Here is a 55720-nt window from a genome sequence, read left to right as displayed (position 1 = left end):
CGCTGGTCAGTCTTGGGCTGGAGGATGCGCTGGCGCTGGCGGCTGAACAGGGCGGCAAAGTGGAGATCGACTGCCAGTTCTGCAATCAGCAGTACGTGTTCGACTCGGCCGATATCGCTCAATTGTTCGCTGGCGCGGGTGTCGACACGCCGTCAGATACCCGGCACTAAAACGGTTCAGCGCAGGTAAATTCACTGCGTAGCGACGGAATTTCGCCGTTACGACGGGAGGACCCTACTCTTTTTGGGCTTTTCTGGCATAATCCGGCCCACTTTTTTCGCGGTAGTAGTGCACGACTTTCTACTACAAAACGTTTGGAGCACACTCGGCCACTGGCCGACGGGGAACCTCATGACGCAAGCCAATAACGCCGTGTACACCGATCTGAGTGTTGATGATCTGGTAAAAGAAGCCCTGCAACGCGGTGAGGGCGAGCTTGCCGATACCGGCGCTCTGGTAGTCCGCACCGGTCATCGCACCGGCCGTTCGCCAGTCGACCGTTTCATCGTTGAAGAGCCTTCCACCCAGGCTGCAATCGCCTGGGGCCCGATCAATCGCAAGTTCCCGGCCGACAAGTTCGATGCCCTGTGGGCTCGCGTAGAAGCCTTCAACAATGCGCAAGAGCACTTTGTCTCCCACGTGCATGTAGGCGCTGCGGAAGATCACTACCTGGCCGTGAAAATGACCACCCAGACTGCCTGGCAGAATCTGTTCGGTCGTTGCCTGTTCATCAATCCGGCCCAGTACAACCCGGCTGGTCGTGATGAGTGGCAAGTGCTCAACGTGGCCAACTTCGAGTGCGTGCCTGAGCGTGACGGCACCAACTCCGATGGTTGCGTGATCATCAACTTCGCGCAGAAAAAAGTCCTGATCGCTGGCATGCGTTACGCCGGTGAAATGAAGAAAGCCATGTTCTCCGTGCAGAACTTCCTGCTGCCGGCCGCTGACGTGCTGCCGATGCACTGCGCTGCCAACATCGGCGAAGAAGGCGACGTGACCCTGTTCTTCGGTCTGTCGGGCACCGGTAAAACCACCCTGTCGGCCGATGAAAGCCGTTACCTGATCGGTGACGACGAACACGGCTGGGGCGAAGGCGTGGTGTTCAACATCGAAGGCGGTTGCTATGCCAAGTGCATCGACCTCTCCGAGAAGAACGAGCCGGTCATCTGGAAAGCCATCAAACACGGCGCGGTGCTGGAAAACGTCGTCATCGACGACGCCAAGCACGCCGACTACGCCGATGTCAGCCTGACCCAAAACAGCCGTGCTGCTTACCCGCTGGAACACGTGGCCAAGCGGTCCGAGAAGAACCTCGGTGGCGAGCCGAACGCGGTGATCTTCCTGACCTGCGACCTGACCGGCGTGCTGCCGCCAGTGTCGATCCTCAACGAAGAACAAGCGGCGTACCACTTCCTGTCCGGCTACACCGCACTGGTGGGCTCGACTGAAATGGGTTCGGGCAGCGGCATCAAGTCGACCTTCTCCACCTGCTTCGGCGCACCGTTCTTCCCGCGCCCGGCTGGTGAATACGCAGAGCTGCTGATCAAGCGCATCCGCGGCTTCGGCTCCAAGGTCTACCTGGTCAACACCGGCTGGACCGGCGGCGGCTACGGCGTCGGCAAACGCTTCAACATCCCGACCACCCGCGCGGTGATCGCAGCGATCCAGAGCGGCGCACTGATCGGTGCCGCCACCGAACACCTCGACACCATCAACCTCGACGTGCCACTGGCCGTCCCGGGCGTCGACACCGTCCTGCTCAACCCACGCAACACCTGGGCTGACAAGGCCGCATACGACGAGGCTGCGAAAGCACTGGCCGGTCTGTTCATCGAGAACTTCAAGAAGTTCGAAGTGAGCGACGCGATCAAGGCTGCAGGGCCGAAGTTGTAAGATTGGTTTGTTGTGAATGAAAAAGCCGCCCTTTAGGGGCGGCTTTTTTGTGGGTGGTGTTTCGGGATTCATTGGGCTTAACTTTCTTAATCATGAAATGCACTGATCATTTTTTCTTGCTCGCGTCTCGATAGCCCTAGCGTGTCTGCCAAGGCCGACCATTGCTTGATCGTTTCTTGAAAGTTCTCAATGATTTCCTTTGTATCGCTGCGACTGACGCGAAAATACTCTGCTACTTCCCTCGCCAGCTCCAAATCCAGCGCATTGTCAGAATCAGTGATGCTCAGCTTCAACCCATCCGCGTGTGCCACCGGATTCATGTCGTAGGCTGCCGACAATCGCCATCCCCGACCAGGATCCAGAATAAAACCGTGGTTTCGCAGGTGGTCGTCAGTGTTGGAGACCAGGATGTTGAAGACGATTCGTGACCACAGTTCGCGAAGGTCTGCATTGGGTTCCGAGCCGTGTTCCATGATGACTTCCGCCAACTCTAGATAGCTGGCGCCGGTTGAGGCGTCGTCCCCGTCCACGCGGTTCGTCATGGTCATGGCTGATGCGAAGTGGTGTCGGCCACGGTGTTCGGTTCGGTCGAAACGCTTCACCAGGAAGCAGTGGTGATCGCTTGCGTAGCGTCGGGCCATGCCGGTGGCAACACGTAGGCCACAATTGACTGCCAAAGCGTTTACTACAAATTCCCAACCACCTACATCGTAGTCATCTCTCGTACTTGGGAATTTGGCGATCCACAGTTGGCCGAACTCGTCGACGACGCTGGCTTTCGGCCTGGCGCCGCCCAGCGAGCCGCCTGGTGCGATGAGCATTCTTAGCCATTCGCGGCCATCGAGGGCTGTGTTGTCCCTATCGTTTTCCAGGGCGAGACTTGCCTGTTCCAAGGCACGTAGCTCGACAAAGGGTGGGGCGGCAACACCGTCGCGGTCGTCGAGGAAGTTGCCTTCGTCATTAAGTTTGTAGCGAAGGGCGCCGACGCGGAACAGGTCGTGCACGCCAAGCAGGTAATCGGATTCAAACAACTTGCTGTTGCGGGGAAGCAAACCGTCGCGAATGTCCCTCTCCAGACGGCGCTTCATAAGCATTTGGCCCCAACGATCAGGACTCGAGTCTGCAAAGACGCCAAAGCGGCTCTGATGTTCTCCGGGGAATTGGCGGCCTTCGAAGGGGCCGATGCGCGGGTCCAGGGTTATGAAATTCAACTCGGGATCGGCCAGCGCCTTGGGGTCGTATTCAAATTCGAACACGTTGGTGTTGCGTGTTTTTCTTGCATGTAGAAATCCGAGGCGTCTGGCGCCTTTCAAGGACTCCCAATCTGCATAAACAGCAATCAGCGTCATTCTTCACCTGTTGGGGGGCCGGCCTTTTTCTTCTTGTTCAAGAGGCTGGAGAGTGAGTGTGTGTTGAGTGGGAAGTCAGCCGGAATTTTCGTGGTAGTGGCGGCATCGGTAACGTTTGAAGTCCCGAGGTATTCGGATGCGCCCTTTTTTACCGCACTGGCTGCTCGTACTCGCTGGTTTTTTTTTACTGCGGATCGTGTTGCAGGCATTAACTGCGCATCCTGCAACTGGCGTCCCATCTCATCGGCTGCAGCGAGTTTGTTCAGATCCTTCTCCAATCCCAACACTTGCATGACCGAAAGGTAGGCGCCGATGGTTACTCCTGATCGTCCCGTCTCCACATTGCGCAAGGTTGTCAGTGACATGCCAGATCGTTCGGCGACTTGCTTGGCCGTCAATTTGCGGCGCAGGCGAGCCAGCTTCAGGCGTTCGCCAAAGTCGACCAGAAGTCGAGCAGTGGAGGGCAAAAGCGGCGCTGTTTTCTTGGCCATGTGGCAGTATTCCTTCATTTTTTAAACTTAACTGCCATAATAATATCACTTAAGCGGAAGGATGCTTGATTGGGTAGATCTGCAGTGTCCAAGTTTTTAAATGGCATTATTCCAATTGTATCCACGCAATACGGCTAGAATACTGCCGCTTATACGTAGTGTGGTTTCTAATCAGTCTTTGTTTTCACGATGCTTTTCGAGGGCTGACTCACGCGAAGGAAGCGGCTTGTCGGCATCGGTGCGGTGGGTGTCACAGCCCTCGATATGAAGGCTGGCCAGGTAATTCGAGCGGCGTACCTTGTCGTAGCAGGCTTGTTTTTGCTCAAACGACAACGCGGTTTTGTCGTCTGTTGTCGGTGAAAAGGGTGGACTGGGAGTGGGACGCTCACTGCGTAAAATCTCGTCCATTTCCCGCACGCTTTCCATCAGCTCTTCAAAGAATTTGCTCATGATTACTCCGGTGGTTGATTGCCCTGGTTACCGCTCTCGACGGTTAGTTGAGAGCGGTGTAATCACTCAAGCTCCGGTCGGTGCTTTCCAGTTGAGCATCCGCTGCTGCGCGACCTGCAGCAGGTCACAGCCGTCCTGCGTCAAGAGATAAAGCGCGTGGGTGATGTGGGGGATGTCTTCGACGTCGGCTTGTTTGAAGTTGAGGCAGTACAGGGTGCGGAGCAGGTCGCTGGAAGCGCGCAGACGCTGGACTGCACATTCGAGGATGTCTTGCGGGTTGGCGGCGGTGTCGATGAGCAGGGGCTTGGTGTCGGTGAGGCTGGATTCTAGTGGGTGGTAGCGATCGGTGAGAAACTCATTCCATGTTTTCATTTTTTTGACATCTCTGAAGGCAACGAAAACCGCTGCTACCGTGACCAAGCGGTGGAGGCGGACTGTGTTCAAGTTGGTCAAACCGGCAGAGATAACCCGGTACGCCGAAGCGTCCCAAACACAGCCGCCATTAAGCGTGCCGACAGAATGTGCTGGCAGCATACAAGGGCATGCATCAGTTATCTCTGTTTTCAGGTGACCAAACCTGAGCCGCTAAGTGAACAGCGACAGCCACGACTATAAGTTCGCATCCCCCAACCCCGATAGAAGACAAAGAGTCCGCCTGCGTAGGACCGGTATGAAGATCTCATCGGACGTTGCTATCAACGGCTATTCACTTTTCAACGCAGATGTTTATACGCCGCCAACTCCAGCACGCTGGTCGTCAATCCGGTTGCGGGCGTATAGATCGAACCTTTCACCGCCGAGAACGGCACGCCTTTGCTGCCCAGCGACACATAGCGTTCGCCTTGATCCAGTTCGGTGAAGTAGGTGTAGGAAACCTTGTGCATCAGTTTGTAGCGCGCTTCGGCGCTGGCAATGGCGCCGGTGAGGCGCAGCAGGTCGGCTTCGCTGAGGTTCAGGGTCTTGTTCAGTCGCACGCCCCAACGTTTGAGGCAGGTTTCGGCGAAGTGGCGGACGACGCGGCCCGGTTCGATGAAGGTTTTCAGATCGCTGCTGCTGGTCGGTACGCCGCCGGCGGCGGTGGCGTTACCGGCCATGGTCGCGTGACGGCCGGCCATGGGGTAGATGCTGGTTTTGGTGCCGACCGCGGTTTGGGGAATGACGCAGCTGAAGCCTTTGGAGCGCTCATCGCGGGCAAAGAACGCCACGTATTCTTTGACGTTGGCACCGAGCCTGACCCGTTGGTCCTGGAAGTTGCCAATGCCCGGTACAGGATCAAGCGCAAAGACATTCACCGGAATATGTTTCAGCTGCGGATCATTCAACATCGCATTCGCCAACATATGGCAGCTGATCCCGCCACGGCTCCAGCCTACCAGATTGACTTGAGTCGGGATTACGCCGTCCTTGCGGAACGTCTTGATGATTTGCTCTTGTAACGTTTGCTGGGTCACGCTGCGCTCGCCGTAGTTATATTTACGCCAGAACCACGAGCCTTCGACTTTTACATCGTCGATAGGAATGCCGGCGGCTTTCAGACGGTTGTATTCTTGTTCGGTAAGTTGTTCGCGCTGCCAGTTGCATTTGCCTTTGATGATATTCACGGCGTGCCGCACGTTTTCTTCCCAGCCTTTGCCGAACAGTGTGCCGGTGAGGCCGTACTCCTTGGTTTTGGTAAACAGATCGTCGGCTTGCAGGTTGCCACTGCCCGGCCCGTCGACCACGATCCATTCGGCGAACTCCCGGCCCGCATGGTTCGCGGCCAGTGTCGAAACCAGTTCACCGTCCCAAAAGTTTTCATGGGTGACATCAAACTTGTTCGAGCCGGTGCCGCAAAAGAAAATGGTTAAAACAGTCATGGTGTTGCCCTTGTTTAGTTGTAAGAGCAAACAAGTTAGTGGCGGTTGCATGGATAAATAAAGCGTTCTGTTGTTTCTGTATTTGTAGTGCTGGTTATTTATAACTTGTTTGTGGCGAGTTCTGTTTGGCGACTTCCAGCAAGTCGCAGCCATCTTGTACCAGTAAATAAAGCGCGTTGACGATATTGGGAATGTCTTTCACATCTGCCTGTTTAAAACATAGGCAATAGAGTGTTTCCAGCAGGTCACCGGCCGCGCGCAAGCGCTGATCGGCGGCGTCGATAAGGTCGCGCGGGCTGGCATGGCTGTCGATGAGCAGGACCGGGTTTTCGCTGTAGCGAGTTTTGAGCGGGCGGTAGCGGTTGATCATGGTCAAGCGTGTCCTGTGCTGAGGCGTTCGGGCGGGCTGGAGTTATATCAGGCCGCGCCGGTCACTATAGAAGGGCGTTTCGCGGTGAAACAAGACAGCCGCAGTGGACAGCTTTCGTAGGCACTTTTTCGTCAATTGAGCGATCTTTCCTACAGGTTTTCGCGGTTTGTTTTGGCAAAGACTCGACCAGTGAATATTCCTACTTTTGCGGCAGACGATTCGTGATGGAACTTCATAACGTGTACCTCGGATTCAGTAGGAAGTTTCCAGGCGTCTGACACTCGTTTGAACGGAAACGGCGCTTTTCAATCGCATTCCCCGTGCGCTTGCGTTGAGCATTCCACCACGCGGTATCATCCCGAATCGATTTGACCCCGACCTTTTCTCGACTCGCTGCAATCGCCCGCTAGGCTGTTGGCATGGCAGCGGTCAACGGAGTGACAGCGAATGCACAACACCCTGGAACAGGTTTTTGGTTTCTCACAGTTTCGACCCGGACAAGAAGCCGCGATCAGTGCGGTACTGGCCGGGCGCTCGGCCGCGGCCATTTTCCCCACCGGTTCCGGCAAGTCGATTTGCTATCAACTGCCGGCGCTGTTGTTGCCGCACCTGACGCTGGTAGTGTCGCCGCTGCTGGCGCTCATGCAGGATCAACTGGCCTTTCTGCATCGCCATGGCATCTCGGCCGGCAGCATCGATTCGGCGCAGAATCGCGATGACGCCGGTGCGGTGATGGCTCGCGCCCGCTCAGGTGAATTGAAGATCCTGATGGTCTCGGTGGAGCGCTTGAAGAACGAGCGCTTTCGCAACTTTCTGCAGCAGGTACCCATCTCGTTATTGGTCGTGGACGAGGCGCACTGTATTTCCGAGTGGGGGCACAATTTCCGTCCCGACTACCTCAAGCTGCCGGACTACCAGCGCCAGTTCAACATCCCGCAAGCCCTGCTGCTGACCGCTACGGCAACGCCGAATGTGATTGCCGACATGCAGGCCAAATTCGATATCGCCGCCGAGGACGTGGTGAGCACCGGCTTCTACCGGCCCAACCTCAATCTGCTGGTCGAACCGGTGCGCGGTGAGGACAAGCGCCGGCGTCTGGTCGAGTGGATGAGCGCGCGAGCGGGCCAGCCGAGCATCGTCTACGTGACCTTGCAGAAAACCGCCGCACACATCGCCGAGTACCTTGAACGCAATGGCATTCAGGCCGAGGCGTATCACGCCGGCCTGCCTCACGACCAACGCGAAGCGATCCAGAAACGCTTCATGGCCGGGCAGTCCAATTGCATCGTTGCGACTATCGCGTTCGGCATGGGCATCGACAAGAGCGACATTCGCAACGTGGTGCATTTCGACCTGCCCAAATCCATCGAAAACTACAGTCAGGAAATCGGCCGCGCCGGTCGTGACGGGCAGCCATCCGATTGCCTGGTATTGGCCAATCGCGACAGCCTCAACGTGCTGGAAAACTTTGTCTACGGCGACACCCCGGAGTGTGCAGGCATTCGTTACGTGCTGGATGAAATCAAGGCCTCGGCAGTGCAGGGGCAGTGGGAGTTCATGCTCGGCCCGCTGGCGGACCAGAGCAATATCCGCTCGTTGCCGTTGAAGACTTTGCTGGTTCAGTTGGAACTGCGCGGCTTGATAGCGCCGCGCTATGCCTATTACGCCGAATACCGATTCAAATACCTGCTGGAGCCGGAGGTTCTGCTTGAGCGTTTTGACGGCGAACGCCGGGACTTCGTTGCCGCACTGATCCAGACCTCAACCCGTGCACGTTCGTGGGCCACGGTGAATTTCGACGCAATGTACGCGCAGTATTCTGCCGAGCGCAGTCGGGTGGTGAAGGCGCTGGATTACTTCCAGGAAAAAGGCTGGATCGAGCTGGAAAGCAAGCAGATGACCGAGGTGTACAGCTTGCTGCGCAGTGATTTCGATAGTGAACATTTGAGTACCGAGCTACACGACTATTTCACCCGCCATGAGCAGGCTGAAATCACCCGCATTCACGCCATGCTTGCGATGTTCGCCAGCGAACGCTGCCTGGGTTATCGCCTGGCCGAATATTTCGGCGACCGCAATGCCCCGCAACAGTGTGGGCATTGTTCGGTGTGTCACGGCCACGTTGCACGGTTGCCAGCAGCGCCGGAGCTGCCAGCGCTTGTGGATGAAAACTTTGCGCAGCTGTGTGGCGAATTTATCCACAAGCACGAGCAGCACACCGGTGCGATGCCAACGGCCGAGCGGTTGACGCGGTTTTTGTGCGGGATAAGCGTGCCGCTGTTCACCAAACTCAAGGCGCGGACGATTTCCGGGTTCGCGGCGCTGGAGGAATATCCCTTTGCCGAAGTGCGCAGTTGGGCTGCTGACAATCTAACTGGGTGACCGGGACTTTTGCGGGAGCGAGCCTGCTCGCGAAAACGCAGGATCAGGCACCTTGATTTCAAGCCTTTGGCCCCTTCGCGAGCAGGCTCGCTCCTACAAAAAACGCGCCTGTATCCATCCGCTGAATACCAACCATCACGGTAATAAACTTCAAAAAACCTCATTGGCTGACTATGGTGATTCCAGTCTTTGGATCGCCAACAAGAGAACAACATGAGCCAGACATCCTTCGATATTCAGCAAGCCGCGGTGATCGGTGCGGGGACCATGGGCCGCGGCATTGTCATGTGCCTGGTCAACGCCGGCGTTGCGGTGCAATGGGTGGATAACAACCCACAGATGCTCGAACAGGCGCTTGCCGCTGTCGCCGAAACCTACGCGCACAATGTGCGCCAGGGACGGATCGATCAGGCGGAGGCTGACGTGCGTATTGCCCGGGTCAGTGCCGCCGCCGACTATGCGGCGATTCGCAATGTCGATCTGGTGATCGAAGCGGTGTACGAAAATCTTGAGCTCAAGCAAAAGATCTTTCGCGAACTGGATGGCCTGCTCAAGCCTGAAGCACTGCTGGCCAGTAATACTTCGGCGCTGGATATCGATGCGATTGCCGCGGCCACGCGCCGTCCGGAGCAAGTGCTGGGCCTGCATTTCTTTAGCCCGGCGCACATCATGAAACTGTTGGAGATCATCCGCGGTGCGCAGACTTCACCGGCGGCCCTTGAGGCAGCTCTGGCGCTGGGCAAGCGCATGGGCAAGGTCAGCGTGGTATCGGGCAATTGCCATGGCTTCATCGGCAATCGCATGTTGCACCCGTACGTGCTGGAAGCACGCAAGATGCTGCTCGAAGGCGCCTACCCGCATCAGGTTGATGCAGCGCTGCAGGGTTTCGGATTCGCTATGGGACCCTTCCGCATGTACGACGTGGTCGGTATCGACCTGGAGTGGCGTGCCCGCGAACTGGCCGGCAAGGGCCAGGATGCGCCAGAGGTGCAGGTCGACAACTGTCTGTGCGAGCTGGGCCGCTTCGGGCAGAAATCCGGCAACGGTTATTACCATTACGAACCCGGCAGTCGGCAGGCTGAGCATGACCCCGAGGTTGACGCACTGGTGTTGCAGGTCAGTGAAGGGCTGGGTTTCCAGCGCCGCGAGATCGGTCCTGAGGAAATTCGCGAGCGCTGCCTGCTGGCGCTGGTCAACGAGGGCGCGAAAATTCTCCAGGAAGGCATTGCCGAGTCGGCCCATGACATCGATCTGGTGTACCTGAACGGCTACGGCTTCCCGGCCGACAAGGGCGGGCCTATGGCCTGGGCGGATCAGCAAGGGCTGGCGGATATCCATCAGCGTCTGCTGGCGATGGAGACGCGCCAGGGTGATCAGTGGAAACCGGCGCGGTTGATTGGCGAACTGGCGGCGCAGGGGAAGGGGTTTGCTGATCGTTGAAATATTGCGGCTTTGCTGACGTCTTCGCGAGCAGGCTTGCTCCCACATTTTGAATCGCGGTCTCTGGTGGGCGCGAGCCTGCTCGCGAAAGCCGTCGCACAGTTTTGACTTAGACTCGCCAAAAGACCTTCAGGAATCGCTGATCAAATGTCCAACCCGACACCCCAACGCACCGACTACCCACACTTCCAGCCCATCACCACACGCTGGCACGACAACGACGCCTACGGCCACGTCAATAACGTCACTTATTACAGCTTCTTCGACACCGCCGTGAACACGTATCTGATCCAGGTCGGCGGGCTGGATATCCATGACGGCGAAGTAGTCGGTTTTGTCGTCAGCTCAGCCTGCGATTATTTCGCCTCGATCGCCTTCCCGGATCTGATCGAAATCGGCATGCGCGTGGGCAAGCTGGGCAACAGTTCGGTGCAATACGAATTGGCTGTGTTCAAGGTCGGAGAAGTGGAGGCCTGCGCAGCCGGGCGCTTCGTTCATGTCTTCGTGGACCGGGCGAGCAATCAACCGGTGCCGATTCCGCCCGGGCTGCGCGCAGCGCTGGAACGTTTGGCCGTCTGAAACAGGCAAAAAAAATCGCAGCCCTCGGGCTGCGATTTTTGTTCAAGCCTGCGCCTTAGCGGTGGCGATAGTGCTTGTGGTGCTTGCGGTGGCCGTAAGCATGGCCGCGGCCTGGGTGACCACGATCGCGGTAGTAACGGCGATCATCGTAGCGGCGATCGCGATGACGATCATCGTCATCATCGCGGCCCATGTAGTTACCCAGTGCGCCACCTGCACCGCCACCTGCCGCGGAGCCGATCAGGCTGCCGGTGGTGCCGCCCAGACTGCGACCTACGACGTTACCGCCGGCTGCGCCCAACGCACCGCCAATGGCGGCTTCGCCACGGCTGTGGCGGTCTGCGCCGACTGCGCTACCACCTGCGCCGCCCAAGGCTGCGCCAATGGTGGAACCTGTATTGCCGCCTATAGACTGACCGACGACCGAGCCAAGAACCCCGCCCAATGCGCCGCCCACACCTGCTTCGGTGGTGCCGCCGGCAGAAGCGAAGCCACTGACCAGGCCAAGGGACAACAAGAGAATCGAGGAGAACTTCATAGAGGATGAGCCTCAAAGGGATGACGGCGCCGATCCTGAGGCTCTGCAATGGGCGTGACAATCAAAATCCGACGAATAACACGACTTGTATACAATATTGCAAGTTACTGTTTTTTCACTGGAACTTAACCGTTTTTCGCCGGTCTTTAGCTACTTCGGACAGGCCGTTTTTATGTAAAAACGGCCTTTTTTGTGGGCGTTGGAAAAGCGTCCGGCCCAGCAGGTAAGTGGGCACTTCCATTGCTTTCGCGAGCAGGCTCGGTCCCACTTGGAATGCAATCCCATGTGGGACCGAGTCTGCTCGCGAAGGGGCCAATGCAAGCGCCGATTAAGCGGTTTTGGCCATGATCAACCCGCTCTCACTCGCCGCTTCCAGCCGGATCGCAATGAATTTCGATGTCGGCGTGTGGCTGCCATCACCGGTACTTTCCAGCGGCACCAGCGGATTGACTTCCGGATAGTACGCCGCCGCTTGGCCGGCAGGAATATCGAACGCCAATAATGTAAAACCTTTCACCCGGCGCTCCCGGCCATCGTCCCACAGCGACACGATGTCGGCCTTCTGCCCCGGACGGAAACCCAGGCGAATGATGTCGGCCTCGTTGACGAACAAAACGTCACGCTGGCCTTTGACGCCGCGATAACGGTCGTCGAGACCGTAAATCGTGGTGTTGTACTGATCGTGGGAACGCATCGATTGCAGGATCAGGTCCGGTAGTTGCCCGGTGGCGCGGGTGCGTTCGTGCACCAGATCCACGGGCAGCAGGTTCGGACGGAAATTGGCCCGGCCCGACGGCGTGTTCCACTTGCGCGCGCCAGCGCTGTTGCCGAGGTAGAAACCACCCGGGTTTTTCACCTTCTCGTTGAAGTCCTTGAAGTTCGGGATGGTGTCGGCAATCAGTTCGCGAATGCGTGCGTAATCGGCGACCAGCCAGTTCCAGTCCACCGGTTTGCTGCCCAACGTCGCGGCGGCGATGCCGGCGATGATCGACGGCTCCGAGCGCATCTGGTTCGACAGCGGCTGCAACTGGCCGTTGGAGGCGTGAACCATGCTGAACGAGTCTTCCACGGTGACCGCTTGCGGGCCTTCGCTCTGGATATCGATGTCGGTACGACCCAGGCACGGCAGGATCAGCGCGTCTTTGCCGTGAGCCAAGTGGCTGCGGTTGAGCTTGGTGCTGATCTGTACGGTCAGGTCGCAGTTGCGCAGCGCCTGGAAGGTGCGTGGGCTGTCCGGCGTGGCTTGGGCGAAGTTGCCGCCCAGACCGATGAACACCTTGGCGCGGCCCTCGGCCATCGCGTGGATCGCCTCGACCACGTTGTGCCCATTGTGGCGCGGCACCTTGAACTGGAAGCGCCGCTCCAGCGAATCGAGGAACGCCACCGGTGGACGTTCGTTGATGCCCATGGTGCGGTCGCCCTGCACGTTACTGTGACCACGCACTGGACAGAGACCGGCGCCCGGCTTGCCGATGTTGCCGCGCAGCAGCATCAGGTTGGCGATTTCCTGGATGGTCGGCACCGAATGGCGATGCTGGGTGATGCCCATCGCCCAGCACATGATCACGTTCTTGCCTTTGGCGTACATACGCGCGGCTTGTTCGATTTCCACCAGAGTGAGGCCCGACTGCTCGACGATCTGCTCCCACGACGTGTCATCGACCACACCGAGGTATTCCAGCACGTTGGCGCTGTGGGCATTGAGGAAGTCGTGATCGAACACCGCCGGCTCGCCGGCCTTCTGTGCGTCGCGTTCCCATTGCAGCAGAAACTTGGCCATGCCGCGCAGCACCGCCATGTCGCCGCCCAGTGCCGGACGGAAATACGCGGTGTTGGTCGGTTTGTCGCCGTTGGTAAGCATTTCGATCGGGTGCTGCGGGTGCTGGAAACGTTCCAGGCCGCGCTCTTTCAACGGGTTAATACACACCACCTGCGCGCCGCGCTTCACCGCTTCACGCAATGGCTCGAGCATCCGCGGATGGTTGGTGCCAGGGTTCTGGCCCCAGACAAAAATCGCATCGGCGTGCTCGAAATCATCGAACGTCACCGTGCCCTTGCCGACGCCGACACTTTGCGCCAGCGCCACACCGCTGGCCTCGTGGCACATGTTCGAGCAGTCAGGGAAATTGTTGGTGCCATAGGCGCGTACGAACAACTGATACAGATACGCCGCTTCGTTACTGGCACGACCGGAGGTGTAGAACTCGGCCTGATCCGGGCTCGGCAGATTGCGCAAATGCTTGCCGATCAGGGCAAACGCATCTTCCCAACTGATCGGCTTGTAGCGATCGGTTTCAGCGTCGTAGACCATCGGCTCTGTCAGCCGGCCCTGATATTCCAGCCAGTAGTCGCTCTGCTCCAGCAACGCAGTTACGCTGTGCTTGGCGAAGAACTTCGCATCGACGCGGCGCTTGGTTGCTTCCCAGTTCACCGCTTTGGCGCCGTTTTCGCAGAACTTGACCATGCCGCTTTCCGGCGAATCACCCCAGGCGCAGCCAGGGCAGTCGAAGCCGCCGTTCTGGTTGGTCTTGAGCATCATGCGCAGGTTCTTCAGCGCGTTGTCGCTGGTCAACCAGGCCTGAGCCACACTGATCAGGGCGCCCCAGCCGCCGGCGGCACCTTTGTAAGGCTTGTAGCGCGGGACAGGTTTCTGGTCGGCTTGATGATGTTGGCTCACGCTTGATTCTCCATCGCGGGGCTGTACACCCGCGGCGCACTTTTCTGCGGCAGGTGGATGAGATTGAGGTTGTGGCGCCGTGCCCATTGCACGGCAAGGCCGGTCGGTGCCGACAGACTGACAAGGGTCTGGATACCGGCACGCAGGACCTTCTGGATCAGTTCGAGACTGCAACGGCTGGTGACAATCGCCAGGCCGCCCTCGGTCATAATCTTCTGGCGGATCAGTCCGCCGATCAGCTTGTCGAGGGCGTTGTGCCGGCCGATGTCTTCGCGACCGAGCAGCAACTCGCCGCTGGCATTCATGAACACCGCGGCATGCACCGCGCCGCAATGCTGGCCCAGCGGCTGATACGCGCCGATGCGCTGGCGCAGGCCGTCGAGCCAGGCGATCGGCGGCAGCGGCGCACCGGGCAAAACCTTGAGATCGGGCAGCGCCTGTTCCACCGCTTCGACACCGCACAAACCGCAACCGCTGGTGCCGGCCAATTGCCGACGCTGTTGCTTGAGGTTCCAGAAAGCGCGATTGGCGATGGTCACCTGCGCATATTGCGCCGAGCCCGAGCCGGTCAGTTGCAGGTCGTAGATATCGCTGGCGTCTTCAATGATGCCGCTGCCGAGGCTGAAGCCGACAATGAAGTCTTCCAGATCCGTTGGCGTCACCAGCATCACCGCCTGGCTGATGCCGTTGTAGGCAATCGCCAACGCGACTTCTTCGGCCAGCGCAGTGCTGGCCGATTCCTCACGGGGCAAATCGCTGTAGCTGTAGGTCTGGCTGGCGGCGGGCGCGGGCGTTTCGAGGGCTGGCGCCGCGCAGGCTGGACGCTTGGCGTTCATGGCATCACCGACGGTTTGATCTAGGTCAAGACTAGGCGCGGCAAGTTGTCGCGTCTAATCGCTATTACCGATCTACCGATAGATGCCGTCGATCAAGCCTCTTTGGGCGATTTCTGGTACAGCGCGAAACAGGCTTCCGCCAGCGCTGAACGCGGCGCGCCACGGCGCATGATCAGGCCCAGCGGCGCCAGCGTGCGGGCATTTTCGATCGGTTGCAGGCGCAGGTGATCAGCCAGGGTTTCCGCACCGCCATCCAGCGGCATGATTGCGCAGCAAAAGCCGCCGTGTACGGCCTGTAACAATTGATGCACGGCGTCGGTTTGCAGCAGGGGTTGTGGGGTCAGGCCGCGGCTGTGGAAGTTGTGGTCGATGGACTGGCGAAAATGCATGCCGCTGGTGAGCATGCACAGCGGCAGTTCGATCAGCGCTTCCCAGCTCAGCGGTTCTTCGCCAAAGGTAAACGAGCGCTGATCGTAAAGCAGGCCCATGCGCGTTTCGTCGAAGGCCAGAGAATCAAAGCGCTCGCCGTCCAGACGTTCCAGATAGGACACGCCGATGTCGATGCGATTGTTGGCCAGGTGTTCGAGGACCTGCTCGGAACTCAGCGACGACAATTCGAAGCGCAACTCCGGGTGCGCAGCGTGCAGGCGTTGCATCAGCGGCAGCGGGTCGAAGCTCGACAGCGGCACCACGCCCAGGCGCAACGTACCGATCAGATTGCCGCGACAGGCCGCCGCTTCTGCCTGCAAGCCGTCATAAGCCGCCAGCACCGTGCGCGCCCACGCCAGCACGCGTTCGCCCGGCGCGGTGAAACCTTCGAAGCGTTGGCCACGGTTGACCAGCGGCAGGTCGAGTTCTTCTTCGAGGCTGCGCAGACGCATCGACAAGGTCGGCTGGGTGATGTGGCAGCGCGCAGCGGCCTGGCCGAAGTGACGGGTTTCGTCGAGGGCGATGAGGAATTTCAGTTGCTTGATGTCCATCTTCGCTCCGGGAAAGGTTGGCGGGGTGGGCGATTCTACCGCGTGCGTGCGCACAGGGTCATTGGTCGGACTGGAACCGGGTTTGGCCGGGGTGGTCTAGGCTTGGGCGTCTGGAACCCAAATCAAGGAGTGTGCGCTATGAGTCTTTTGAGCTTTGTGAAGGAAGCCGGTGAAAAGCTGTTGGATCTGCTGACTCCCGGTAATGCCAATGCCAGCGAGCAATTGAAGGAACACATCAACAAGGTCGGGCTGGGCAATCCCAACGTACAGGCGACCGTGGACGGCGACAAGGTGACGGTGACCGGTGAAGTCGCCAGTCAAGAAGAGAAAGAGAAAATTCTTCTGGCGGTGGGCAACATTCAAGGAGTGGGCAGCGTCGATGACCAGATCACCGTGACCGGGCCGGTGGTAGTCGCCGCCGAGTTTGTCGAGGTCAAAGCAGGTGACACCCTCAGCGCGATTTCGCTGCGCGTCTATGGCAACGCCAATCAGTACCAGAAAATTTTCGACGCCAACAAGCCGATGCTCAAGGATGTGAACAAAATCTATCCGGGGCAGAAGCTTCGTATTCCGAAGTAAACCCCATCTGATCGCCAGCAGGCTGGCTCCCACAGGTGACCGCATTCTCCTGTGGGGAGCCAGCCTGCTGGCGATTGGGGCAACCCGGCTTCACAGCCCTGCAATCAAATCCCGATAATCCTCGACCGCAGCAAACTCGGCGGTGTCTTTCGGTCCCTTGCGGCTGTCCGGCTCTTTCACCGCGAGCAAATGCGCCACGCCAAAATCCCGCGCACTGCGCAGAATCGGCAAGGTGTCGTCGATGAACAGGCTGCGCGCCGGATCGAACCCGATATCCGCCTGCAAGGCATCCCAGAATTGCGGATTTTCCTTGGGATAACCGTAATCGTGGGAGCTGATCAGCCGTTCGAAGTACGGCGCCAGTTCGATCCGCTCCAGTTTCAGCGACAGCGAGTCGCGGTGCGCATTGGTGATCATGATCACCCGCTTGCCGGCGCGTTTGATCGCCTCGAGAAAGGTGTCGGCATCCGGGCGCAACGCGATTAGATGCGCGCTTTCCTGTTTCAGTTCGCGCACCGACAGTTTCAGTTCGGCACTCCAGAAGTCCAGGCAGTACCACTGCAACTGGCCGGCGTGGCGCGCGAACAGCGGCTGCAGTTCCATCTCGGCCATGGCCCGGCTGACCCCGTGCAGGTCGGCGTAACGCTGGGGCAGGTGTTCGAGCCAGAAGTGGTTGTCGAAGTGCAGATCCAGCAACGTGCCGTCCATGTCGAGCAGGACGGTATCGATGTCGGACCACGGTAATGAAGGCATGGCAACGTCTCGAGCGGTGAAAGGATATCCGAGGTAAACAATCGGGAAAGCCGCGTTATAGTAGCGCGTTCACGCCAAGGAGCTTTGCATGCGCCAGAAACCCACCGTACTTGCCCGCGAGATAGTCGCCACCAGTCGTCTGTTCGCGGTCGAGGAACTCAAGCTGCGCTTTTCCAATGGCGTGGAACGCACGTATGAGCGGCTGGTCGGCAAGGGCGCGGGCTACGGCGCGGTGATGATCGTGGCGATGCTCGATGCCGAACATGCGGTGCTGGTCGAAGAGTATTGCGGTGGCACCGATGCCTACGAATTGTCCTTGCCCAAAGGCCTGATCGAGCCGGGCGAGGATGTACTGGCAGCGGCCGAGCGTGAGCTTAAGGAAGAGGCCGGTTTCGGCGCCCGACAACTGGAGCATCTGACGGAGCTGTCGTTGTCGCCCGGTTACATGAGCCAGAAGATTCAGGTGGTGCTGGCCACCGATCTGTATGAAGAGCGCCTGGAGGGCGACGAACCAGAGCCGATGCGAGTCGACAAGGTCAACCTGCGCGAACTGTCGGCGCTGGCGCTCAATCCGCAGTTTTCCGAAGGACGTGCGCTGGCGGCGCTGTATCTGACGCGTGATCTTCTGACCCAGCGCGGCTCTTTCAATCTTGAGTGAGATGACGATGAATTTCCCCCACCCGTTGATGGCGCCTGTTGTTGCTTTGGCATTGCAGGCTGGCGAGGCGATTCTGCCGTTCTGGCGTGCGGGCGTTGAAGTCACGGCCAAGCCCGATGATTCGCCGGTGACCGCAGCCGACTTGGCCGCGCATCACCTGATTGTCGCTGGGCTGACAGCGCTGGACCCGAGCATTCCGGTGTTGTCGGAAGAAGACGCCAATATCCCGCAAAGCGTGCGTGCTGGCTGGCAGCGCTGGTGGCTGGTGGACCCGCTGGACGGCACCAAGGAATTCATCAGTGGCAGCGAAGAGTTCACCGTCAACATCGCTCTGATCGAAAACGGTCGGGTGGTTTTTGGTGTGGTGTCGATGCCGACCAGTGGTTGCTACTACGTCGGCGGCGCCGGGCTTGGGGCGTGGCGTTGCGACGAGCACGGTACGCCGGTGGCAATCCAGGTGCGTGAAACGCTGAAACCGGGCGAAACGTTCACCGTGGTTGCCAGCCGCCGACACTCGAGCCCCGAGCAGGAGCGTTTGCTGGCCGGGCTGAGTGCCAGTCTGGGCGAATTGCAGTTGGCCAACATTGGCAGCTCGCTGAAGTTCTGTTTGCTGGCGGAAGGCGCCGCGGATTGTTATCCGCGGCTGGCGCCGACTTCGCAGTGGGACACGGCGGCAGCGCAGGGCGTGCTGGAAGGCGCGGGGGGCGAGGTGCTGGATTTGCGCGGAGAAGCGTTTTGTTATCCGGCGCGGGAATCGCTGTTGAATGAGTTCTTTCTGGCGTTGCCGGCGAGGGCTTCGTGGCGTGGGCGGTTGTTGGAGTTGGCCCGGGGTTAGGGTTCTGATCCGGAATTGCCCTCACCCCCAGGAGAGGGAGCCGATCGCGGGATATTGGCGAGCCGCGTCGACCTGGTCGAGTTTTGCTGAATCCGCAATCGCTGCGGTCTTTCAGGTCGATGAACAACGCAAGTCACTTCGGTCAGTCCCCTCTCCCTCCGGGAGAAGGCCAGGGTGAGGGGCCGTTGATCTTCAACGGTGCAAAACGTACTGCCCGGTAAACGTCACGGCGTGCTCTTCACTGCCTTGATTGACGATCCGCGTATCAAGCGTCAACCGCGCCCGTCCATAACGCCGATACATCGCTAGAAACTTCTTCCACACTGCCGCGTCAGCCGCCGGGCAAATTGCCGTGGCATCACCGGTCACCGGCAGCGGATAACTGATCTGCCCTTCCTGAATCACAATGTGCCCGTCGGTAATCCCTTCTTCCTTCAGGCGCAAATGCAGCCAGCCCCAACCGGCCAGCACCGCGCCGCAGTAGAGGCTGCCGCCAAACATCGTGCTCTTGTGATTGACGTTCGGCGCGAGCGGCAAATGCAGGCTCAGTCGCTGTTCACGCCACTCGAGTACCGTCAGGCCCATCTCGGCGGTCAGTGGGATGTCGTGGTGCAGCACCGATTGCAGATGGTCAGTGTGGTCGCTCATTCGTTTTCGTCCCCCTGACTGTTATCGCCGAAGTTGAGGCCATGTTTGCGCAACTTGTCGTGCAGGGTCTTGCGCGGAATGCCCAGGGCTTCGGCGAGGCTGCGCACCGAGCTGTGCGAGCGCGCCAGTTCTGCGGCGATCAGGGTTTTCTCGAAGTTTTCCACTTGCTCGCTAAGCCCGCCGCTGACGACTTCGACCGGTGCGCCGGCGCTGCCTTCGGCGCCGTTGTCCAGCGCCAGCTCCAGACCGAGGGCAAAGCGTTCGGCGGCGTTTTGCAGTTCGCGCACGTTGCCCGGCCAGGTGTGACGCAGCAGCAAGGCGCGTTGTGCCGGTTGCAGTTCATGGGGTGGCAGTCCGTGGCGGGCGCTGGCTTCATCGGCGTAGTGCTGGAACAGCAGCAGCGCATCTTCGCCGCGTTCGCGCAGCGGCGGAATGCGCAGCGGCGCAACGTTTAGACGGTAATACAAGTCGGCGCGGAAACGGCCCTGATCGGCAGCCTGGCGCAGGTCTTCCTTGGTTGCGGCGATGACGCGGATGTCCAGCGGGATCAGTTGATTGCCACCGAGTCGTTCGACGACGCGCTCCTGCAACATGCGCAGCAATTTGACCTGCACGTCCAGGCTCATGCTCTCGATTTCATCGAGAAACAGCGTGCCGCCGTTGGCGAATTCGAACTTGCCGATCCGGCGCTTTTGCGCGCCGGTGAATGCGCCGGGTTCATGGCCGAACAGTTCGCTTTCCACCACCGATTCGGCCAGTGCACCGGCGTTGATCGCCACGAACGGCCCGTTGCGGCGGCTGGACAGGTCATGCAGCGCGCGGGCGACCACTTCTTTGCCAGCGCCGGTTTCGCCAAGAATCAGCACATCAGCCTTGGTCGCCGCCAGCGCGCCGATCTGCTCGCGCAGACGCAACATTGGCGTCGAATGCCCGACCAGCCGCGCGCTCAGCTCATTGCGATCGCTGAGGGCCAGACGCAGGCTGCGGTTATCCAGCACCAGACGGCGCAAGGCGAGAGCGCGGCGCACGCTGTCGAGCAGCGCGTCGCTGGCGAAGGGTTTTTCAAGAAAATCGTAAGCGCCAGCGCGCATCGCCTGCACGGCCAGCGGTACGTCGCCGTGGCCGGTAATCAGCAACACCGGCAGCTCCGGGTCTTGTGCGTGCAATTCGCTCAGCAGTTCGAGGCCATCCATGCCCGGCATGCGAATATCGCTGACCACCACGCCCGGCCAGTCACGCTCCAGTTGCGCAGCCAGACCCTTGGCTTCAGACAAGGGCAGGATTTTCAGGCCGGCCAGATCCAGCGTCTGGCCGAGGGCCTGACGCAGGTGCGGATCGTCGTCGATCAACACCACCTGAATGCGATTGTCGATGGTCATGCACTTCGGTCCTCGGAGGGTTGCAGGCTGACCCCGGGCGCGCCGGCGCGCAGCCGCAGGGTAATCAGAGCGCCACCTTGCTTGTGGTTGGCGAACGACAGTTCACCGCCGAAGGCGCGCATCAGCGTTTCACAAATGGCCAGGCCCAGACCCAGCCCCTGCGTGCGGGTCTTGGTGGTGTAGAAGGGCTCGCTGGCGCGGCCAAGGGCTTCCATGCAGAACCCCGGGCCGTTGTCGCGAATGTACAGATTGACGCCGTCGGCAGTGGATTCGGCACTCAGCCAGAGTTTGCGCGGCGGACCTTTTTCCGTCAGGGCGTCGAGGGCATTCGCGAGCAGGTTACCGAGGACTTGGCGCAGACGGGTTTCACCGGCCTCGACCCACAGTGTGGCGGCGGGTAGATCGCGGATCAGTTCGACTTCCATGCTGCGCCGACGCTTGGCGAGCAGGGCCAGCGCATCGTCGAGCGCCGGTTGCAGGGCGACGCTTTCCGGGGCGTGGCGGTCGCGCCGGGCGAAGGCGCGCAGGTGGGCGATGATCGAGGCCATGCGCCCGGTCAGTTCGCTGATCAGCTTGAGATTGCCGCGCGCGTCGTCGGTGCGTTGATGATCGAGCAACACCTCGGCGTTTTCCGCGTAGCTGCGGATCGCCGCCAGCGGCTGATTGAGTTCGTGGCTGATGCTCGCCGACATCGTCCCCAGCGCCGACAGTTTGCCGGCCTGAACCAGATCATCCTGCGCGCGGACCAATTCCTGCTGGGCGGTTTCGCGTTCGAGCACTTCCTGCTTCAGCCGTCGGTTGAGGCCTTCGAGATCGCTGGTGCGCTCGGCGACCCGGCCCTCCAGCTCACGCCGCGCCTTGGCCTCGAAGGCGATGCGCTCCAGATAATGCCGACGGCGCTGCATCATCAAACCCACCAACAGCATCACCACCAGCAACGTAGCGCCGCCAATCGCGACGACGGTGCGCACCGGGCGGTCGATCAGTGTCCGTGGTGCGAGGATGCTGACGCTCCAGCCGGTTTCGGCGATGTCGTGGGTCTGGATCAGCCAGGCGTCGGTGCTGAGGTTCAGCGGCCGCGGCTCGCGCGTCGGGTACGGCTGAATCGCGGTGATTGCCGAGCGTTCGCTGTCGCTCAGAATGCGTGTCGAGCGGAATCGCCACTCCGGCCGCGAGGTGAGGATGACCACGCCATTGTGGTCGGTGACCAACAGTTGTTCCGGGGTTTTGCCCCACAGGCTTTCGGTGTGGTCGAGGTCGACTTTGATCACCAGCACGCCGATGATTTTTTCGCCGTTGCGCACGGCAGCAGCGAAAAAGTACCCGCGTTTGGCCGACGTCGTGCCGAGGCCGAAGAAACGCCCGAGGCGCCCGGCCATGGCTTCACTGAAATACGGGCGGAAGGAGAAATTGCGGCCGACGAAGCTGTCATGTTTATCCCAGTTCGACGCCGCCAGCGTCTGGCCGCTGGTGTCCATCAGGTACATCACTTCCGCGCCGGTCTGCGCGGCGATGTTCTTCAGCAGGCGATTGGCATTGCCTTGGGTGACACCGTCATCCGGCGCGCCAAGCACGGCACGCAGCGCCGGCAAGTCGCCGAGAATCTGCGGCAACACCTCGTAGCGGTGCAGGGTGCCGAGCAGGTTGGCGACATACAGATCGAGGGTCTGGCGGTTCTGCCCGGCCAGTTCGCTGCGGTAATAGCGCTCGGCGAGATGTTCCAGCGGCCACAACAGCGGCGCCAGACACAGCGCAAGCAGGGCAAGGCTGCGCCAGCGGGGTCTGCGGGGAAGAGTCGGTTTCATGAGCCGGTTGCGCCTGAAGTAACAGGCGCATTATGCCCGGGCTCAGGCGAAGACGTCAGCGTCCTTGAGCAGCACGGCGGCCTGGTCCTTGGCCGACAGTTTCGGCGCTTCGTCCAGTTGCCAGTCGATGCCCAGCGCCGGGTCGTCCCAGCGGATGCTGCGTTCGGACGATGGATCGTAGTAGTTGGTGGTCTTGTAAAGAAATTCGGCGAACTCGCTCAGCACTACAAAACCATGGGCGAAACCTTCCGGCACCCACAACTGACGATGATTTTCCGCCGACAGCCGCACCGCAACCGATTTGCCGAAGTGCGGCGAGCTGCGACGGATATCAACGGCCACGTCCAGCACTTCGCCGACAGTCACGCGCACCAGTTTGCCCTGGGTGTTCTGCAATTGGTAATGCAGGCCACGCAGCACGCCTTTTTGCGAGCGCGAGTGGTTGTCCTGAACGAATTGTGTATCGAGGCCGGTCGCGTCCTGGAACGCTTTGGCGTTGAAACTCTCGTAGAAGAAACCGCGCTCGTCACCAAACACCTTGGGTTCGATGATCAGAACACCGGGCAGATCGGTGGTGATTACACTCATGAGGATTTCCGTAGTCAGGTGTGAATGGCCGCCATTCTTGCGCAAAGTGCCGGATGGCGCGAGTGCTGGCATTCAATTCGCCGTGAAGCCTTTGTGCGCTTGGGGGTTGCGCAACCTTTGAAGCAATGGCGATATAAGCGCCTAATAAAATTTCAGGGGTCGTTCCATGCCGCTTGCCACGTTGATTCACCGCGCCAGTTTGCCCAGCCCGCAGGTTTCGCAGGAGCAAGCGCAGCAATGGCTGGCGGAGCATTACGGGCTCAGCGGCGCTCTGCACGCACTCGGCAGCCAGCAGGATCTCAATTACCGCGTCGACAGCCCGCGTGGGCGCTTTGTGATGAAAATCTGCCGCGGCGATTACGCACTGGTGGAGTTGCAAGCCCAGCACGCGGGTCTGAAATATCTGGCCGAGCACCCGGCGATAACGGTGCCGCGTGTCATTGCGGCAAAAAACGGCGAGGACTTGCTGACGCTGCAGGCCGGCGGTGAAGCGGTGCACGTGCGGCTGCTCGATTACATCGAGGGCCAGTCGCTGACGCACCTGGATCATCTTGGCCACAAGGTCGTGGCAGACTTCGGCCGGCTGTGCGGTGAGATGGATCTGGCCCTCGCCGGGTTCGACCATCCCGGCCTTGCGCGTACCTTGCAATGGGACGCACGCCACGCCAGTGCCTTGATCGAGCATCTGCTGCCGGTGATCAAGGACGCGCAGCAGCGCACCTTGATCGCCGAGGCTGCCGAACAGGCCGAGCGCCGCTTGCAGCCGCTGCAGGACAAGCTGCCGGTGCAGGCGATCCACATGGACATCACCGATGACAATGTCGTCTGGGCGCGCGATGCCCAGCGTCACTGGCAGTTGCAGGGCGTGATCGATTTCGGCGATCTGGTGCGCACCTGGCGCATCACCGATCTGTCAGTCACTTGCGCTGCGTTGCTGCATCACGCCGACGGCGATCCGTTTGTCATCCTCCCGGCGGTGCAGGCCTACCATGCGGTCAATCCGCTGCAATATGAAGAATTGCAGGCGCTGTGGCCGTTGACCGTCGCACGCGCGGCCGTGCTGGTACTTAGTGGCGAGCAGCAGGTCAGCATCGATCCGACCAACAGCTACAGCCGCGACAACCTCAGCCATGAATGGGAAATTTTCCGTGTCGCCAGCTCGGTGCCGTTGGCGCTGATGGAAGCGGCGATCCTGACCTTGGTGAGGCACAGCCTGCCGGCGATCGACAGTGGCGATTTCGCAACGTTGCTGCCGGGACTGGTCGGCCGCGAGTTTGCCCTGATCGACCTGGGTGTGCTGAGTCCGCATTTCGAGTCCGGTAATTGGGAACAGGCGGGCGTTGACCAGCGCCTGCTGGACGAAGCCGCGGCCGTGCATGGCCTCGCGGCGAGCCGTTACGGCCAGTATCGATTGTCACGCACGCAGCCTGACAGCGCCGTCGAGCCGCAGACTTTCCCGCTGCATGTCGAACTGCGTGTTCCCCGTGGCTGCGTCGTGCAAGCGCCGTTCGCCGCTGTCCTGCGCGAGACGGCTGACGGCGCGCTGTGTCTGGACGGCCCGCAGCTCAGCGTGCGGCTGTGGGGCGTGACGGCCTCGCTGCCAAGTGGTTCGACGCTGGCCAAGGGGCAGGCGCTGGGCTCGGTCAGCGGACCGCTGCTGGTGCAACTTTGCCGTGACGCACAAATGCCGGCGCCGTTGTTCTGTACACCATCGCGTGCAGAGGCATGGCAGGCCCTGTGTCCTTCGCCGGCCGCTGTGCTGGGGCTGGCCTGTGATGCCGAGCCGGAACTGGACGGCAAAACCCTGCTTGAGCGTCGCGACGCCAGTTTCGCCCGTACGCAAAAACACTATTACGTCGACCCGCCGCGCATCGAGCGCGGCTGGCGCAATCATCTGATCGACATGCAGGGCCGTTCCTATCTCGACATGCTCAACAACGTCGCGGTGCTCGGTCACGGTCACCCGCGCATGGCGGCGGTGGCGGCGCGGCAGTGGTCGCTGCTCAACACCAACTCGCGGTTCAACTATGCGGCGGTCGCCGAGTTTTCCGAACGCCTGCTGAAGCTGGCGCCGGAAGGCATGGATCGGGTGTTTCTGGTCAACAGCGGCAGCGAGGCCAATGACCTGGCGATTCGCTTGGCCTGGGCCTACAGCGGCGGGCGCGACATGCTTAGCGTGCTGGAGGCCTACCACGGCTGGACGGTGGGCGCCGATGCGGTATCGACTTCCATTGCCGACAACCCCAGAGCCCTCGAAAGCCGTCCGGACTGGGTGCATCCGGTGACCGCGCCGAATACTTATCGCGGTGAATTCCGTGGCCTCGATTCAGCGCCGGATTACGTGCGCAGCGTTGAACAGCAATTACACAAACTGGCTGAGCAAAAGCGCCAATTGGCCGGGTTCATTTGCGAGCCGGTGTACGGCAACGCCGGTGGCATCTCGCTGCCGCCGGGGTATCTGCAACAGGTCTATGCATTGGTGCGCGCCCGGGGTGGCGTGTGCATCGCCGATGAAGTACAGGTCGGTTACGGGCGCATGGGCCATTTCTTCTGGGGTTTTGAAGAACAGGGCGTGGTGCCGGACATCATCACCATGGCCAAGGGCATGGGCAACGGCCAGCCACTGGGCGCGGTGATCACGCGCCGGGAAATCGCCGAGGCGCTGGAGGCCGAGGGCTATTTCTTCTCGTCGGCGGGCGGTAGCCCGGTCAGTTGCCAGATCGGCATGGCAGTACTGGATGTCATGGAAGAAGAAAAACTCTGGGAAAACGCCCAGGTGGTCGGTGGCCACTTCAAGGCGCGGCTCGAAGCGTTGATCGATAAACATCCGCTCGCGGGAGCGGTGCATGGTTCGGGGTTTTATCTGGGGCTTGAACTGATCCGCAACCGCGACACGCTGGAACCAGCGACCGAAGAGACCGCGCTGCTGTGCGATCGCTTGCGTGAGCTGGGGATCTTCATGCAGCCGACTGGCGATGATCTGAATATTCTCAAGATCAAACCGCCGATGGTGACATCGCGCCAGAGCGTGGATTTCTTCGTGGACATGCTCGACCGGGTGTTCAGCGAAGGCCTGTAAGCGTTGCGAATCTCCTGTGTGCGAGCCTGCTCGCGAAAGCTATCAATCAATCGACATCATTGTTGACTGTGAGACCGCCTTCGCGAGCAGGCTAGCTCCCACCGTTATTTTAGGTTGTGAGTTCGATTTGTATCGGTATTTTTAGGTTTTATTTCGACATAAGGCGTTTCAAGTGCTTCTAAAGCCGATATTTATCGGCTATAAAGTCGCTATTGCTCCGGCATGGCGATCTATTGTCCGGCGCGCGCGTTTACTTTTCGGTCGACTTTCCGACCGTCGAAGCACCTGCCCGGAGATGATTCATGAGCCGTATCGTTACCGTTGCTGCCACTCAGATGGCCTGTTCGTGGGATCTGCACGCCAACCTCGAAATCGCTGAAAGACTGGTGCGTGAAGCTGCTGCCAAAGGCGCGCAGATCATCCTGATTCAGGAATTGTTCGAGGCGCCGTACTTCTGCCAGAAACCCAACCCGGATTACCTGCAATTGGCGACGACGGTCGAGGACAACGTTGCAATCAAGCATTTCCAGAACATCGCCAAAGAGCTGCAAGTGGTACTGCCGATCAGCTTCTACGAACTGGCCGGCCGTGCGCGGTTCAACAGCATCGCGATCATCGATGCCGACGGCAGCAACCTCGGGATTTATCGTAAAAGCCACATTCCGGACGGTCCCGGCTATCACGAGAAGTATTACTTCAACCCCGGCGACACCGGTTTCAAAGTGTGGAACACCCGTTACGCAAAAATCGGCGTGGGCATCTGCTGGGATCAGTGGTTCCCGGAAGCCGCGCGCAGCATGGCGTTGCAGGGCGCGGAGATCCTGTTTTATCCGACCGCGATCGGCAGCGAACCGCACGACCAGACGATTTCCTCGCGCGACCATTGGCAGCGTGTGCAACAGGGCCACGCCGGGGCCAACCTGATGCCGCTGATCGCCAGTAACCGCATCGGCCGCGAAGAACAGGACGGTTATGACATCACGTTTTACGGCTCCTCATTCATTGCCAACCAGTTCGGCGAAAAAGTGCAGGAGCTGAATAAAACCGAAGAAGGTATTCTTGTGCACACTTTCAACCTCGACGAGCTCGAACACATTCGCAGCGCGTGGGGTTCATTCCGTGACCGCCGTCCGAACCTGTACGGTGCGTTGAAAACCCTCGACGGTTCCCTGGAGTCCTGATCCCGATGACCACCTTGAAAAGCACCCCGCGCGCCGACGGCTTCTACATGCCGGCCGAGTGGGCAGCGCAAACCCAGACCTGGATGATCTGGCCCGAGCGCCCGGACAACTGGCGCCTGGGCGGCAAACCGGCGCAGGCCGCACACGCCGCGGTAGCCAAAGCCATCGCCCGTTTCGAACCGGTGACGGTGGCGGTCTCCGCCGGCCAATATGAAAACGCCCGCGCGCGCCTCGACGTGCCGAATATCCGCGTCGTCGAGATGTCCAGCGACGATGCCTGGGTGCGCGACAGCGGCCCGACGTTTGTCATCAACAACAGCGGCGAAGTGCGTGGTGTGAACTGGGATTTCAACGCTTGGGGCGGCTTTGATGGCGGCCTGTATGCGCCGTGGAACCGTGATTCGCAGGTCGGCGGCAAGATCCTCGAGATCGAGCGCAGCCCGCGTTACCGCACCGAAGGTTTTGTGCTGGAGGGCGGTTCGATTCACGTCGACGGCGAAGGCACGCTGATCACCACTGAAGAATGCCTGCTCAACCGCAACCGTAATCCGCACCTGAGCCGCGAAGAAATCGAAGCGGTGCTCAGCGCCAATCTGGCTGTGGATAAGATCATCTGGCTGCCGGATGGCCTGTTCAACGATGAAACCGACGGCCATGTGGATAACTTCTGCTGTTACGTGCGTCCGGGCGAAGTGTTGCTGGCCTGGACGGACGATCCGCAGGATCCGAACTACCCGCGCTGCCAGGCTGCGATGAACGTGCTGCAAAGCAGCACCGACGCCAAGGGCCGCCCGTTCACGGTGCACAAGATGCCGATTCCTGGGCCGCTGTACGCGACCGAGGAAGAGTGCGCCGGCGTCGATCAGGTCGACGGCACTCAGGAACGCAACCCGTCCGCGCGCCTGGCCGGTTCCTACGTCAACTTCCTGATCGTCAACGGCGGCATCATCGCGCCGAGCTTCGATGACCCGATGGATGCGCCAGCGCGGGAAATCCTGCAGAAGCTGTTCCCGCAGCACGAAGTGGTGATGGTGCCCGGCCGCGAACTGTTACTGGGCGGGGGCAATATTCACTGCCTTACCCAACAGCAACCGGCGCCGCACAAAGAGTGAGTTGAGTCGTAACAGCCTGAGTTGACAGGTAAAAAAACCTGACGTTTTTTAACGTACCGGTCAGGAACGCCAGGCCCGCGGCCCGAAAGGACCGCGGGCTTTTTTTGTCTCCATTGGTCGCCCGGGCAAAAAGCTTGGCATAGCTCTTGTATTGCTTCTGATGCACTAGGGAGGGAGAAGAACTTCAACAGTTCTGTCATGAATCTTGGATAACGTAGCCGCTCACGAACGGGAGAGAGCGCTGAAATGAACGCCGAAGTGAACGTAATCAGCGAGCGGACTTTGCATCCCATGGCCGCTAACGGCGAAACGCTCCAGCGTGTGGCGCACTGGTTGAAATCCAATGGAACGCGTCAGATCAGAGAACCTGATCCGCGCCGGATGATGATCGAGCGCTATCCCGCTGACCTGTTCAGCGAGGCCGAACTGGATGCGTTGTGGGCTGTGATGGAAGGATAAGAAGAACAACAGGGATCGAAAAAAGCGCTGCCGGGAAGGCGGCGCTTTTTTATGCCCGACACAAAACGAGTGTAGGAGTGAGCCTGCTCGCGATAGCGGTCTGCCAGTCGACAATATTGCAACAGACAGACCGCTATCGCGAGCAGGCTCACTCGTACAGTTTAAAACTCCCTGCTCAACCTTGGTTTTCTGCAACAGCCTAGCTAATAATTTACGTTTCTTAGACGATTTCTGCCTATTTAAAGACGATTCTTGAAATTGACACATTGTTCAGGCCGCGGCTACGATTCGGCCCAACGCCTGTGGCTAACCGCCATGACTCAAAATAAGGAGCAGGCCCGCCATGACTTGTCGTCGGCGGGTCTTTTTGTTTCGGGGTGAATACAAGAGTGCAAAAGCGCCGTTTCAGCCGTTCGACACAGCGCGTTTCAACCCGTAATAAGGAAAACAAAATGTTGAACAAGCGAATCAGTCTGATCGCACTGGGGATGTTGAGTGCTACACAGGCCATGGCTAACGACCAGGCCGAATCCAAGGGTTTCGTTGAAGACAGCAGTCTGAAAGTGCTGCTGCGCAACGCCTACATCAATCGTGATTACAAAGACGGTCGTGCGGACAAAGCCGAGTGGGGCCAGGCGGCGATCGGGACGTTCTCGTCCGGCTTCACCCAAGGCACCGTGGGTGTCGGCGTTGACGCCTTTGGTCTGTACGCGCTGCGTCTGGACGGCGGCAAGGGTCGTACCGGCGCGCAAGGTATCGACTTCTTCAAACAGGAAAACGATGGTCGCGCGGCCCATGACATCGCTAAGGGCGGCGCAGCGGTCAAATTCCGTGTGTCCAACACCGTGCTGACTTACGGTGACCAGATGCCGGCCTTGCCGGTGCTGAGCTACGACAACGTGCGACTGCTGCCGGAAAGCTACACCGGTACCTTGATCACGTCGCGCGAGATCAAAGGTCTGGAACTGAACGCCGGGCGTTTCACCGCCGAATCGCGCAAGAGCGATGAAGGCCGTGACAGCGGCGGTCTGAAAGCGATCAACGTGTTGGGCGGCAGCTATCAGTTCACCGAACACTTCAAAGGCGCGCTGTACGCCTCCGATGTTGAAGACGTCTTGAAGAAACAGTACGTGAATGCCAACTACGTGTTGCCGTTCAACAAGGATCAGTCGCTGACCCTGGACTTCAACGGTTATCGCACCAAGCTGGACAACTCGTACGTCCGCGAAAACGGCGTAACCGGCGACGACAACAAGATCTGGAGCCTGGCAGCGACCTTCGCCACCGGCCCGCACTCGTTCACCGTGGCGCACCAGCGTTCGACTGGCGACAGCAATCTCGGTTACGCCTATGGCGGCTACCAGAAAGATCAGGGTCGTGTCGGTGACGGTGGTAACTCCATCTACCTGGCCAACTCTTACTGGTCCGACTTCAACGCCGAAGACGAACGCAGCTGGCAGTTGGGCTACGGCCTGGACTTCGGCGCATTCGGCGTACCGGGTCTGAGCTACAACTTCGCGTACGTACGTGGCGACAACATCACCACGTCGACCAGCGAAGGCGGCACCGAGCGCGAGATTTTCAACCAGGTCAAGTACGTCGTGCAAAGCGGCCCGGCCAAAGACCTCAGCGTGAAACTGCGCAGCTCGATCCTGCGCGTATCGCAGAAATCCAGCGAATACAACGTCAGCGGCAACGAGCTGCGTGTGTTCGTCGACTACCCGATCAACATCTTCTGATGATCGGGCTGTAACGAAAATGAGAAAACCCCGATTCGTTCGGGGTTTTTTTTCGCCGGTTTTTCGACAAAAAAACGAAAAAACCCGTGTTTCAGTCATGTAAAAGTTGTTTTTCAAGCGCTGCAAGTGCCGTTTCAAACAGCGCTTCAAATGCCTGAAATTCTTTCTCATGGACGCAAATTCTCCACCTAATAGATTAGGCCGCTCAACGCAGCGGAGATTTGGGTAATGATCGTTTTGAACAGAGAAGTGGGCGAATCGCTACGGCGCGACAAATATGTCAACGTCCAGGGTGGTGACTTCAATCTCTACGGTCATTTTGCCGACTTCGTCAGATTGACCAAAAGTTGGGAAAACATGGAGCCTGACAGCTACTACGGTCAGGCCGAAGCCGGCATGCGTTACCGTCGTTACAGCGACTTCGAATACAACCCGAAGACTCGCGAACTGAAGCAACTCGAACATCGCGCTTACGTGCAGTCGAAGGAAAACAATGCCTACGTCGGTGGCGTTGTGCGGCACTTCCAGGATTTTTCCGAGGAGGTGATGAATTCGCCGGTGATGCGCAGCCTGATCGACACGGACTTCGAAGTGTATAAAAGCGTACTGCCGGAAGAGCTGCACGATGAAATCTGGCAGTGCCAGATCCATCAGATCCGCATCGAGATCAAACCCGGCAAACAACTGGAAATCACCCCGGAAGGTATTCACTGCGACGGCTACCCGTTCAGCGGTGTGCATTTCTGGGGGCGCAATAACGTCGAGGGTGCGGAGAGTCGTTTGTACGACATCCACGAGCATCAACTGGCGTCGACCACTTACCAGGAAATTCTCGACACCACCTATTTCCTCGACCGTGACATGCGCCACTACGTGACCCCGGCGCGCAATACGCACACCCATGCCATGGCATTCCGGCAGATTCTGGCGATTTCCTTCTCGCGGCCCGGGACCGCTTTCGACATTGTTCGCTAATCAGATCACCCCAATCGATGGCGTCGAATGCTCAACGCCCGTGGTGTTGCGCCGCGCCACCGCCAAGGATGCGCAGCGCATGGAGCGCTTTTTCCGTCAGTTCGACGAAGTGTCGTTCTGCGAATGGCAGGACGCCAAGTGCCTGCGCGGCGTGTTGATCCAGAAAACCACCACCGCGTACCTGGCCTTCGACATTGCCGGCGAAATCGTCGGCGCGGTGTTGGGTGGCATGCTCGGTAGCCGCGGCACCATCAATCACTTGGCGGTCAGCCCGCGCTATCGCAGCCAGGGCGTCGGTCAACGGCTGGTTGAAGCGGCGTCATCCGACATGAAACGGGTCGGGGTGTTGCGGATGTTTCTGTTCGTCGACGATGCTAACCTCGCGGGCAAGCGTTTTTGGGCCGCCCAGGGTTTTTGCGAGCCTCACGGCGAACGGACATTTGAGAGGGACCTATGAATGAAACGTCCGGCAGTGCGCCGTTGATGGCCGACCATCAGCCGTCGCGCACGTTTGCCGAAGCCAGCCCGGTGGTCGCCGGGTATTTCACGGTGGCGTTCGTGTTCGGCCTGATGGCCGTGAATGCCGGGCTGCCGATGTGGCTGCCGGTAGCGATGTGCTTGTTCGTGTATGCCGGCGCTTCGCAATTCGCCGCGCTGGCGCTGATCTCCAGCGGCGCATCGCTGACCACCATCGTGCTGACGACTTTTCTGATCAATGCGCGGCACATGCTGATGTCGGTGTACATGGCCAAAGCCTTGCGTGCGCTCGGCCTGAGCCGCATGGAGCGCTGGTGTTACGCTGGTGGCCTGACCGATGAATCCTTTGCGTTTCACAGCGTCAAGCTCGGCACGGGCGCCCCGGTCAATGTGCGTTATCTGATTGGTTTCAACCTGTTCTGCCACACCTCTTGGGTACTCGGTGGCCTGCTCGGCGCGGTGTGCGCGCAATACGCCGCGCACCTGATCAAATATCAGCTCGACTACGCCCTGACTGCCATGATGCTTTACGTGCTGGTGTCGCTGTGCAATACACGCAACAAACTCATCGCTGCCGCTGCTGCGGTGGTTTGCATGGGCGCGTTGAGCCTGATGGGCAGTTCGCCGTTCAATGTGTTTATCGCCACGTTTGTGGGCTGCGGAGTCGGTGTATGCCTGACCAAACGTTCCTGATCCTGGTGGTCGCGCTGATGATGGCCGTGACATTCCTGCCACGCGCGCTGCCGCTGCAAATCAACACCGAACACTGGCCGCCGTTTATCGCGCGGGCACTGGAATACTTGCCGGTGGCGATCGTCGCCGCGATCAGCCTGACCCCCTTGTTGATCAAGGACCGGCAGATACAGCTCGATCGCCCGGAATTCTATGCCGCAATTCCGACGTTGCTATGTGCGTATTTCAGCAAAAACCTCTTTCTCAGTGTGGCGGTGGGGACGGCCGCGTACATTGCGCTCGGCTCGTTCATGTAACGGCAAGTCGACGACATCGCTCAACGCCTGGCTCGACAACTCCGGATTGTTCACCGCCAGGCGCACTTCGAGGAAATCCTCGAAACCGGGGAAAATCGTCAGGCCGTTTTTCTGCGCGGCCTCACGCGAAACCATGCCCACCGCGTCCATTTGCGTGATCAACGACAGCGTCAAAGTTTCACTGCACGAATAAACCATGCGCTGGCCATTCTCGTGATTGCCCAGACCTGCATCGAGAAAGCGCAAAAAGCTGTGGGAATACGGACAATCTTCCGCAGGACGCACCTGAAACTTGTTGCCCAGCAAGGTCAGCGGATCGTTTTCCTGGCCACAATGCGCACCGACCACCTGGACCTGCACCTCCGGCAGCACAATGCTCGGCAAACCCGGGCGCTGCGGACCGATCAACACCGCCAGATCGAAATCTTCATTTTTCAGCTTGCTGAGATTCTCCATCGACTCGGCGTAGCTGAACTCCATCTGATAATCCGGAAACACCTCAATCAGCCGCCCGATCATGCGCCGGTTGAAGTCAGGCGCCAGGGTATTGTTCAACGCCACCTTCAACGTGCGCTGCCCCGGCACTTTCAACGCCGCGACTTTTTCTTCCATCTGTCGCGTCGCGATCAACACCTTGTCGATGTAAGGCGTGAGCTCCGTGCCTTGCGGCGTCAGCGTCAGACCTTTGTTGGAACGTCGAAACAAACGAAAACCGAACTGTTCTTCGACCTTGTTCAACTGCGCGGCCAACGCCTGCACGGTCAGACACGAATGGTCCGCTGCGGCCGACAACGAGCCGGTCTGCACGATGCGCATCAGGTTGCGTAAGGTTCTGCTATCCATGGGTAATGCCCTCTGAAATGGGCTGGGTATTGTTGTGTACGAGACGACCGAACCGGCGCCATATGCTGGCTATATTCCTGTACCTGAGCATAGTTGTCGCGGATTTAGTAGCGAATTGATTTCCCCGCCGATGGCTGGAGGCTGACACAGGATCGGGGTTTTTGATGGGGTGGGGGTGATGGGGGTCAAGAAAAGTGAATGGTTTTGGTGTAGAGCGTTGAGCTTTGGCTGGGAAAAGGCTGACAGCGTCAGTAGTTTTGGCATGCTAAATACATACATCCGAGGTGAACCAGCGACCGAGCTGATAGCGGGCATTCAGTAAAAAAGTGAAGTAGTGGCCGGTAGGGGCTGGGAAATTGGCAACAAGCGGCTCCAGGCATTGGCGATTCGAGCGCGGCCGTTCATTGCCCGAATCCCTATCGACAAGACTGTTCAAGTGACGTTGAAAGCACGAACTATTCGTCAGTGGTTCGAGGCGGTCACCGAAATGTTAAAAAATCCGGGCAATAAAAAACCGACATCACTGTCGGTTTTTACTCCCTAAACAGGGAAAGAGGTCTCACCCGGACGCTGATCATCAGGTTATCAGCGGGGTTCCTAACGCCGACTGTTGCCACCTGATAGCAGTCGGTTTCGCGCTCTTCGGCCGATTCTCGCCATCGCGGGAGAAACTGTCAATTCGCGGTCGGTCTATCGCAACTACGCTTGCGGAGTATATTTATAGCTTGGTTCATATCTGTACTAGTATCCAAGCATGACGAATCAGGAGAGTCTCAATGACTACCTTATCTCCAGCCCACACGCCCCGTGAACAACTCGACGCCCCCGAAGCCGGCCGCGTTGCGCTGAAGTTCTTCTTCAACCTCATGGAGCACTGGGGCTGCAGCGCCGAGCAGCAACGTACCTTACTCGGCGGCGTCGGCAACACCACGTTCTACAAATACAAGCACCTGCCGTCCAACATCCGTTTGCCCCACGATACCCTTGAGCGTATTTCGTACCTGATGGGCATTCACAAGGCGTTGAGCATCATCTTCAGCAACAGCCGCGAACGCGCCTACACGTGGGTCAGCAGCCCGAACACGGCAGCACCGTTCAATGGCAAAACGGCGCTCGATTACATGCTGGCGGGGAGGGTGATCGACATCGCCGATGTGCGCCGCTACCTCGACGGAGTGCGCGGTTGAAAACCCCGGCGCTGGTTGATGTGCCATGGCCGCGGGCGTATCGCATCGTCAACAGCAGCTTCCCGCCGATTGCCCTGTTCGAAGACGTCCTCGACCCCGAAGACCTTGAAGTCGCCTACGCCATCGAAGCACTGACCAACGATCGCCTGATCGAACAGGCCGGCGTACTCGCCCGCGTACGCCCCGAAGACCGCCTGTCCGGCCCCGGATCCAGCCCGGTGATGGCCGCCTTCACCCACGTCGGCAAACGCAGCCGCTTCAGCGACGGCACCTTCGGCGTCTACTACGCCGCGAGCAGCCAGGCAGCGGCGATTGCCGAGACCTGTTTTCACCAGGAGCGTTTTCTCGCTGCGACGCAGGAAGCCGATCTTGAGTTGACCATGCGCACTTACGTCAATCGAGTGGTCAAGCCGCTGCATGATGTTCGCCATGGCTTTGAAAGCCTGCATCAGCCTGACCCGGAAGCGTACGGCCCATCGCAAGCGTTCGCGCGGCAGCTGCGCGACGCCGAGTCGTGGGGCTTGCTCTATAACAGCGTGCGATTGGCTGGGCACGAGTGTATTGCAGCGCTTCGGCCGCCGGCGGTTTCGATTCCGAAGCAGGGGAAGCATTTGCGGTATGTGTGGAGTGCGAGCGAGCGCAAGATTTCGATTGTGTTTGAGATTAGTCAGGTTTGAGCGCAAAAAGCCCTCGCATTGACGCGAGGGCTTAGTGTTGCGAATTACGTCAATGGCTGACTGGCGGCGCATCCAGCACTTTCACAACATCATCGATCAGCGCCCTGCTCAATTCCTGCAGATACTGCGAGGCGTAAGCGTGCAGATCAGGATCACGAGAAATCGTGGAGTCCGCAGTGAGAAGCTTTGAAATGTGTAGCAGGTGCGAGGCATGTGACAGAGCGGCAACCACCGGTACGCCTCGGTTGGTGCGGAACATCGCCTGGTTGGACTTAAAGGAAAAATGCGTGAGGCCGGGTAATTTCAGATCAAGAAGATTGGTCATTTCGCTTCACCGTTCGATTGAAAGTGAGGCGAGGTGAACGGTTTCGCGAGGCAGCGGATTGTGGATGGATCGATGGCATTCATCTGTAAAACTCCCTGTTTCAAATGAGAGAGCTGCCATTTCGTTCTCAGGCGAAAGGGTGGCAGCTATGCGCAGGCTGAGAAACCGGAGATACAGGAACCCGGCAGACCCGAAGGTCTCCCACGCACAGCCGCCATTGCACGTTAAGACGGACACAAAAAAGCGCCGGCAATCGTGGGTTGGGGCGCTGGTGCGCCTGCATCTTACGCGGGTTCTCAGGCCCGGTCGCTGAATTGGCAGCGACGGGATTGACGGTAGCTTTGTGACAGGCAGATGAGCAACAGTGGCAAGTGGTGGCTTCTCGTTACAGCAGATTTCATAAGGTTTCGTGCCGCGCATTTCGTCGGTCTGTTCCCATAAAAGTTTATGGTTTGTTTATACGGCATGGCCGTATAGTCCGATTCATGTATACAATCATCGAAACGGAAATGTTCAAGCGCTATGCAGACGCCATATGGGTTGATGGTGAACGCCACGAATTCATAAATTGGCTCGCTGCAAATCCTCTGGTTGGCGATGTCGTGCCTGGCAGTGGAGGTTTGCGCAAGGTGCGTTGGACTCGCAGCGGCATGGGTAAGCGAGGCGGTACACGTGTCATTTATTACAACACGCTTTCTGAAGGCTCGATTTGGTTGCTCATTGCCTACACCAAGGCAAAGCTCGACAACTTGCCCTTAGCCTTCCTTAAGCAACTGAAGGAGGAAATCAGCGATGGTCGATGAACTGGAGCAATTCCAGCAGGACTTGCTGGAATCTGTACGTCAGATGAAGGCCGGCAAGGCCGCGCGCGTAACGCAGGTGCCGCTCTCTACGGCAGCAGAAGCACGCGCCAAGGTAGGTGTTTCTCAAAGCGCGTTTGCCAAACTGATCGGTGTAAGTCTGCGGACTTTGCAGGACTGGGAGCAGGGGCGCCGGCAGCCGACGGGTGCGGCACAAACCCTCTTGAGGGTCGCAAGTCAGCATCCTGAGGCGTTAAGGGATTTGTTTCCTGCCTGATTCCATCTGGGGCTTCTTGGCTGACTCACAAACTACACAGCCCCTGCGATTCTGCGGGGGCTTTGTTTTGGGAAAAACAGGGTCAGACTACGATTTTCGATATTAATTGGAAACGTGGTCTGACCCCTATTTCCCCCCAGTCCAACTGATGCGAAGGAATTTTCCGCAAAAGCATCTCAAGCCTTAGCGCTAGCTGCGAAGTTGAAGCAGATTACTCTTTAAATAGAGAATGAGTTCTCTGTAAATAGAGTGAAATATAATTTAACAGCGCTATGTGTGGTGTGCGTATTTGGCCCGGGCGCAACACTTTTGTTGCCTGGACTGAAATATACTTCCCCGGGCGCAACACTTCTGCTGCCCGGGGGGAAGTATACTTTCCCGGGAGCATACCGTTCGTCGGATCATTTTTCTTGCATAGTGTTTACTTGTGTTGTCGCAACTTTATTGCGCCGCAACAAAGTATCCCCGGACCGGGCGCAGCAAACCCGCTAATTACCGAGCTTTCGCTATTCTCGAGTGTGGGGCCCGGGCGATTTTCTTTTTTGCCCGGGCGCAAAACGACGAAAGGCCCGGGGAAGCCCGGGCCTTTCGTGTGTGAGTCTGGTGGTTTCCAAGCCTCAATCCTGTGATAGATTGATCTCCAGCATTCGACGCTCTACAACTTTTGAATCTAGACAACTCGAAAGGTTAGGGCGTAGCCATAAAGCAGTCAACCCTACGGTTATCCAAATTCCGTTGATAGTTGCGCTAAAAACTATATTAGTTGCGGTATAAGCATATTAATTGAATGTTGGTGCAGCAGTTTAACTGCTCCGGTGAGTGCTTGCGTTTAACCGCTTTATTTTTTATGAAGCAAAGCATCTAACCTAAAGGAGTAAAAAAATGATTCGTTTCGTTTCACGATACATTCCAGAAGAGCTAATCCGCTTGCTACAAGCAGCCTATTGGTCAATCCGATTAGTGAGGCTTATTCAGCAGGTGGCATAGTGGTGCTGTGGATGGGGCTCAAAAGGTAGCCCCCAATAAAAAACCCGCCCTAGCCGAGGCTAGGACGGGTCCCCAAGAAGATGCCGGTTACAGCAGGTCTTCCCAGTTGTCGCGGATGGGAAAACAGGGTCAGACTACGAATTTCGATATTTAATTGGAAACGTGGTCTGACCCCCTATTCCCTTCGGGGAACCAGTCCGCAACCTAACTCCCCCCAATCAAAGCCCGCTCTTCCAGCCAGATCTCTTGAACAAACTGATCTGTAATCGCATAAATCCCGTGCCCGCGTCGCATGATGATGTTCTCGGCAACCAGCGCAATCACCACCGGTTGAATCTCTTGGACGCGCACCTCTCGCCCTACTGATTTTGAATACTCCGCTGCTGCATCAGTGGAAAAGATCCCGCGAGCGTCACCTTCCGTTGAGGCGATTTTGTTGAAGATGGCTTGGGCCAGGCTGCCCAGTTGTTCGACTTTTTCGAGCTCAATGCTCGCCGCTGCCGAGCGTAGTGTGCTGGCGATGACGGGCAGGAAAACATCGGGTTCGCCCTCTTGCTGCAATAGCTGGCGAAGGGCTTTGAGCATCTCTTCAGGTCTGTTTCCCAAGGTATCGAACGCATCGATGGCGACTTCGAGGGAAGGCAGCTTCTCCTTTTTCACTGTCATTGCGAGTCGGTTGAGCAGGAATTCAACGTAATCGCCTTTCAGCAACGGGTAGGCGGCTGACGTGGCGCCGGAGAAGGCGTGGTTGCGTTTGGCGGTCAATTCGCTGACCTGCGCCCTGTGGGAGCCGGTCCCGATGAACAGAAAATAGCCCGGTGTATGTGGGCGTGGGTTGATTGCGTCTCGAGCTGCTTTGAGCGCCAGCAATAACTGGTTGCCGTCATCGGAAGAAATGGCGTGATGCACTTCATCGATGATCAATACCAGATCTGTCTTCGCTTGATCCACGACTCCTGTGAGTGCTTGCGCCAGTGTCGGGCCGTGGGGGCTGCCAATGCTGTCGAGTTTGAAGCCGAACTTGAATCCTGCGGCGCCAATTTCGACATTGCTGACTCGTCTGAATGTTTCCAGTACCGAGGAGCCCGGCGTTTGCAGATCTTTCAGGGTTTTTTGGATGGCGTTGTGTAAGAGCGTGGCTGGCTTAGCGAGAGTATTGCTCCACAAGTCGACGTAAATTACCAAAGCACCGCGATCTTCCAGTGCCGGGACAAGATCGTTCCTCAGAAATGTGGTTTTGCCTGTACGGCGCGGGCTGGACAGGAATAGACCTGAGCGCAGACCTTCATCGAGTACGCTCGGACTCAAAAGCTGGTTTGCCATCTATTCAGCCAACTCAGAGCGCTGAAAGATGTTGCTCATTCAATGACCCCTGCTTGTGGGCAAGCCATAATTATTGGCTGTTCATAATTCATTATAAAAATTGAGATTTGAACCGTTTGCGCAGATGCGGCGTTTGCCATTTATGACGGAAACATGCCGAGCAGTAGAGCTTTAACTAAAGAAGGCTGGATCAGGTCGTATCAAGGCGAGATGTCGCCCAAAAATATGAACACCCCAGAAACAACAAAGCCCCTGCATTTCTGCAGGGGCCTCGTTTTGTATGGTGCCGGCACCAGGAGTCGAACCCGGGACCTACTGATTACAAGGCAGGTGCTTCAAACATACAAATCAATGGCTTACGCGATTTCTTGTTACGTGCAGATGCGCCAGAGCCCGCATAGATGGCGGGCTCTGGGACGCTTGTTACGTGGGTTTTGCTCAATCTGCGGAAGGGGAAACGGTCGGTATGCTGTGATCGTAGACGTCCATCATCTTCGCGTCTCGGTGGCCACTGGCTTCCTGCTTATCCGCTCGCGTGCCGACCGTATCAGTGATGCCGCGCCGTTTCAGATCGTGAAGGGCGAACCGCTGCTCAGGCGTGATGATGTCGTCGGCGATCGCCAAGGTGATGAAGCGTTGCCAGGCCGTATCCAGGCTTGACTTGCGAAGTGGGCCGCCATGGCTGGCGACGATGATGTTTCGTCGTGATGGCGCGATCGGTATCGCGGTTTTGCGTTTGGCCCACACTTTGGTGCGATAGGCCTTGGCATGGTCCCAAGCTTTGCGCAGGCGAGGCGTCCAGCGAACGATGTTGTCCCGGCTGCCTTTTCGGCGGTTGGTCAGAACTCCGCTCTCCAGCTCGTTCGCGTCGGTCAGGGTAACGACTTCGATTCCGCGCAGCCTGCAGAGGTAGGCCAGCTCCATGACGTAGCCGAGGTATTCGGGGCAGCCTCCTTTCTCGCCGCGTATCAGCAGGCCCCGAGCAATTGCCCGATCGATAAGTGTGTCCATGACCTGATGATTTGGTAGGCGGCGTTGCTTGCGTTCGACGGGGGCCTCGACGCCAAGCGCCGGGTTCACTTCCAGAAAGCCGCGGTTGCGGCCCCACTGCAGCACCCGGCGCAAGTAGCGAAGGGCGTGCGCGGCTTTTGAGGGAGTGCCTTCGTCTGCCAATCGATCAACAATTCGTTGCACCAGGGCAGAGGTGAATTTCTTCACCGCCAAATCACCTAGTGGCTTGCCCAGCTTGGTAGGTAAGGTCAGCAGGACGTCACGGGAGTAGCAGTAGTCGCTATGGGTTTTTGAGCTGAGCTTCTTGTAACGATCACTGTCATGGAATTGCTCGCACACATAGCGGAGCGTCCCCCGATCGACGTTCGACGCTTCATCCATGATCTGATGCAACTCAGCCAGCGAAACGTCCGCCGGCGCAATGTTGCGCCGGCGCTGCTTGCCTGCCTCGTCACGGTGGAGTGTGTACCAAACTCCCTCATTTCTTTGGTCAAAGTAAACGGCCGCTGGGAGAGCGGCCTGGTCAATGTGAGCGGGGATGTGCGGATTATGCGCCCGCTTCCGTGCTTTCCTCATAGGATGTCGGCTTCGTATCGCTCTGCTGCTGCGGGCTTCATACCTGCTGCTTGGTTGATGAGGTCCAGCGTTGTCCAAGGCCCGGTGCGGCCACGGAACAAGCGAACGCCCTGGTCAATCAGCGTTCTCTCGACGTCGGAGCGGCGCTGGTAGCCTGTGATGCGCTGCAGGTCTTCAAATATCAAGACGTTGCTCGACATGGTATTCCTCTGCGGTATTGCGCCCCAGGCAGTGTAGTACTTGCACTGGGGCATTGTTGTTAGAACGTCCTGGACGGCTTACTGGCTGACCGGTGGATTAGCGTGTATAGCGTTTTTCGCGGGCTGCTCGAGCAGCAAGTTTTTCTGCCATTAGCGAAGCCCATTCATCCGCCTTCCTTTGCTGAAGTAGCTTGGGTACGCGAAAGGCGGCGCAGCAGCTTGGCCGGGATCAACAGCTCAATGACCTCAAGGCGCTGTTGGCCGGAGGTTCGGCCGACACCAGCATGCGCGCGCGTCTGATCGGCCCGGGCGATGTCAATGAACTGCGCCGCTCGCTGCTCGAGGGCGAAGCACCGGGTCATGAGTGGGTGCTGTCTGCAGGCGTGCTGCTTGTGGGATCGCTGGAAGGCTTGAGCTTCGTGCGGGAGCTGGTCGGCCTATGACGCTATTACTCGACGGCGAGCAGGTCCTGGGCAAACGGATGAAGATCACCGCCAACCTGCGCATCGAAGCGGACGACATGTCCGGGCAAACCAGCAATACAGAAACCGCTCACAAAGGCTTCAAGCCAAAAACCCTGGCGGTGTCGCTGATGATTCCCTTCGTCGACGGGGTGCAGCTGCGCACGCTCATGCGCTTGGCCGAGGCCACGGCCGGCGGTGGCCAGCTCAAGATGTACCGGATCGTCAACGATACCGCCGCAGCGTTCGGTATCCGCGAGGTGCAGTTTTCGGATGGCGTCAGCGCCCGGGAAGATGACACGCTTGCCGCTTGGTTGGTCCAGTTCACACTGTCGGAAAAGGCTTCGAACCCCGAGAAGGTCGAGCAGCGACGCAAAGCGAACGGCGTCAGCGCGCAGTCGGCACCCGGCCAAGCGGTTGGCGGCGGGGCAAGCGGCGCCGGTGGTGGGGCGGGTAGTGAAGCCCAAGAGATGAGCGGCTTTGAGAAAACCCTCAAGAAGCTCGACGACTACTTGGCGCCGAAAACATGAAGCTGCATAAGGTTTTGACGATCGCTGGCCAAGTCTGCCCGCTGATCAAGGACGAAGTGCGGCTGGACATCAAAAGTCCCGGCCGGGCTACGTTTACGGTGCAGGCCGGCGAATCTTTGAAAGGGCTGGTGACGCTGGATATCGGCTACAACGAGCGCACGCTGCAGCGTCACTTCCTTGGCTACGTCGAACGGTCGACTGCCGCCAACAGCACGCAGCAGGTGGTTGCCTGCCGTGAACTGTCCTCGATCCTGGCCAACCCGTTACCGCTGAACCTGCGTCATGTCGATCTGCAGGCGGTGCTGGCCGAGATCAGCGAGAAAACCGGGCTGGGCTTCCGAGTTCCGGACAAGGCTTACGCCAAAGTCAAAGCGCCGTATTTCTACAGCCTGGCGGCGGGTTATCTGGCGATGGACAGTCTGGCCAGCGTCTTCAACATCCCCGATTTCATCTGGCAGCAGCAGGGCGACGGAGAAGTATTTGTGGGCAGTTGGGCCGACAGCTTCTTCGGTACCCGGGCTGCGCTGCAACTGCCCCTCGAACTGTTCGACGGCTACCAGAGCAATCAAAGTGCGATGATCGCGCCCCTTCCGGGGCTTCGACCAGGCGCAACCATCAACCAGGGCGAGCGGATCACCAGTGTGACCCTTGCCGGCAATCAAATGGCGATCAAATGGACGACGCAATAAAGCGCAGCGTAGCGCGCCAATTTCCTGAATTGAGCGGCGGCTACCACCTGCCGCGCTTTGGCCGCGTGGTTGCGGTACCGGATGCGCCGGCAGCGCCCGGGCTGTGCGACGACTTCCGGCCGCGCTTTGGCGTCGACGTCGAAGTGCTGCTGGCCGATGGCGAGCCTGATCCGGATCTGCCGATCCTCGAAGGCCTGCCATTGCCGGCGCCGATGGGCGGGCAAGAAGCGGGCATGTTTGGCTTTCCGGAGGAGGGCACAACGGTTGTGATCTGTTTCGCCTATGGCCTGCCGCACAAGCCGTTCATCACGCAGATCCTGCCGCACGGTCTGAGTCTGCCCCGAGTGCCGAAGGGCGACCAGGTGTGGCAGCACAGCGAGGCCTGCCAACAGCGCGTCGACGCGGACGGCAACTGGCTGCGCCAGACTGACGGCAAGATTCGGGACAAGGCGATCGAGCGCGAGGTGGAAGCCTTGGACAACACCGAGGCCTTTCAGAATCACACCAGGACAGTGGACGATCATTCGACCGAGTCAGTGGGTGGCATCAAGAAGATCGAAGCGCTGGGCGCGCTCAAGCTGATGTCGGGCGGATCCGCGAGCCTGGCGGCAGTCGATGACCTGCACCAAGCGACCGGCCGAGATCTGAACGTGGTAGTGGGTCAAAAGCACAACGCCACGGTTGGCGGGAATATGCATGAGCGGATCAAGGGGTTGCGTCAAAGTGTGGCCGACGTCAGTCAGCGGATGCAGGCGCCGAAAAGCTGGATCGGGTCCGAAGGTGTGAACCTGTTTCAGGTGGTATGCGACGTGCTTGATCTGCTGCAGCACATGAACGCACAGCTTGCTGCGCACACGCATGTGCCTGGGCCGTCGCCGAGTCCGACCGATGCGGCGGCATTCGCTTCTGATGCAGTAAAGGCCAGATCGCTTTCCGAGTCATTGAAAGCGGTGACCTTGGAGCAACTGACCTAAAGCAGCTGCAGAATTGCCACCGTCCCAAAGACGACTGTTGCCGCGATGAGCCCAACGACGCCATAGAATACAGGTCTGCCGATCCAAGGATGGCAGAGCATCAGTATGCCGAGATGGGTTTTTGGCTTGTTCTGATCCCAATCGGATTCAATAATTGACCCATTTTCGATAAACGGCTTCCAGTACGTTTCAATATGCTTATATTTTGGTTCGAAAAAATCACTGTGGCCATAATCAAAGTATCTATCTTTGACGTGCGGGTTTTGGAAGCCCTTTCGTCCAGAACTGCCATAGCCAACAGTAGTAAAGGTCGCCATGACTGGATAAAAGTCTTTCGTTCCGACATCGTTTATCACTGATTTCGGGGTCATGCCGCGCGTGTAAAGTCCCCATTGAAAATTAATAGGGATGATACAGCCGCAGAGAATTATTTTCTCAAATTGAATGTCCGTAGCGTTCGGTAGTATACGACTAAGTATGTAACTTCCAAAGCTGTGAGCAATTACAACGAACTTTGCTGAACGTTCCTGCCGCTGAGCATCACGTATATCTTGTTTGATCTTGTCTACTGGCGTCCCTCTGAATGGCAGGGCAAGCTGTAGAGGAGATACAACATCGTATCCCAAGCCAATAACGTTAGTGTGCGAGAGTGAGCCAACTTCTTTTTGTACTAATTGATGCCACGCGCCGTCTGTTTGAATTCCGTGTATCAACAAAACTACGGTCGCATTGGGACTGTCAGTAACGCCAGCTAGTTTGGCGTCCAGCATTCCATCAAATAATTCAAGATGTTCGCTAGGGATTTGTTTTCGCACTAACTTAATCTGGGCAACTCTCTTTTCGGGAAGAGTATTTTGCCAAGTATTATCGAATAACTCAAATACCTCAACCGATTTCATTGGTCACCAGTACATAAGAAGCTTCGATATTGTCCTGCGTCACTTCGACATCTATATCTCTATCTGGGTCTCTAATTACGTTCGGCAACTCAGCGTACGACGGAAATGTGATACCACTGCCTGACGGGAACCGAACCAAGACCTGCCGCCTAAATACTCTGCCTTCGATCAAAATTGCAACGAGCCCAGCCAAGCGTGATGTGCTTCCCGCTTGCAGGATTTCAAACATTCGAGAGGGATCAAGTCGCATATTACGCACAGCGTTACCCCTGCGAGACTCGAAGTCTCCCAGGTATGCTTCCATGCGACGCAATGCCTCTGCGTGCTGGGGGAAGTTATCAATTAAGGGAGATAACTTTTCCGCGAACATATGAGTATTCCTCTGCGGAGCAGGCAACTGGCACAGCGAACTCGTTTACTTCACCACCAATAAGCAAGTGAATTTCACGCTGTGGGCTCGTATCAGGTATCTTAACGTAAACATTCGTTCCCGTCACATGGCCATCGCTTGCTAAAAAGCTATCTAACGCTGCCATTGAACCGTCATCAGACGAAAGGTTGTCCTCTTGGGAGGAGGATGAAATTTGCATTACGGCACCAAGATCGTTTCTAGCGGTCGAATGGCTATATCTGATTTCATCAGCAAGTTTAACACGATCTTTTAATATCTTGGTTTTGGCATCGTTTAGCGAAACTGTAGCGAAGCCATCCAGTGGGATGAATTTTCGAACTTTTAAAAGTAACTCTCGCACGAGATTAGTATACTTTGACTGGTTGTCTTGTGATGCTATACGTAACTCTAAATTACCTTCGTGATTCAAGATTGCAATATTGACAGCTCGCTTGACGGTAAATTTATATTGTTTAGTTATAAGTCCCGCTGCTTCGTCGATATTCTCAGAATCGAAAGTTCGTGTAATTCTTTTTTCTACAACTTTAATAGTAAGGCTAGCGGGAATCAGATTCGGGTCTGGTTGATGCAGCCGAATATCTACAATCGTTGGATGATCTGGTAATTCGAGATCTAGTGGAGTCTCGAGCAGAGCTTCCACACCCTCTTCGCGGGCAATGCTTCTGATGCGATTAGGTGCCATCAACGCTTGTGCATGCGCTGGGGTACATTTGAACAGAAAGGTATGCTGTCGACCGAATTCCTCTACGCGTTGTAAGAGCGTCCGAAGATCAACAACTGAAAGCTGCCCAGCGTTAAGCGCCGGCTCAATACGCTTCTCATAAAGATCATCCCAGTTTGCGGCTGAAATTTTGACGCCCTTCGTGCGCAAAAAATTTTGCACAACCTTGAGGCTTGTAGCCTGTTTGAGCAGACGAAAAATTATGAGTGACAGTTGCTTGTCGGCGTCGCTTAGCACAAAAAACTCCCCAGTCGTCGGTCTACACACTTTGCATGAAGCGCATAAATAAAGATTCGAACGAGAGCCGAGGTAGGTTAAGCGTGGGATTCAAGCGTCCTAGCTACCATTTTTGTCCTTCGTTCCCTTGGTCCATTTTTCCTCATCCATCTCCGGTACACAACACAAATAAACACAAACGAACTCAGTCTTTTTTATCCTTCGTGGGGTAATCGCCCGAGATGGCAAGGGTGAGTTTCAAACGACTTTGTCCCCGGCCAGAAGGAGGACGCAATCCAAGCAAAGCCCTTGCCTAATAAAAAAACGGATGAAAAAGCACTTATCCCCCTCCCGCCGACGGGCTTTGTGTCCTTTTTTTGTGCAAATGCGGATGTAGTGCAAACGAAGCTGCAGCCCAGGCGGGCCGTGGGGCTCTGCAGGAGATCGGCCATTTCACAGAATGCAAAGTTTTGCAGGGAAGTGCAGTGCGGTTGCACGGCTACGCAAACGGCGCGCACGGAAGGGATAAAGCTCGAATGCCCGGTTTCATTGGGCGGAATCTTTTAAAACAGGGAATTCTGTGTGTTTTCAAAAACGCGCACGTTCTTTCTCAGGCGGTGATCTGCTGCGTGCAGGAGGAGGCAGAATCGCCTACAAGCCAAGCGGGGCAGGGCTTGTAGGTGGACCGCACCATTTCCAATGATTTCACGCCTCTTTAGCGTCAATCATTCGAATGTGAGGAAGGTTGTTCATGTTCTGAAGGCGAGTGAATTCCTTAGTCACTATCGGGATCAGCACGCGCTTCAAAGCATCACGCAACCTCACAGCCTGGTCTTCGTTCAGCTTCTTCACGGTTCCGGTCTGTCCGCTGGCACAACACACGTTGTCGGGGTGAATGTCCAAGTCGTCCATGGTGCCGTCGATATAGCCACGCAGGTATTCGCCGCGGTGGAACAGAATCGAGCTTTCGGGTGCTTCCTGATAATCCCAATGCACCTCCCAAGCCCCGCCGCGCTTGATTACTTCGATGATGGGTACTGCTGCTTGGGACGCTGTCTTAGGCATGGTTATTTTTCTCGAGCACTGCGCGCAGGGGCATTTTGAAGAATAGCCTCGGGGTGCCGGATTAAAGTTTATTTAGGTTGACCCCCAAATCCCTGTCAGATCATGGATAACTGTCAGCCAATCGTCTGGAGGCCCCGTATTTGCTGGGTTTCAGGTCTGACACTCGGGATGGATGTTTGTGTCAGTTTCGCCATCAAGAAAATAAAACCCTTATAAATCAATGGCTTGAGCAGTTGAAATCTGACACTGCTGTTCTGTCAGGTTTTGACAGGTCGCTGACACAGTTCTGACACCTACCGAAGTCGCTGAGAGGCTTGAATTAGAAGGGTTAGAGAGTAGTTAGATTAGAATCTGACAAAACTGACAGGCTTTCGAGGGGTCAACCTAAATTTTTTTCCGCCTCGTGTAACGTGGGTATCTGACGCGTGGACACTCACTGTAGGCTTTAAGAAATCGGGGCTCTGAGACTCGCCGACTCACCACACTCTCAACCTTCGTCTTTCGTCAACGGCAGCGCTGCATTCAGTCGCTCTATCAGCCAGGAGCATGAACCCCACATCATCGTGGCGTCTTCGTACCCCATCTCCCGATCTGACAAATGCACCGCGTCGTTGCGGACCTTCGACAGCTGTACAAAGGTTGTGTACATGAGAGGGTCTATTACTTGCTCATCAAGCAGCGTCCGCATTTTGACGAAGGGGCTGGTTTTCGCCGGAAACGCGACGCCTACCTCGTTGGTCAAGTTTTCTACGGCCGCTTCAACTTGAAGCCACGAATGCAGGATGGCACCGCGTGGGGATACCGCAGCAAGCTGAAGAGCAACAGGAATTGGCTGGGGAGCTTTTTCATCACTTGGAGGTAATTGAGGCTTGTCCGGAAGACTTTCCTGGACTGCCTTCAATTCTTCCGTGAGATCGACGTGAAGCTCGCCGTATTTGAAGCTGCGGATTTTGGGAATGAGCCCAAGAATGGGATTTTTAAGTAGGCAAACAACCGTAACAACTGCGGCCGGCCACGCGAGGGCGGACACCATCGCCGAAACAAACTGCATCCAATCCATGGTCACACTCCAAAAGCGGGCGCTTGTTACGTGGCTTGTTACGTGTGACACAAAAAACAAAGGCCTGCATCGCTGCAAGCCTTTGATTTATATGGTGCCGGCACCAGGAGTCGAACCCGGGACCTACTGATTACAAGTCAGTTGCTCTACCAACTGAGCTATACCGGCGTGTGGGCGACGATTATAGCGATTGGGAAGATCCTGTAAACCCCTGAATTCAGACTATTTTTGCGTTGCCACAAATCAGGCCCTGCGCAGTACTTTTCTCAGCTTTTGCACGGCTCGAACCGTGCGGCTGTTTTGCAGCGCGTGCAGTTGGCTTTCAGCCTGTTCGGCGCGGTGCAGGGCTTCGGCGAGCTGTGTGGCGGTGTCGGGTACGGCGGGGCTAAGCGGATGCGCGAGGGCGTGGCCGTGGCAGAGCTGGAAGTTGTCGAGCGTGCAGGGTGGAATTTCGAACGCCGGTTTGAGGTTGAGGTGTTCGTCGGCGAGGAACCAGGTGTTGAGGCCGTCGAACATGACGGACTGATAGCCGGCGTCGGTGACCAAGTGTTCCCAGGTGTGATCGCGCAGCCATGGGGTTTCGATCAGGATGATCCAGGGGCGGAAGCGGTTGAAGTCCATGCCGCGCAGGACGGTTTCTTCGTGGCCTTCGACGTCGATCTTGAGAAAGTGGATGGGCCGGTCGGCGGCGTGTTGTTCGCAGATCGAGGTGAGGGTGCGGGCCTCGACCGTGAACTTGTGCACGTTCATGCCGAGGTCTTTGCGTTGTTGGGCAACGACGGGGTCGGCGGTGGACAGGCCGGTGTCTGGAATGCCGTAGAAGGTTACGGCGCCCGGCTGGTCGCTGGCGATGCATTGCACGGTGGTGTCGCGGGGGCGCTGCAGGCAGAGCGCGTCGTAGTAATCCTGCATCGGTTCGACGTTGATGCCATGCCAGCCATGGTCGTAGAAAGCTTTGGTGACCGAATCGTGGCTCGGGTCGTTGGCGCCGACGTCGATGTAGAAACCGTGTTCGAACTGCTTGAGCGCGCGCCACAGGCGGACGTCTTCGAAGTTCTGTGCATAGGAGATGAACGTCACGGTCGCTTCCTGTCGGTCGATTTATTATTCAGGCATGTGCCGGCGAGGCGGTGAAGCTTTGTATAGCAAGGCTGGCGGATGCTCGCAATTATTCGCTTTGCATGCCCGAAATTCGGCGGTTATGCCGTTTTGATTGGCGTCTTATGCACAACGCGAAGCCTCGATTGTCTGCTTAGGCCGGTTTTCTAGCACCCATTCTCATTTTGTATGCAAATCGCTGTTTTGCCGGTTTTTTATTTATGTGAACAAAAAATGACCAGGGCGGCAGAAGGGTCGAAACAGGCGGATATATTGGATCCACGCGAATTTCATCAACAGAGTTATCCACAGGTTGGCGGGCTGTTATCCGCGCTCGGCCAAGAGCAGCAGATTACGCGGCGTCAGCGCCGTTTCGCAAAATGTGCCGAGACGCACGACATAGCCGTGCTCGACCAAAAAAAGCGCTCGATCCAGATCCAGCCAAAGCTCCAGCGGTCGGCGGAAAAGCCCGCGCAGCAATTCCAGATTGCGAACTTCGGCCAGACGCTGCCAACCGGCGGCTTCCAGACTCTCCCAATCCATCGAGTCAACTGTGGATAAGTCTTTGAGGGCTGCGAGATCGCGGCAATAATCGGCGAACGGTTTATCCAGCCAAGCGCTCGGCAGTGACGGAATTGGCAAGTATTCGTCGACACCGCGCAGCTGCCTTTGCAGCAAGTCGAAGGCCAGGCGTCGCGCCATGGACGTGTCGCGCTGGCGTCGGACTCGTGCACCGGCGGTGACGGTTTCGCTCATCGGCAGGGCGAGATCTTCCAGCGATAACCCTAGGAAAGATCTCAGGCCGGAGGAGGACAATGCCTGATATTCGCTGTGAACGGTGCGGTTGTAGCAGCACGGCGCAATCGCCATCTGCTGGCACCCGGCCGCGCTGGCCAGTTGCATCAAGCGGACGTGCAGATCGCCGCAAGCGTGGAGCGCGACGGGGGTGTGGGCAACGTTCAACACGGCGGAAGCGTCGGCCGCCAGCACGTCCTGTTCGATATGCAGAGCATGCAAATGGTGACGCTGACTGAGTGCCTGACCGCTGGCGACCAGCGCAGGATCGTACTCAACACACGTCAGTTGCTGTCCTGCGTTGAGTAACCGCCGGCCCAGATGACCTTTGCCCGAACACCAGTCCAGCCAATGCGTCGGCGGCAATGAAAAAGCCAAGCGGCTGGCAAACGCCTCGATCTGTTGCCATTTGCGCCCCGGCACATCGACATTCAATCGATGGCCGGCGGTTTCCAGCGCATGCCCCGGCAGCGAACCGACCGCGCTCAATTTAGCCGATAACTTTGCCAATGAGGCGAACGGCTCAGGCGCATCGGCAAGGTCAGCAGGTTGGTTATGAGCGTTCTCCGCGTCGTCCAGTGATCGCCCGCGTAGCCATGAAGCCAATTCGGGGTAGGACGCTTCCCAAGGAAGCGAAAGATGAGTGAACGGTCGAGGCTTCCACAACGCCTGATGCTCAACCAAAAAAGCATCCAGCGCACTGAAGCGGGCGAGTAGGGCCTCGCCCGTCAGTACGTCGGAAGATTCAGCGGCCCTGGCAGGCATCGACGCGCAGCCAACGCTCCAGCAGCTTGAAGCCGCGCACCAGCACGTAGGCCATGACCAGATAGAACACGCCGGCGGCGAAGAAGATCTCCACCGGCAAATAGGTGCGGGCAATGATCGTGCGCGCCATGCCGGTCAGCTCGAGCAAGGTCACGGTGCTCGCCAGCGCGCTGGCCTTGAGCATCAGGATCACTTCGTTGCTGTAGGCCGGCAGGCCGATGCGCGCGGCTCGGGGCAGGACGATGTAGAACATCGCTTTGGGTCTGGACATGCCCAAGGCCCGCGCGGCTTCGATTTCGCCCGGTGGAATCGCCTGAATCGCGCCGCGCAGGATTTCGGCGATATACGCCGCGGTGTGCAACGTCATGGTCACGGTTGCACACCAGAACGGATCGCGCAGGTAGGGCCACAACGCGCTTCCACGCACCGCGTCGAACTGTGCCAGGCCGTAATAAACCAGGAACAGCTGCACCAGCAGCGGCGTGCCACGGAAAAAGAAGATGTAGGCATAAGGCAGCGAGCGCACGTACCACCGCTTCGAAGAGCGGGCGATGCCCAGCGGAATGGCGAGCAGCAGGCCAGCGATTACCGCGATGGCGACCAGCTCCAGCGTCAGGGTCGCGCCCTGCGCCAGCTTCGGTAGCCATTTGATGATCACTTCCCAGTTCATTAGGCGCTCCTCGCAAAGCCGCGGGCGGCGCGTTTTTCCAGGAAGTGCATGCCGGTCATCGCCAGCACCGTCAGGCCCAGATACATGACGGCCGCGACCATATAAAAGGTGAACGGCTGTTTCGACACGGTCACGCCGATCTGCGCGTGACGCATGATTTCTTCCAGGCCGATCACGGAAACCAGCGCGGTGTCTTTCATCAGGATCATGAACAGATTGCCCAGACCGGGCAGGGCGATGCGCCACATCTGCGGCATGATCAGGCGGGTGAAGATCCGCCATTTCGACAGGCCCAGGGCCTGGCCGGCTTCACGATGGCCCTTGGGAATGGCGAGGATCGCGCCGCGAAACACTTCCGTGGCGTAGGCACCGAAGCACAGGCCCAGGGCGATCACGCCGGCGGCGAAGGCATTGAGTTGCAGGTCGGGGTTGCCGAAGTACTCGCCGAGGGCGCGCATCAGGTTGACCGTACCGAAGTAGATCAACAGCACCCAGAGCAATTCCGGAACGCCACGTACCAGCGTCGAATAAGTGCCGCCGAGCCATTGCAGCGGCTTGTACGGGGAAGTCTTGGCCAGGGCGCCAAGCAGGCCGAGCACCAGGCCCAGGCACAGGGCGGTGAGGGCCAGTTGGACGGTCATCAGCGCGCCGGCGGCAAGCGCCGGGCCGAATCCGTAGAGGTCGATAATCATGGATTTCTGTTCAAATTGCGGCAGGCAAAGTCGGGAGCCGGCGCCGCTTGGTCACGGCGCCAGTCCCACAGGTCAGATCAATAGATGCTGAACGGGAAGTACTTGTCGTTGATTTTCTTGTAGGTACCGTCAGCGACGATTTCCTTCAGCGCGGCGTTCAGCTTGTTGCGCAGTTCGTTGTCACCCTTGCGCACGGCGATGCCGATCTTGTCGCTTTCGACGACCGGGTCGCCCTTGAACTCGTAGTTCTTGCCAGCGTCGGTTTTCAGCCAGTCGTAGTTGGCGTACTTGTCGGCGAGGATCGCATCGACACGACCGGAAGTCAGGTCGAGATAGGCGTTTTCCTGGGTGTCGTAGAGGCTGACCTTGATGTCGTCACCGTAGGTGTCTTCCAGCCAGGTACCGGCCAAGGTCGCACGCTGGGTACCGATGGTCTTGCCTTTGAGCGAGTCCTTGTCGGTTTTGAAATCGACGTTTTTCGGCGCGATGAATTGCAGCTTGTTCGAATAGTACGGGTCGGTGAAGTCCACCGCGCCCTTGCGCTCTTCGGTGATCGACAGCGAGGAGATCAGGAAGTCGAACTTCTTCGCGTTCAGGGCCGGAATGATGCCGTCCCAGTCGGAAGTCACGACGGTGCACTCGACTTTCATCTTCGCGCACAGGGCGTCGCCGATTTCCTTGTCGAAGCCGACCACCTGGCCGCTGGCGTCTTTGTTGTTGAACGGTGGGTAGGCCGCTTCGATGCCCATCTTCAGGGTTTCAGCCATGGCACCGGCGCTGAACGCCAGGGTGACGGCGGCAGCCAGGAAGACCTTTTTGAAATTCTGCATGCATGTTGCTCCGTTAGCGGTTGCTGGACATGAATTGTTTGCAGCGCGCCGAAAGCGGGTTTTCGAACACCTGCTGTGGCGATCCTTGCTCTTCTATAAGGCCCTGATGAAGGAACACCACTTCGCTGGAAACCTGACGGGCGAAGCCCATTTCATGGGTCACGAGCAGCATGGTGCGGCCTTCTTCGGCCAATGCGCGGATGACACTAAGTACTTCCTGAACCATTTCCGGGTCAAGCGCGGAGGTGGGCTCGTCGAACAGGATCACCTTCGGCTGCATCGCCAATGTGCGGGCGATGGCCGCGCGTTGCTGCTGACCGCCAGACAGTTGCGCCGGATAGGCGTGGCGCTTGTCGGCGATGCCGACCTTGGCCAGCAGCGCTTCGGCGACTTCGATGGCTTCGGCCTTGCTTTGGCCGAGTACGCGGCGCGGGGCTTCGATGACGTTGTCGAGCACGCTCATATGCGGCCACAGATTAAAGTTTTGAAATACAAAACCAATCTCCGAACGCAGGCGATTGATCTGTTTGCCATCGGCGGCAACCAGTTCGCCGTTCTTCGCGGCTTTGAGCTTGAGTTCTTCGCCGGCCACCAGAATCTGGCCCTGGTGCGGGTTTTCCAGCAGATTGATGCAGCGCAGGAAAGTGGACTTGCCGGAACCGGAGGAGCCGAGGATCGAGATCACGTCGCCATCGCGGGCGGTCAGCGATATGCCTTTGAGCACCTCAAGCTGTCCGTAGCGTTTGTGCAAGTTGCGGATTTCCAGCGCGGGCGTGGCCTCAGCCATGTGCGTTCCTCATATATGTTGCGCTTCTGCTGTTGGCGGGCCTTCCAGGCGAAGCGGCCAACCTAGCATAGCGTTTCAATGGCAGCCAACAGCGCTACGAGCGGTAATCGGGTGGCCTGTGGCAGGGTGTCGCATCGGCGCAGCAGACTGTCGCCCCATCAACAACCGAACGGGTGTTTGATCAAGCCCGCCCGTGGGTGTCGCGTAAAAAAAGGCGCGATGTTGCCAGCTTTGGCGGGGTGTTGGAAGCGCTATCCGGCCGAACGTTCTTGTTTTGCCCTTTTTCTGTGCGTCGCGGGCTTTTTCTGTGTGTTTCTGGTGCGTGGATTCGTTCTGAAAGTGAGTCGCAGGGTAACGCTCTGGCGAATAGCCATTAAACTCAAGGACTTGCATCGAGCACTGGCATTGACCGCAAGTCCCCGGCGTCCAAGGGTATGAAACATTTTGGCGTAAATATTGCGTGCAGAATAAGGAACAGCCCGTTGGATTCTTTTTACGAGAAAGAATTTTCAGACCGGCCGGATGCACCCGCTTTCCTTGCAAAGGTAGTCTCTATGAGCAGTACCCCAAGCTCCAATGGCCTCGAACAGGGGCTCAAACCGCGTCATGTGACCATGTTGTCGATCGCCGGTGTGATCGGCGCCGGTCTGTTCGTTGGCTCCGGCCACGCCATCGCTGCTGCTGGCCCGGCCGTGCTGCTGGCTTACGCCGCTGCCGGTACGTTGGTGGTGCTGGTGATGCGCATGCTCGGCGAAATGGCCGTCGCCTCGCCGGACACCGGTTCTTTCTCGACTTACGCCGACCGCGCGATCGGTCATTGGGCCGGTTTCACCATCGGCTGGTTGTACTGGTGGTTCTGGGTACTGGTGATTCCACTGGAAGCCAACGCCGCAGCGACCATCCTCCACGCGTGGTTCCCGGGCGTGGATATCTGGGCATTCGCTCTGGTCATTACCCTGCTGCTGACCGTGACCAACCTTTTCAGCGTGAAAAACTACGGTGAGTTCGAGTTCTGGTTCGCTTTGATCAAAGTGTTGGCGATCATCGGCTTCATCGGCCTCGGCCTTGCGGCGATTTTCGGCTTCCTGCCGACGAGTCAGGTCAGCGGCGTTTCGCACCTGTTCGACAGCGGCGGCTTCCTGCCCAATGGCATGGGCGCCGTGCTGGGCGCGATCCTGACCACCATGTTTTCGTTTATGGGGACCGAAATCGTCACCATCGCGGCGGCGGAATCGAAAGACCCGGGCAAACAGATCTCCAAGGCCACCAACTCGGTGATCTGGCGGATCGGCCTGTTCTATCTGGTGTCGATCTTCATTGTCGTGGCTCTGGTGCCATGGAACGATCCTACGCTGGCCAACCTCGGCTCCTACCAGACTGTGCTCGAGCGCATGGGCATCCCGAACGCCAAGATGATCGTCGACATCGTCGTGCTGGTCGCGGTGACCAGTTGCTTGAACTCGGCGCTGTACACGTCTTCGCGCATGCTGTTCTCGCTCGGCAAGCGCGGCGATGCCCCGGCCATGTCGACCCGCACCAACAAGAGCGGCACGCCCTACTGGGCAGTCATGTTGTCGACCGGCGCAGCGTTCCTCTGCACCTTCGCCAACTACGTCGCTCCGGCTGCGGTGTTCGAATTCCTGCTGGCCAGCTCCGGCGCCATTGCCCTGCTGGTGTACCTGGTGATCGCCTTCTCGCAACTGCGCATGCGCAAGCAGCGCGTGGCACGCGGCGAGAACATCGTCTTCAGCAT

General features: G+C 58.1%; 56 protein-coding genes, 1 tRNA gene and 1 pseudogene (2 of these 58 cut by a window edge). 26 read left to right on the top strand and 32 right to left on the bottom strand.

Annotation, left to right across the window (positions count from 1 at the left end; all coding sequences use genetic code 11):
• Positions 1–170, top strand: the end of a protein-coding gene (gene hslO, locus BLU24_RS27280; protein ID WP_090288303.1) for an Hsp33 family molecular chaperone HslO. It extends 733 nt beyond the left edge of the window; the window shows 170 of its 903 coding nt (coding positions 734–903); its start codon lies beyond the left edge, outside the window; it ends in the stop codon at positions 168–170.
• Between the two features lie 181 nt (positions 171–351).
• Positions 352–1893, top strand: a complete 1542-nt coding sequence (locus tag BLU24_RS27275) for a phosphoenolpyruvate carboxykinase (RefSeq protein ID WP_090288305.1) — start codon at positions 352–354, stop codon at positions 1891–1893.
• A gap of 86 nt (positions 1894–1979) precedes the next feature.
• Here BLU24_RS27275 and BLU24_RS27270 read toward each other — a convergent pair whose 3' ends face one another.
• The 6 genes from BLU24_RS27270 to BLU24_RS27245 all read right to left on the bottom strand — a co-directional run bounded on the left by BLU24_RS27270 (position 1980) and on the right by BLU24_RS27245 (position 6409).
• Complete coding sequence (locus BLU24_RS27270; RefSeq protein WP_093106195.1) at positions 1980–3242, bottom strand: type II toxin-antitoxin system HipA family toxin; 1263 nt, start codon at positions 3240–3242, stop codon at positions 1980–1982.
• A complete protein-coding gene (locus BLU24_RS27265) occupies positions 3239–3733 on the bottom strand; it encodes a helix-turn-helix domain-containing protein (RefSeq protein ID WP_093106191.1) in 495 nt (164 codons plus the stop codon). Before BLU24_RS27265 ends, BLU24_RS27270 begins: the two co-directional genes overlap by 4 nt.
• A 171-nt stretch (positions 3734–3904) precedes the next feature.
• Positions 3905–4066: a YhfG family protein gene (locus tag BLU24_RS27260; protein WP_093107015.1), complete on the bottom strand. Its 162-nt coding sequence runs from the start codon at positions 4064–4066 to the stop codon at positions 3905–3907.
• Between the two features lie 183 nt (positions 4067–4249).
• The gene (locus BLU24_RS27255) at positions 4250–4555 is read right to left on the bottom strand and encodes a hypothetical protein (RefSeq protein ID WP_093106187.1); all 306 of its coding nucleotides are present in this window, start codon (positions 4553–4555) and stop codon (positions 4250–4252) included.
• 341 nt (positions 4556–4896) lie between these two features.
• A complete protein-coding gene (locus tag BLU24_RS27250; RefSeq protein ID WP_093106184.1) occupies positions 4897–6039 on the bottom strand; it encodes a hypothetical protein in 1143 nt (380 codons plus the stop codon).
• Positions 6040–6133: 94 nt separating this feature from the next.
• A complete protein-coding gene (locus BLU24_RS27245) occupies positions 6134–6409 on the bottom strand; it encodes a hypothetical protein (RefSeq protein WP_093106180.1) in 276 nt (91 codons plus the stop codon).
• Between the two features lie 447 nt (positions 6410–6856).
• On the opposite strand from BLU24_RS27245, the gene BLU24_RS27240 reads away from it, so the two are divergent.
• The 3 genes from BLU24_RS27240 to BLU24_RS27230 all read left to right on the top strand — a co-directional run bounded on the left by BLU24_RS27240 (position 6857) and on the right by BLU24_RS27230 (position 10810).
• On the top strand, positions 6857–8791 hold the full coding sequence (locus BLU24_RS27240) for a RecQ family ATP-dependent DNA helicase (protein WP_093106175.1): 1935 nt from the start codon (positions 6857–6859) through the stop codon (positions 8789–8791).
• 213 nt (positions 8792–9004) lie between these two features.
• On the top strand, positions 9005–10231 hold the full coding sequence (locus BLU24_RS27235; protein WP_093106170.1) for a 3-hydroxyacyl-CoA dehydrogenase: 1227 nt from the start codon (positions 9005–9007) through the stop codon (positions 10229–10231).
• A gap of 147 nt (positions 10232–10378) precedes the next feature.
• On the top strand, positions 10379–10810 hold the full coding sequence (locus tag BLU24_RS27230; RefSeq protein ID WP_093106166.1) for an acyl-CoA thioesterase: 432 nt from the start codon (positions 10379–10381) through the stop codon (positions 10808–10810).
• Between the two features lie 55 nt (positions 10811–10865).
• Here BLU24_RS27230 and BLU24_RS27225 read toward each other — a convergent pair whose 3' ends face one another.
• The 4 genes from BLU24_RS27225 to BLU24_RS27210 form a co-directional block, all read right to left on the bottom strand.
• On the bottom strand, positions 10866–11348 hold the full coding sequence (locus BLU24_RS27225) for a glycine zipper domain-containing protein (RefSeq protein WP_090288320.1): 483 nt from the start codon (positions 11346–11348) through the stop codon (positions 10866–10868).
• A 328-nt stretch (positions 11349–11676) separates the two neighbouring features.
• Complete coding sequence (locus tag BLU24_RS27220; protein ID WP_093106162.1) at positions 11677–14025, bottom strand: FdhF/YdeP family oxidoreductase; 2349 nt, start codon at positions 14023–14025, stop codon at positions 11677–11679.
• Positions 14022–14861 (bottom strand): formate dehydrogenase accessory sulfurtransferase FdhD, encoded by an 840-nt coding sequence (fdhD, locus tag BLU24_RS27215; RefSeq protein WP_093106157.1) that lies wholly within the window; start codon positions 14859–14861, stop codon positions 14022–14024. The genes BLU24_RS27220 and fdhD overlap by 4 nt, the downstream gene beginning before the upstream one ends.
• A 92-nt stretch (positions 14862–14953) precedes the next feature.
• Complete coding sequence (locus tag BLU24_RS27210) at positions 14954–15841, bottom strand: LysR family transcriptional regulator (protein ID WP_093106153.1); 888 nt, start codon at positions 15839–15841, stop codon at positions 14954–14956.
• 138 nt (positions 15842–15979) lie between these two features.
• Between BLU24_RS27210 and lysM the strand changes: the two genes are divergently transcribed.
• Positions 15980–16420 (top strand): peptidoglycan-binding protein LysM, encoded by a 441-nt coding sequence (gene lysM, locus BLU24_RS27205; RefSeq protein ID WP_093106148.1) that lies wholly within the window; start codon positions 15980–15982, stop codon positions 16418–16420.
• Positions 16421–16510: 90 nt separating this feature from the next.
• Here the strand turns inward: lysM and yrfG are convergent, their stop codons facing one another.
• Positions 16511–17173, bottom strand: a complete 663-nt coding sequence (gene yrfG / locus BLU24_RS27200) for a GMP/IMP nucleotidase (protein ID WP_093106144.1) — start codon at positions 17171–17173, stop codon at positions 16511–16513.
• Between the two features lie 88 nt (positions 17174–17261).
• Here yrfG and nudE point away from each other — a divergent pair, with 88 nt between their 5' ends.
• Both nudE and cysQ read left to right on the top strand, forming a co-directional pair.
• Positions 17262–17831 carry an ADP compounds hydrolase NudE gene (gene nudE, locus BLU24_RS27195; protein ID WP_090288331.1) on the top strand — a complete coding sequence of 190 codons (570 nt, stop codon included), beginning with the start codon at positions 17262–17264 and terminating at the stop codon, positions 17829–17831.
• Between the two features lies 1 nt (position 17832).
• Positions 17833–18666: a 3'(2'),5'-bisphosphate nucleotidase CysQ gene (gene cysQ / locus BLU24_RS27190; RefSeq protein WP_172833302.1), complete on the top strand. Its 834-nt coding sequence runs from the start codon at positions 17833–17835 to the stop codon at positions 18664–18666.
• Between the two features lie 192 nt (positions 18667–18858).
• Here cysQ and BLU24_RS27185 read toward each other — a convergent pair whose 3' ends face one another.
• From BLU24_RS27185 to rfbC, 4 genes are read right to left on the bottom strand one after another with little or no spacing between them, the layout of a single operon-like run.
• Positions 18859–19314 carry a YiiD C-terminal domain-containing protein gene (locus BLU24_RS27185; RefSeq protein WP_093106139.1) on the bottom strand — a complete coding sequence of 152 codons (456 nt, stop codon included), beginning with the start codon at positions 19312–19314 and terminating at the stop codon, positions 18859–18861.
• Entirely contained in the window at positions 19311–20693 is a 1383-nt protein-coding gene (locus tag BLU24_RS27180) for a sigma-54-dependent transcriptional regulator (RefSeq protein WP_090288334.1), read from the bottom strand. Before BLU24_RS27180 ends, BLU24_RS27185 begins: the two co-directional genes overlap by 4 nt.
• Entirely contained in the window at positions 20690–22498 is a 1809-nt protein-coding gene (locus tag BLU24_RS27175) for a sensor histidine kinase (protein WP_090288336.1), read from the bottom strand. Before BLU24_RS27175 ends, BLU24_RS27180 begins: the two co-directional genes overlap by 4 nt.
• Positions 22499–22540: 42 nt before the next feature.
• Positions 22541–23086 (bottom strand): dTDP-4-dehydrorhamnose 3,5-epimerase, encoded by a 546-nt coding sequence (rfbC, locus tag BLU24_RS27170; protein ID WP_093106135.1) that lies wholly within the window; start codon positions 23084–23086, stop codon positions 22541–22543.
• 166 nt (positions 23087–23252) lie between these two features.
• On the opposite strand from rfbC, the gene BLU24_RS27165 reads away from it, so the two are divergent.
• The 9 genes from BLU24_RS27165 to BLU24_RS27125 all read left to right on the top strand — a co-directional run bounded on the left by BLU24_RS27165 (position 23253) and on the right by BLU24_RS27125 (position 33097).
• Positions 23253–26165: an aminotransferase gene (locus BLU24_RS27165; RefSeq protein ID WP_093106132.1), complete on the top strand. Its 2913-nt coding sequence runs from the start codon at positions 23253–23255 to the stop codon at positions 26163–26165.
• 302 nt (positions 26166–26467) lie between these two features.
• On the top strand, positions 26468–27346 hold the full coding sequence (aguB, locus tag BLU24_RS27160) for an N-carbamoylputrescine amidase (RefSeq protein WP_090288346.1): 879 nt from the start codon (positions 26468–26470) through the stop codon (positions 27344–27346).
• Between the two features lie 5 nt (positions 27347–27351).
• Positions 27352–28458: an agmatine deiminase gene (aguA, locus tag BLU24_RS27155; protein ID WP_093106128.1), complete on the top strand. Its 1107-nt coding sequence runs from the start codon at positions 27352–27354 to the stop codon at positions 28456–28458.
• 246 nt (positions 28459–28704) lie between these two features.
• A complete protein-coding gene (locus BLU24_RS27150) occupies positions 28705–28917 on the top strand; it encodes a hypothetical protein (protein WP_093106124.1) in 213 nt (70 codons plus the stop codon).
• 452 nt (positions 28918–29369) lie between these two features.
• Positions 29370–30656: an OprD family porin gene (locus tag BLU24_RS27145; RefSeq protein ID WP_093106119.1), complete on the top strand. Its 1287-nt coding sequence runs from the start codon at positions 29370–29372 to the stop codon at positions 30654–30656.
• Between the two features lie 228 nt (positions 30657–30884).
• Entirely contained in the window at positions 30885–31631 is a 747-nt protein-coding gene (locus BLU24_RS27140; RefSeq protein WP_090288355.1) for a 2OG-Fe dioxygenase family protein, read from the top strand.
• 79 nt (positions 31632–31710) lie between these two features.
• Positions 31711–32088 (top strand): GNAT family N-acetyltransferase, encoded by a 378-nt coding sequence (locus tag BLU24_RS27135; RefSeq protein WP_093107005.1) that lies wholly within the window; start codon positions 31711–31713, stop codon positions 32086–32088.
• Positions 32085–32801: an AzlC family ABC transporter permease gene (locus tag BLU24_RS27130; protein WP_090288357.1), complete on the top strand. Its 717-nt coding sequence runs from the start codon at positions 32085–32087 to the stop codon at positions 32799–32801. The genes BLU24_RS27135 and BLU24_RS27130 overlap by 4 nt, the downstream gene beginning before the upstream one ends.
• Positions 32780–33097 (top strand): AzlD domain-containing protein, encoded by a 318-nt coding sequence (locus BLU24_RS27125; protein ID WP_090288359.1) that lies wholly within the window; start codon positions 32780–32782, stop codon positions 33095–33097. Before BLU24_RS27130 ends, BLU24_RS27125 begins: the two co-directional genes overlap by 22 nt.
• Here the strand turns inward: BLU24_RS27125 and BLU24_RS27120 are convergent.
• Positions 33014–33940 carry a LysR family transcriptional regulator gene (locus BLU24_RS27120; RefSeq protein ID WP_093106114.1) on the bottom strand — a complete coding sequence of 309 codons (927 nt, stop codon included), beginning with the start codon at positions 33938–33940 and terminating at the stop codon, positions 33014–33016. The two genes, BLU24_RS27125 and BLU24_RS27120, sit on opposite strands and share 84 nt — an antisense overlap.
• A gap of 776 nt (positions 33941–34716) precedes the next feature.
• On the opposite strand from BLU24_RS27120, the gene BLU24_RS27115 reads away from it, so the two are divergent.
• Together BLU24_RS27115 and BLU24_RS27110 are read left to right on the top strand one after the other, a co-directional pair.
• Positions 34717–35127 carry an MbcA/ParS/Xre antitoxin family protein gene (locus BLU24_RS27115; RefSeq protein WP_093106110.1) on the top strand — a complete coding sequence of 137 codons (411 nt, stop codon included), beginning with the start codon at positions 34717–34719 and terminating at the stop codon, positions 35125–35127.
• A gap of 11 nt (positions 35128–35138) precedes the next feature.
• Positions 35139–35804, top strand: coding sequence for an RES family NAD+ phosphorylase (locus BLU24_RS27110; RefSeq protein ID WP_093107002.1), 666 nt, complete (start codon positions 35139–35141; stop codon positions 35802–35804).
• A 49-nt stretch (positions 35805–35853) separates the two neighbouring features.
• On the opposite strand, the gene BLU24_RS27105 is transcribed toward BLU24_RS27110, so the two are convergent.
• Positions 35854–36129 (bottom strand): DUF3077 domain-containing protein, encoded by a 276-nt coding sequence (locus BLU24_RS27105; protein WP_093106106.1) that lies wholly within the window; start codon positions 36127–36129, stop codon positions 35854–35856.
• Between the two features lie 485 nt (positions 36130–36614).
• Here BLU24_RS27105 and BLU24_RS27095 point away from each other — a divergent pair, with 485 nt between their 5' ends.
• Positions 36615–36932, top strand: a complete 318-nt coding sequence (locus tag BLU24_RS27095; RefSeq protein ID WP_093106100.1) for a transcriptional regulator — start codon at positions 36615–36617, stop codon at positions 36930–36932.
• Positions 36922–37206 carry a helix-turn-helix domain-containing protein gene (locus BLU24_RS27090; protein ID WP_172833301.1) on the top strand — a complete coding sequence of 95 codons (285 nt, stop codon included), beginning with the start codon at positions 36922–36924 and terminating at the stop codon, positions 37204–37206. Before BLU24_RS27095 ends, BLU24_RS27090 begins: the two co-directional genes overlap by 11 nt.
• A 1191-nt stretch (positions 37207–38397) precedes the next feature.
• On the opposite strand, the gene BLU24_RS27085 is transcribed toward BLU24_RS27090, so the two are convergent.
• The 3 genes from BLU24_RS27085 to BLU24_RS27075 form a co-directional block, all read right to left on the bottom strand.
• Positions 38398–39516 carry an ATPase gene (locus BLU24_RS27085; RefSeq protein ID WP_093106096.1) on the bottom strand — a complete coding sequence of 373 codons (1119 nt, stop codon included), beginning with the start codon at positions 39514–39516 and terminating at the stop codon, positions 38398–38400.
• Between the two features lie 438 nt (positions 39517–39954).
• Positions 39955–41103, bottom strand: coding sequence for a site-specific integrase (locus tag BLU24_RS27080; protein ID WP_093106092.1), 1149 nt, complete (start codon positions 41101–41103; stop codon positions 39955–39957).
• A complete protein-coding gene (locus BLU24_RS27075) occupies positions 41100–41303 on the bottom strand; it encodes a hypothetical protein (RefSeq protein ID WP_093106995.1) in 204 nt (67 codons plus the stop codon). The genes BLU24_RS27080 and BLU24_RS27075 overlap by 4 nt, the downstream gene beginning before the upstream one ends.
• A 185-nt stretch (positions 41304–41488) precedes the next feature.
• Here BLU24_RS27075 and BLU24_RS27070 point away from each other — a divergent pair.
• From BLU24_RS27070 to BLU24_RS27055, 4 genes and pseudogenes are all read left to right on the top strand, one after another.
• Positions 41489–41746, top strand: a pseudogene (locus BLU24_RS27070) (hypothetical protein); the annotation flags it as partial.
• Positions 41743–42294 carry a baseplate complex protein gene (locus BLU24_RS27065; protein ID WP_093106086.1) on the top strand — a complete coding sequence of 184 codons (552 nt, stop codon included), beginning with the start codon at positions 41743–41745 and terminating at the stop codon, positions 42292–42294. The pseudogene BLU24_RS27070 and the gene BLU24_RS27065, both read left to right, overlap by 4 nt.
• Positions 42291–42983, top strand: coding sequence for a hypothetical protein (locus BLU24_RS27060; protein ID WP_093106082.1), 693 nt, complete (start codon positions 42291–42293; stop codon positions 42981–42983). The genes BLU24_RS27065 and BLU24_RS27060 overlap by 4 nt, the downstream gene beginning before the upstream one ends.
• Positions 42968–43957 (top strand): hypothetical protein, encoded by a 990-nt coding sequence (locus tag BLU24_RS27055; RefSeq protein WP_093106077.1) that lies wholly within the window; start codon positions 42968–42970, stop codon positions 43955–43957. Before BLU24_RS27060 ends, BLU24_RS27055 begins: the two co-directional genes overlap by 16 nt.
• Here BLU24_RS27055 and BLU24_RS28065 read toward each other — a convergent pair.
• From BLU24_RS28065 to BLU24_RS26995, 12 genes are all read right to left on the bottom strand, one after another.
• On the bottom strand, positions 43954–44856 hold the full coding sequence (locus BLU24_RS28065) for a hypothetical protein (RefSeq protein WP_093106072.1): 903 nt from the start codon (positions 44854–44856) through the stop codon (positions 43954–43956). The two genes, BLU24_RS27055 and BLU24_RS28065, sit on opposite strands and share 4 nt — an antisense overlap.
• Positions 44843–45226, bottom strand: coding sequence for a hypothetical protein (locus BLU24_RS27045; RefSeq protein ID WP_093106067.1), 384 nt, complete (start codon positions 45224–45226; stop codon positions 44843–44845). The genes BLU24_RS28065 and BLU24_RS27045 overlap by 14 nt, the downstream gene beginning before the upstream one ends.
• Positions 45195–46226 carry a hypothetical protein gene (locus BLU24_RS27040; RefSeq protein WP_093106063.1) on the bottom strand — a complete coding sequence of 344 codons (1032 nt, stop codon included), beginning with the start codon at positions 46224–46226 and terminating at the stop codon, positions 45195–45197. Before BLU24_RS27040 ends, BLU24_RS27045 begins: the two co-directional genes overlap by 32 nt.
• 684 nt (positions 46227–46910) lie before the next feature.
• Positions 46911–47270 (bottom strand): hypothetical protein, encoded by a 360-nt coding sequence (locus tag BLU24_RS27035; protein WP_093106058.1) that lies wholly within the window; start codon positions 47268–47270, stop codon positions 46911–46913.
• A 487-nt stretch (positions 47271–47757) separates the two neighbouring features.
• Entirely contained in the window at positions 47758–48330 is a 573-nt protein-coding gene (locus tag BLU24_RS27030) for a hypothetical protein (protein WP_093106055.1), read from the bottom strand.
• A gap of 92 nt (positions 48331–48422) precedes the next feature.
• Positions 48423–48498: transfer RNA gene (locus BLU24_RS27025), tRNA-Thr, on the bottom strand.
• A gap of 75 nt (positions 48499–48573) precedes the next feature.
• A complete protein-coding gene (locus BLU24_RS27020; RefSeq protein WP_093106050.1) occupies positions 48574–49410 on the bottom strand; it encodes an FkbM family methyltransferase in 837 nt (278 codons plus the stop codon).
• A gap of 342 nt (positions 49411–49752) precedes the next feature.
• Entirely contained in the window at positions 49753–50988 is a 1236-nt protein-coding gene (locus BLU24_RS27015) for a methyltransferase (protein ID WP_093106045.1), read from the bottom strand.
• On the bottom strand, positions 50969–51658 hold the full coding sequence (locus BLU24_RS27010) for an ABC transporter permease (RefSeq protein WP_090288375.1): 690 nt from the start codon (positions 51656–51658) through the stop codon (positions 50969–50971). The genes BLU24_RS27015 and BLU24_RS27010 overlap by 20 nt, the downstream gene beginning before the upstream one ends.
• Complete coding sequence (locus BLU24_RS27005; RefSeq protein WP_093106042.1) at positions 51658–52350, bottom strand: ABC transporter permease; 693 nt, start codon at positions 52348–52350, stop codon at positions 51658–51660. Before BLU24_RS27005 ends, BLU24_RS27010 begins: the two co-directional genes overlap by 1 nt.
• A gap of 77 nt (positions 52351–52427) precedes the next feature.
• Positions 52428–53180, bottom strand: coding sequence for an ABC transporter substrate-binding protein (locus BLU24_RS27000; RefSeq protein ID WP_093106037.1), 753 nt, complete (start codon positions 53178–53180; stop codon positions 52428–52430).
• Positions 53181–53193: 13 nt separating this feature from the next.
• Entirely contained in the window at positions 53194–53967 is a 774-nt protein-coding gene (locus BLU24_RS26995; protein WP_039756564.1) for an ABC transporter ATP-binding protein, read from the bottom strand.
• 554 nt (positions 53968–54521) lie between these two features.
• Between BLU24_RS26995 and gabP the strand changes: the two genes are divergently transcribed.
• On the top strand, positions 54522–55720 hold the 5' portion of the coding sequence (gabP, locus tag BLU24_RS26990) for a GABA permease (RefSeq protein WP_093106033.1). It continues 193 nt past the right edge of the window; 1199 of the gene's 1392 nt are visible here — the first part of the coding sequence; the start codon lies at positions 54522–54524; its stop codon lies beyond the right edge, outside the window.

This window comes from Pseudomonas sp. Z003-0.4C(8344-21), assembly GCF_900104975.1.
GTDB classification, from domain to species: domain Bacteria; phylum Pseudomonadota; class Gammaproteobacteria; order Pseudomonadales; family Pseudomonadaceae; genus Aquipseudomonas; species Aquipseudomonas granadensis.
The sequence above is the reverse complement of the archived record's forward strand: the minus strand, read 5'-3'. Positions and strand labels throughout refer to the sequence as shown.

What these genes read in the sequence shown, in the direction of transcription:
- BLU24_RS27275 (WP_090288305.1), top strand. Translation starts at nt 352, where the DNA reads ATGACGCAAGCCAATAACGCCGTGTACACCGATCTGAGTGTTGATGAT.
- BLU24_RS27270 (WP_093106195.1), bottom strand. Translation starts at nt 3,242, where the DNA reads ATGACGCTGATTGCTGTTTATGCAGATTGGGAGTCCTTGAAAGGCGCC.
- BLU24_RS27265 (WP_093106191.1), bottom strand. Translation starts at nt 3,733, where the DNA reads ATGGCCAAGAAAACAGCGCCGCTTTTGCCCTCCACTGCTCGACTTCTG.
- BLU24_RS27255 (WP_093106187.1), bottom strand. Translation starts at nt 4,555, where the DNA reads ATGAAAACATGGAATGAGTTTCTCACCGATCGCTACCACCCACTAGAA.
- BLU24_RS27250 (WP_093106184.1), bottom strand. Translation starts at nt 6,039, where the DNA reads ATGACTGTTTTAACCATTTTCTTTTGCGGCACCGGCTCGAACAAGTTT.
- BLU24_RS27245 (WP_093106180.1), bottom strand. Translation starts at nt 6,409, where the DNA reads ATGATCAACCGCTACCGCCCGCTCAAAACTCGCTACAGCGAAAACCCG.
- BLU24_RS27240 (WP_093106175.1), top strand. Translation starts at nt 6,857, where the DNA reads ATGCACAACACCCTGGAACAGGTTTTTGGTTTCTCACAGTTTCGACCC.
- BLU24_RS27235 (WP_093106170.1), top strand. Translation starts at nt 9,005, where the DNA reads ATGAGCCAGACATCCTTCGATATTCAGCAAGCCGCGGTGATCGGTGCG.
- BLU24_RS27230 (WP_093106166.1), top strand. Translation starts at nt 10,379, where the DNA reads ATGTCCAACCCGACACCCCAACGCACCGACTACCCACACTTCCAGCCC.
- BLU24_RS27225 (WP_090288320.1), bottom strand. Translation starts at nt 11,348, where the DNA reads ATGAAGTTCTCCTCGATTCTCTTGTTGTCCCTTGGCCTGGTCAGTGGC.
- fdhD (WP_093106157.1), bottom strand. Translation starts at nt 14,861, where the DNA reads ATGAACGCCAAGCGTCCAGCCTGCGCGGCGCCAGCCCTCGAAACGCCC.
- BLU24_RS27210 (WP_093106153.1), bottom strand. Translation starts at nt 15,841, where the DNA reads ATGGACATCAAGCAACTGAAATTCCTCATCGCCCTCGACGAAACCCGT.
- lysM (WP_093106148.1), top strand. Translation starts at nt 15,980, where the DNA reads ATGAGTCTTTTGAGCTTTGTGAAGGAAGCCGGTGAAAAGCTGTTGGAT.
- yrfG (WP_093106144.1), bottom strand. Translation starts at nt 17,173, where the DNA reads ATGCCTTCATTACCGTGGTCCGACATCGATACCGTCCTGCTCGACATG.
- nudE (WP_090288331.1), top strand. Translation starts at nt 17,262, where the DNA reads ATGCGCCAGAAACCCACCGTACTTGCCCGCGAGATAGTCGCCACCAGT.
- cysQ (WP_172833302.1), top strand. Translation starts at nt 17,833, where the DNA reads ATGACGATGAATTTCCCCCACCCGTTGATGGCGCCTGTTGTTGCTTTG.
- BLU24_RS27185 (WP_093106139.1), bottom strand. Translation starts at nt 19,314, where the DNA reads ATGAGCGACCACACTGACCATCTGCAATCGGTGCTGCACCACGACATC.
- BLU24_RS27180 (WP_090288334.1), bottom strand. Translation starts at nt 20,693, where the DNA reads ATGACCATCGACAATCGCATTCAGGTGGTGTTGATCGACGACGATCCG.
- BLU24_RS27175 (WP_090288336.1), bottom strand. Translation starts at nt 22,498, where the DNA reads ATGAAACCGACTCTTCCCCGCAGACCCCGCTGGCGCAGCCTTGCCCTG.
- rfbC (WP_093106135.1), bottom strand. Translation starts at nt 23,086, where the DNA reads ATGAGTGTAATCACCACCGATCTGCCCGGTGTTCTGATCATCGAACCC.
- BLU24_RS27165 (WP_093106132.1), top strand. Translation starts at nt 23,253, where the DNA reads ATGCCGCTTGCCACGTTGATTCACCGCGCCAGTTTGCCCAGCCCGCAG.
- aguB (WP_090288346.1), top strand. Translation starts at nt 26,468, where the DNA reads ATGAGCCGTATCGTTACCGTTGCTGCCACTCAGATGGCCTGTTCGTGG.
- aguA (WP_093106128.1), top strand. Translation starts at nt 27,352, where the DNA reads ATGACCACCTTGAAAAGCACCCCGCGCGCCGACGGCTTCTACATGCCG.
- BLU24_RS27150 (WP_093106124.1), top strand. Translation starts at nt 28,705, where the DNA reads ATGAACGCCGAAGTGAACGTAATCAGCGAGCGGACTTTGCATCCCATG.
- BLU24_RS27145 (WP_093106119.1), top strand. Translation starts at nt 29,370, where the DNA reads ATGTTGAACAAGCGAATCAGTCTGATCGCACTGGGGATGTTGAGTGCT.
- BLU24_RS27140 (WP_090288355.1), top strand. Translation starts at nt 30,885, where the DNA reads ATGATCGTTTTGAACAGAGAAGTGGGCGAATCGCTACGGCGCGACAAA.
- BLU24_RS27135 (WP_093107005.1), top strand. Translation starts at nt 31,711, where the DNA reads ATGGAGCGCTTTTTCCGTCAGTTCGACGAAGTGTCGTTCTGCGAATGG.
- BLU24_RS27130 (WP_090288357.1), top strand. Translation starts at nt 32,085, where the DNA reads ATGAATGAAACGTCCGGCAGTGCGCCGTTGATGGCCGACCATCAGCCG.
- BLU24_RS27125 (WP_090288359.1), top strand. Translation starts at nt 32,780, where the DNA reads ATGCCTGACCAAACGTTCCTGATCCTGGTGGTCGCGCTGATGATGGCC.
- BLU24_RS27120 (WP_093106114.1), bottom strand. Translation starts at nt 33,940, where the DNA reads ATGGATAGCAGAACCTTACGCAACCTGATGCGCATCGTGCAGACCGGC.
- BLU24_RS27115 (WP_093106110.1), top strand. Translation starts at nt 34,717, where the DNA reads ATGACTACCTTATCTCCAGCCCACACGCCCCGTGAACAACTCGACGCC.
- BLU24_RS27105 (WP_093106106.1), bottom strand. Translation starts at nt 36,129, where the DNA reads ATGACCAATCTTCTTGATCTGAAATTACCCGGCCTCACGCATTTTTCC.
- BLU24_RS27095 (WP_093106100.1), top strand. Translation starts at nt 36,615, where the DNA reads ATGTATACAATCATCGAAACGGAAATGTTCAAGCGCTATGCAGACGCC.
- BLU24_RS27090 (WP_172833301.1), top strand. Translation starts at nt 36,922, where the DNA reads ATGGTCGATGAACTGGAGCAATTCCAGCAGGACTTGCTGGAATCTGTA.
- BLU24_RS27085 (WP_093106096.1), bottom strand. Translation starts at nt 39,516, where the DNA reads ATGGCAAACCAGCTTTTGAGTCCGAGCGTACTCGATGAAGGTCTGCGC.
- BLU24_RS27080 (WP_093106092.1), bottom strand. Translation starts at nt 41,103, where the DNA reads ATGAGGAAAGCACGGAAGCGGGCGCATAATCCGCACATCCCCGCTCAC.
- BLU24_RS27075 (WP_093106995.1), bottom strand. Translation starts at nt 41,303, where the DNA reads ATGTCGAGCAACGTCTTGATATTTGAAGACCTGCAGCGCATCACAGGC.
- BLU24_RS27065 (WP_093106086.1), top strand. Translation starts at nt 41,743, where the DNA reads ATGACGCTATTACTCGACGGCGAGCAGGTCCTGGGCAAACGGATGAAG.
- BLU24_RS27060 (WP_093106082.1), top strand. Translation starts at nt 42,291, where the DNA reads ATGAAGCTGCATAAGGTTTTGACGATCGCTGGCCAAGTCTGCCCGCTG.
- BLU24_RS27055 (WP_093106077.1), top strand. Translation starts at nt 42,968, where the DNA reads ATGGACGACGCAATAAAGCGCAGCGTAGCGCGCCAATTTCCTGAATTG.
- BLU24_RS28065 (WP_093106072.1), bottom strand. Translation starts at nt 44,856, where the DNA reads ATGAAATCGGTTGAGGTATTTGAGTTATTCGATAATACTTGGCAAAAT.
- BLU24_RS27045 (WP_093106067.1), bottom strand. Translation starts at nt 45,226, where the DNA reads ATGTTCGCGGAAAAGTTATCTCCCTTAATTGATAACTTCCCCCAGCAC.
- BLU24_RS27035 (WP_093106058.1), bottom strand. Translation starts at nt 47,270, where the DNA reads ATGCCTAAGACAGCGTCCCAAGCAGCAGTACCCATCATCGAAGTAATC.
- BLU24_RS27030 (WP_093106055.1), bottom strand. Translation starts at nt 48,330, where the DNA reads ATGGATTGGATGCAGTTTGTTTCGGCGATGGTGTCCGCCCTCGCGTGG.
- BLU24_RS27015 (WP_093106045.1), bottom strand. Translation starts at nt 50,988, where the DNA reads ATGCCTGCCAGGGCCGCTGAATCTTCCGACGTACTGACGGGCGAGGCC.
- BLU24_RS27010 (WP_090288375.1), bottom strand. Translation starts at nt 51,658, where the DNA reads ATGAACTGGGAAGTGATCATCAAATGGCTACCGAAGCTGGCGCAGGGC.
- BLU24_RS27005 (WP_093106042.1), bottom strand. Translation starts at nt 52,350, where the DNA reads ATGATTATCGACCTCTACGGATTCGGCCCGGCGCTTGCCGCCGGCGCG.
- BLU24_RS27000 (WP_093106037.1), bottom strand. Translation starts at nt 53,180, where the DNA reads ATGCAGAATTTCAAAAAGGTCTTCCTGGCTGCCGCCGTCACCCTGGCG.
- BLU24_RS26995 (WP_039756564.1), bottom strand. Translation starts at nt 53,967, where the DNA reads ATGGCTGAGGCCACGCCCGCGCTGGAAATCCGCAACTTGCACAAACGC.